The 57,671-nt window shown below is 72.8% G+C and carries 48 protein-coding genes (1 of these 48 running past the window's edge); 19 read left to right on the forward strand and 29 right to left on the reverse strand.

Going from position 1 to position 57,671, the window contains the following annotated elements; translation table 11 throughout:
- The 8 genes from ACIO5E_RS05125 to ACIO5E_RS05160 all read right to left on the reverse strand — a co-directional run.
- Positions 1-58: the 5' end (the start) of an ABC transporter permease gene (locus ACIO5E_RS05125; protein WP_400663950.1), read on the reverse strand. 2,516 nt of this gene lie to the left of the window's left edge; 58 of the gene's 2,574 nt are visible here — the first part of the coding sequence; it begins with the start codon at positions 56-58; its stop codon lies off the left edge, out of view.
- 61 nt (positions 59-119) lie between these two features.
- The gene (locus ACIO5E_RS05130) at positions 120-905 is read right to left on the reverse strand and encodes an ABC transporter ATP-binding protein (protein WP_400663952.1); all 786 of its coding nucleotides are present in this window, start codon (positions 903-905) and stop codon (positions 120-122) included.
- 188 nt (positions 906-1,093) lie between these two features.
- Complete coding sequence (locus tag ACIO5E_RS05135) at positions 1,094-1,813, reverse strand: response regulator (RefSeq protein WP_400663953.1); 720 nt, start codon at positions 1,811-1,813, stop codon at positions 1,094-1,096.
- Entirely contained in the window at positions 1,810-3,534 is a 1,725-nt protein-coding gene (locus ACIO5E_RS05140; RefSeq protein ID WP_400663955.1) for a sensor histidine kinase, read from the reverse strand. Before ACIO5E_RS05140 ends, ACIO5E_RS05135 begins: the two co-directional genes overlap by 4 nt.
- A gap of 83 nt (positions 3,535-3,617) precedes the next feature.
- The gene (locus tag ACIO5E_RS05145) at positions 3,618-3,893 is read right to left on the reverse strand and encodes a glutaredoxin domain-containing protein (protein WP_400663957.1); all 276 of its coding nucleotides are present in this window, start codon (positions 3,891-3,893) and stop codon (positions 3,618-3,620) included.
- Positions 3,890-6,001, reverse strand: a complete 2,112-nt coding sequence (locus ACIO5E_RS05150; RefSeq protein WP_400663958.1) for a protein kinase — start codon at positions 5,999-6,001, stop codon at positions 3,890-3,892. Before ACIO5E_RS05150 ends, ACIO5E_RS05145 begins: the two co-directional genes overlap by 4 nt.
- Before the next feature lie 130 nt (positions 6,002-6,131).
- Complete coding sequence (locus tag ACIO5E_RS05155; protein WP_400663960.1) at positions 6,132-7,049, reverse strand: alpha/beta fold hydrolase; 918 nt, start codon at positions 7,047-7,049, stop codon at positions 6,132-6,134.
- Between the two features lie 364 nt (positions 7,050-7,413).
- Positions 7,414-8,172 carry a dienelactone hydrolase family protein gene (locus tag ACIO5E_RS05160; RefSeq protein ID WP_400663962.1) on the reverse strand — a complete coding sequence of 253 codons (759 nt, stop codon included), beginning with the start codon at positions 8,170-8,172 and terminating at the stop codon, positions 7,414-7,416.
- Positions 8,173-8,277: 105 nt separating this feature from the next.
- On the opposite strand from ACIO5E_RS05160, the gene ACIO5E_RS05165 reads away from it, so the two are divergent.
- A complete protein-coding gene (locus tag ACIO5E_RS05165; RefSeq protein WP_400663964.1) occupies positions 8,278-8,649 on the forward strand; it encodes a DUF6191 domain-containing protein in 372 nt (123 codons plus the stop codon).
- On the opposite strand, the gene ACIO5E_RS05170 is transcribed toward ACIO5E_RS05165, so the two are convergent.
- Positions 8,610-9,011 carry a VOC family protein gene (locus tag ACIO5E_RS05170; RefSeq protein ID WP_400663966.1) on the reverse strand — a complete coding sequence of 134 codons (402 nt, stop codon included), beginning with the start codon at positions 9,009-9,011 and terminating at the stop codon, positions 8,610-8,612. The two genes, ACIO5E_RS05165 and ACIO5E_RS05170, sit on opposite strands and share 40 nt — an antisense overlap.
- A gap of 67 nt (positions 9,012-9,078) precedes the next feature.
- Positions 9,079-9,879: a (2Fe-2S)-binding protein gene (locus tag ACIO5E_RS05175; RefSeq protein WP_400663968.1), complete on the reverse strand. Its 801-nt coding sequence runs from the start codon at positions 9,877-9,879 to the stop codon at positions 9,079-9,081.
- 155 nt (positions 9,880-10,034) lie between these two features.
- Here ACIO5E_RS05175 and ACIO5E_RS05180 point away from each other — a divergent pair, with 155 nt between their 5' ends.
- The 10 genes from ACIO5E_RS05180 (at position 10,035) to ACIO5E_RS05225 (ending at position 22,328) form a co-directional block, all read left to right on the forward strand.
- Positions 10,035-11,078, forward strand: a complete 1,044-nt coding sequence (locus ACIO5E_RS05180; protein WP_400663970.1) for a FecCD family ABC transporter permease — start codon at positions 10,035-10,037, stop codon at positions 11,076-11,078.
- Complete coding sequence (locus tag ACIO5E_RS05185; protein ID WP_400663972.1) at positions 11,075-12,109, forward strand: FecCD family ABC transporter permease; 1,035 nt, start codon at positions 11,075-11,077, stop codon at positions 12,107-12,109. The genes ACIO5E_RS05180 and ACIO5E_RS05185 overlap by 4 nt, the downstream gene beginning before the upstream one ends.
- Positions 12,109-12,951, forward strand: a complete 843-nt coding sequence (locus ACIO5E_RS05190; protein WP_400663974.1) for an ABC transporter ATP-binding protein — start codon at positions 12,109-12,111, stop codon at positions 12,949-12,951. Before ACIO5E_RS05185 ends, ACIO5E_RS05190 begins: the two co-directional genes overlap by 1 nt.
- A 72-nt stretch (positions 12,952-13,023) precedes the next feature.
- Entirely contained in the window at positions 13,024-14,025 is a 1,002-nt protein-coding gene (locus ACIO5E_RS05195; protein WP_400663976.1) for an ABC transporter substrate-binding protein, read from the forward strand.
- 216 nt (positions 14,026-14,241) lie between these two features.
- On the forward strand, positions 14,242-15,450 hold the full coding sequence (locus tag ACIO5E_RS05200; protein WP_400663978.1) for an acetyl-CoA carboxylase biotin carboxylase subunit family protein: 1,209 nt from the start codon (positions 14,242-14,244) through the stop codon (positions 15,448-15,450).
- Entirely contained in the window at positions 15,447-17,162 is a 1,716-nt protein-coding gene (locus tag ACIO5E_RS05205; RefSeq protein ID WP_400663980.1) for an IucA/IucC family protein, read from the forward strand. The genes ACIO5E_RS05200 and ACIO5E_RS05205 overlap by 4 nt, the downstream gene beginning before the upstream one ends.
- Positions 17,159-18,379 (forward strand): MFS transporter, encoded by a 1,221-nt coding sequence (locus ACIO5E_RS05210; protein WP_400663982.1) that lies wholly within the window; start codon positions 17,159-17,161, stop codon positions 18,377-18,379. Before ACIO5E_RS05205 ends, ACIO5E_RS05210 begins: the two co-directional genes overlap by 4 nt.
- Entirely contained in the window at positions 18,376-20,100 is a 1,725-nt protein-coding gene (locus tag ACIO5E_RS05215) for an IucA/IucC family protein (protein ID WP_400663984.1), read from the forward strand. The genes ACIO5E_RS05210 and ACIO5E_RS05215 overlap by 4 nt, the downstream gene beginning before the upstream one ends.
- A complete protein-coding gene (locus tag ACIO5E_RS05220; protein WP_400663986.1) occupies positions 20,097-21,311 on the forward strand; it encodes a type III PLP-dependent enzyme in 1,215 nt (404 codons plus the stop codon). Before ACIO5E_RS05215 ends, ACIO5E_RS05220 begins: the two co-directional genes overlap by 4 nt.
- 219 nt (positions 21,312-21,530) lie before the next feature.
- Positions 21,531-22,328 carry an inositol monophosphatase family protein gene (locus tag ACIO5E_RS05225; protein ID WP_400664430.1) on the forward strand — a complete coding sequence of 266 codons (798 nt, stop codon included), beginning with the start codon at positions 21,531-21,533 and terminating at the stop codon, positions 22,326-22,328.
- A gap of 82 nt (positions 22,329-22,410) precedes the next feature.
- On the opposite strand, the gene ACIO5E_RS05230 is transcribed toward ACIO5E_RS05225, so the two are convergent.
- From ACIO5E_RS05230 to ACIO5E_RS05245, 4 genes are all read right to left on the reverse strand, one after another.
- Positions 22,411-23,970: a pyridoxal phosphate-dependent decarboxylase family protein gene (locus tag ACIO5E_RS05230; RefSeq protein ID WP_400663988.1), complete on the reverse strand. Its 1,560-nt coding sequence runs from the start codon at positions 23,968-23,970 to the stop codon at positions 22,411-22,413.
- Complete coding sequence (locus ACIO5E_RS05235) at positions 23,967-25,355, reverse strand: diaminobutyrate--2-oxoglutarate transaminase family protein (protein WP_400664432.1); 1,389 nt, start codon at positions 25,353-25,355, stop codon at positions 23,967-23,969. The genes ACIO5E_RS05230 and ACIO5E_RS05235 overlap by 4 nt, the downstream gene beginning before the upstream one ends.
- 291 nt (positions 25,356-25,646) lie before the next feature.
- Positions 25,647-26,396 (reverse strand): response regulator, encoded by a 750-nt coding sequence (locus ACIO5E_RS05240; protein WP_400663990.1) that lies wholly within the window; start codon positions 26,394-26,396, stop codon positions 25,647-25,649.
- On the reverse strand, positions 26,393-28,141 hold the full coding sequence (locus ACIO5E_RS05245) for an ATP-binding protein (protein ID WP_400663992.1): 1,749 nt from the start codon (positions 28,139-28,141) through the stop codon (positions 26,393-26,395). Before ACIO5E_RS05245 ends, ACIO5E_RS05240 begins: the two co-directional genes overlap by 4 nt.
- Before the next feature lie 124 nt (positions 28,142-28,265).
- Here ACIO5E_RS05245 and ACIO5E_RS05250 point away from each other — a divergent pair, with 124 nt between their 5' ends.
- The gene (locus ACIO5E_RS05250) at positions 28,266-29,669 is read left to right on the forward strand and encodes a cation:dicarboxylate symporter family transporter (RefSeq protein ID WP_400663994.1); all 1,404 of its coding nucleotides are present in this window, start codon (positions 28,266-28,268) and stop codon (positions 29,667-29,669) included.
- 166 nt (positions 29,670-29,835) lie between these two features.
- Here ACIO5E_RS05250 and ACIO5E_RS05255 read toward each other — a convergent pair whose 3' ends face one another.
- On the reverse strand, positions 29,836-30,801 hold the full coding sequence (locus tag ACIO5E_RS05255) for a hypothetical protein (protein ID WP_400663996.1): 966 nt from the start codon (positions 30,799-30,801) through the stop codon (positions 29,836-29,838).
- A 45-nt stretch (positions 30,802-30,846) separates the two neighbouring features.
- Positions 30,847-31,563 (reverse strand): RNA polymerase sigma factor, encoded by a 717-nt coding sequence (locus ACIO5E_RS05260; protein ID WP_400663998.1) that lies wholly within the window; start codon positions 31,561-31,563, stop codon positions 30,847-30,849.
- A 227-nt stretch (positions 31,564-31,790) separates the two neighbouring features.
- Here ACIO5E_RS05260 and ACIO5E_RS05265 point away from each other — a divergent pair, with 227 nt between their 5' ends.
- Complete coding sequence (locus ACIO5E_RS05265) at positions 31,791-32,156, forward strand: hypothetical protein (protein WP_400664000.1); 366 nt, start codon at positions 31,791-31,793, stop codon at positions 32,154-32,156.
- 172 nt (positions 32,157-32,328) lie between these two features.
- Here ACIO5E_RS05265 and ACIO5E_RS05270 read toward each other — a convergent pair whose 3' ends face one another.
- On the reverse strand, positions 32,329-33,396 hold the full coding sequence (locus ACIO5E_RS05270; RefSeq protein WP_400664001.1) for an RNA ligase (ATP): 1,068 nt from the start codon (positions 33,394-33,396) through the stop codon (positions 32,329-32,331).
- Positions 33,397-33,783: 387 nt separating this feature from the next.
- Between ACIO5E_RS05270 and modA the strand changes: the two genes are divergently transcribed.
- From modA to ACIO5E_RS05285, 3 genes are all read left to right on the forward strand, one after another.
- A complete protein-coding gene (gene modA, locus ACIO5E_RS05275; RefSeq protein ID WP_400664003.1) occupies positions 33,784-34,641 on the forward strand; it encodes a molybdate ABC transporter substrate-binding protein in 858 nt (285 codons plus the stop codon).
- 86 nt (positions 34,642-34,727) lie between these two features.
- Positions 34,728-35,549, forward strand: coding sequence for an ABC transporter permease (locus tag ACIO5E_RS05280; RefSeq protein ID WP_280681218.1), 822 nt, complete (start codon positions 34,728-34,730; stop codon positions 35,547-35,549).
- 88 nt (positions 35,550-35,637) lie between these two features.
- On the forward strand, positions 35,638-36,738 hold the full coding sequence (locus ACIO5E_RS05285; protein ID WP_400664005.1) for an ABC transporter ATP-binding protein: 1,101 nt from the start codon (positions 35,638-35,640) through the stop codon (positions 36,736-36,738).
- Between the two features lie 59 nt (positions 36,739-36,797).
- Here the strand turns inward: ACIO5E_RS05285 and ACIO5E_RS05290 are convergent, their stop codons facing one another.
- Together ACIO5E_RS05290 and ACIO5E_RS05295 are read right to left on the reverse strand one after the other, a co-directional pair.
- The gene (locus ACIO5E_RS05290) at positions 36,798-37,409 is read right to left on the reverse strand and encodes a response regulator (protein WP_400664435.1); all 612 of its coding nucleotides are present in this window, start codon (positions 37,407-37,409) and stop codon (positions 36,798-36,800) included.
- A gap of 92 nt (positions 37,410-37,501) precedes the next feature.
- Positions 37,502-38,803 carry a histidine kinase gene (locus ACIO5E_RS05295; protein ID WP_400664007.1) on the reverse strand — a complete coding sequence of 434 codons (1,302 nt, stop codon included), beginning with the start codon at positions 38,801-38,803 and terminating at the stop codon, positions 37,502-37,504.
- Positions 38,804-39,027: 224 nt separating this feature from the next.
- Between ACIO5E_RS05295 and ACIO5E_RS05300 the strand changes: the two genes are divergently transcribed.
- From ACIO5E_RS05300 to ACIO5E_RS05310, 3 genes are read left to right on the forward strand one after another with little or no spacing between them, the layout of a single operon-like run.
- Positions 39,028-39,966, forward strand: a complete 939-nt coding sequence (locus tag ACIO5E_RS05300) for an ABC transporter ATP-binding protein (RefSeq protein ID WP_400664009.1) — start codon at positions 39,028-39,030, stop codon at positions 39,964-39,966.
- Complete coding sequence (locus ACIO5E_RS05305) at positions 39,963-40,733, forward strand: hypothetical protein (protein WP_400664011.1); 771 nt, start codon at positions 39,963-39,965, stop codon at positions 40,731-40,733. The genes ACIO5E_RS05300 and ACIO5E_RS05305 overlap by 4 nt, the downstream gene beginning before the upstream one ends.
- A gap of 17 nt (positions 40,734-40,750) precedes the next feature.
- Positions 40,751-41,503 (forward strand): hypothetical protein, encoded by a 753-nt coding sequence (locus ACIO5E_RS05310; protein ID WP_400664012.1) that lies wholly within the window; start codon positions 40,751-40,753, stop codon positions 41,501-41,503.
- A 335-nt stretch (positions 41,504-41,838) separates the two neighbouring features.
- Here the strand turns inward: ACIO5E_RS05310 and ACIO5E_RS05315 are convergent, their stop codons facing one another.
- The 10 genes from ACIO5E_RS05315 to ACIO5E_RS05360 all read right to left on the reverse strand — a co-directional run bounded on the left by ACIO5E_RS05315 (position 41,839) and on the right by ACIO5E_RS05360 (position 57,593).
- Positions 41,839-43,527 carry a hypothetical protein gene (locus ACIO5E_RS05315; RefSeq protein ID WP_400664014.1) on the reverse strand — a complete coding sequence of 563 codons (1,689 nt, stop codon included), beginning with the start codon at positions 43,525-43,527 and terminating at the stop codon, positions 41,839-41,841.
- 250 nt (positions 43,528-43,777) lie between these two features.
- The gene (locus ACIO5E_RS05320) at positions 43,778-45,187 is read right to left on the reverse strand and encodes a hypothetical protein (protein ID WP_400664016.1); all 1,410 of its coding nucleotides are present in this window, start codon (positions 45,185-45,187) and stop codon (positions 43,778-43,780) included.
- A 10-nt stretch (positions 45,188-45,197) separates the two neighbouring features.
- Positions 45,198-45,656 (reverse strand): hypothetical protein, encoded by a 459-nt coding sequence (locus tag ACIO5E_RS05325; RefSeq protein ID WP_400664018.1) that lies wholly within the window; start codon positions 45,654-45,656, stop codon positions 45,198-45,200.
- A gap of 1,002 nt (positions 45,657-46,658) precedes the next feature.
- Positions 46,659-48,443 (reverse strand): ATP-binding cassette domain-containing protein, encoded by a 1,785-nt coding sequence (locus tag ACIO5E_RS05330; RefSeq protein ID WP_400664019.1) that lies wholly within the window; start codon positions 48,441-48,443, stop codon positions 46,659-46,661.
- Entirely contained in the window at positions 48,440-50,179 is a 1,740-nt protein-coding gene (locus tag ACIO5E_RS05335; protein ID WP_400664021.1) for an ABC transporter ATP-binding protein, read from the reverse strand. The genes ACIO5E_RS05330 and ACIO5E_RS05335 overlap by 4 nt, the downstream gene beginning before the upstream one ends.
- A 161-nt stretch (positions 50,180-50,340) precedes the next feature.
- Entirely contained in the window at positions 50,341-50,448 is a 108-nt protein-coding gene (locus ACIO5E_RS05340) for a SapB/AmfS family lanthipeptide (protein ID WP_360349727.1), read from the reverse strand.
- A 145-nt stretch (positions 50,449-50,593) separates the two neighbouring features.
- The gene (lanKC, locus tag ACIO5E_RS05345; protein WP_400664024.1) at positions 50,594-53,347 is read right to left on the reverse strand and encodes a class III lanthionine synthetase LanKC; all 2,754 of its coding nucleotides are present in this window, start codon (positions 53,345-53,347) and stop codon (positions 50,594-50,596) included.
- A gap of 165 nt (positions 53,348-53,512) precedes the next feature.
- A complete protein-coding gene (locus ACIO5E_RS05350; protein WP_400664026.1) occupies positions 53,513-55,435 on the reverse strand; it encodes an FtsX-like permease family protein in 1,923 nt (640 codons plus the stop codon).
- 3 nt (positions 55,436-55,438) lie between these two features.
- Positions 55,439-56,284, reverse strand: coding sequence for an ABC transporter ATP-binding protein (locus ACIO5E_RS05355; protein WP_400664437.1), 846 nt, complete (start codon positions 56,282-56,284; stop codon positions 55,439-55,441).
- A gap of 112 nt (positions 56,285-56,396) precedes the next feature.
- A complete protein-coding gene (locus tag ACIO5E_RS05360) occupies positions 56,397-57,593 on the reverse strand; it encodes a S8 family serine peptidase (protein ID WP_400664027.1) in 1,197 nt (398 codons plus the stop codon).
- Between the last annotated feature and the right edge of the window lie 78 nt (positions 57,594-57,671).

A 57,671-nucleotide genomic window follows, 5' to 3' on the forward strand; every position in this document is an offset into this window, starting at 1 on the left:
CGGTCATGGCCAATCGGGCTTTGTGCGCGAAGACGTTGCGCAGGGCTGTACGCAGCATGGCGGTGGTCCCAGTTCTGAGGTGCGTGACGGAGGTCCGGGCGGGGAGCGGGCAGGCGGGGTCAGCTCGTGCGGGCCTTGGCGTCGAAGCGCCTCATCCGGTCCAGGACGTCCTCGGCGGTCGGTGCGAGCAGCTCGTCGGTGAGCCGGCCGTCGGCGAGGAAGACCACGCGGTCGGCGTAGGCGGCGGCCGCCGGGTCGTGGGTGACCATCACGACGGTCTGGCCCAAGTCCCGTACGGATTCCCGCAGGAAGCCCAGGATCTCGGAGCCGGCACGGGAGTCCAGGTTGCCGGTCGGCTCGTCCGCGAAGATGATCTCCGGCCGGGACGCGAGGGCGCGCGCCACGGCGACACGCTGCTGCTGGCCGCCGGACAGCTGGGCGGGGCGGTGGTGCAGCCGTCCGGAGAGGCCGACGGTCGCCACGACCGTGTCCAGCCACTGCTGGTCCGGCCTGCGGCCCGCGATGTCCATCGGCAGCGTGATGTTCTCCAGCGCCGTCAACGTGGGCAGCAGGTTGAACGCCTGGAAGACGAAACCGACGCTTTCCCGGCGCAGCCGGGTGAGCTGCCGGTCGTTCAGACTGGACAACTCGGTGTCGCCGATCCGCGCGGAGCCTTCGGAGACCGAGTCGAGACCCGCCATGCAGTGCATCAGGGTCGACTTGCCGGAGCCGGACGGCCCCATGATCGCGGTGAACCGGCCACGTCCGAACTCCACCGAGACCGCGTCCAGGGCGACCACCCGGGTCTCGCCCTGGCCGTAGAACTTGCTCAGCCCGGTGGCCCGGGCTGCGGCGGGACACACCGAGGAGTGGGCGGGCACGGGGGCGGCTGCCTGCATTGACATGTCAGCTCCGGGAGTACGGGGAAGAGGATGTGCGACTGCTTCTCATCCTCGATGTGCCGCACTGCCGAACCGTCGGCCTCAGGGCGTGAATGAGGCGTCTGTCAAAGGTCCGGCGCGGGGTCGCGCGTAGTCCTCGGGGCGGACGACCGTCTCTGTCCTATGGCAGAGACGGTGTGCGGGGCCGCTGCTCAGGACAGCAGCCCCGTCCGGTAGGCGAGGACCGCCGCCTGGACCCGGCTGTCCGTGCCCGTCTTCACCAGCACGGCGCTGACGTGGGTCTTCACCGTGCCCACGCCGATGCCCAGATGACGGCCGATCTCCGCGTTGGCCAGGCCCCGGCCCAGCAGGGTGAGGACGTCGAGCTCCCGGCCGGTGAGCGCCGCCAGGCACTGTTCGGGGACGGAATCGGCGGCCGGTGCTGACGCCCCTTCGGGTCCCGGCGCGCCGGCACCGGCATCGCCGTCGAGCATGCGCTCGATGACGGTGCGGGTGACCTTGGGTGAGAGCACCGCGTCGCCCGCGGAGGCGGCCCGTACCGCGCTGATCAGCTCGTGCGGGCCCTCGTCCTTGAGGAGGAAGCCGGTGGCGCCGGAGCGCAGCGCGCGCGTCACGTTCTGCTCGTCGCCGAAGGTGGTGAGCATGACGACCTGCGGCCGGTGGCAGAGGTCGAGGAGCCGCTCGATCGTGGCGAGCCCGTCGAGCACGGGCATCCGAATGTCGATCAGGGCCACGTCGGGACGGGTCTCGGCGGCGACCCGCACGGCCTCCTCGCCGTTCGTCGCCTCGCCGACCACCTCGATGCCCTCGGCATGGCGCAGGATCAGCCGGACGCCGTGCCGGATCAGCTCCTCGTCGTCGGCGAGCAGGACCCGGATCGGGCGGTCGTCGGAAGCGGGGAAATCGGTCATGGGGACTCCCACGGCGGCGTGCGCGACACCACCGGTACGGTGAAGCGGTCGATCGTGGCCAAGGTATCGCCACGGAAGCAGAACCGGGTGATCCTGAGGTGGTCAGGGCGCTCCTTGGCGCCCGCGGCAGCGGAGTCCCCGGGGCGGCCGGCGTCCTCGGCCGGCGGCGTGGAGTCCTCGAACGGAAACGTCGAGTACATGCAGCTCGTCACGGACACCGGATGAGCCGGCTCCCGACCCGTCGCCGCCGCGCGCGCCGATGTGTTGTCCCCGTACACGGCCTTCTCCACCATCGCGCGGGACATCCCGATCCGGGGCTGCTCGGGATCGCGGGGGGCGGGGTCCGGGAACGCCTGGGTGACCAGGAAGAAACCGCACATCATCATCACCCCCACGCCGATGAGGCCGAGGAGCCCGCTGAGGGCACTCACGACACGGCGTTGGACACCGGCGGGTGAGTCGTCGGAGTGCGGCTCGGACGGCGGTTCACGCGGCGGGGCGCCCACGGCGGCCAGGCTCGCTCCCGGGTCCGGCCGTGCCGGGATCCGTGCCGTCACCGCGAAGCCGCCGGTCGGCGTCGGGCCCGCCTCCAGGGTGCCGCCGAGCAGTGCCACCCGTTCCCGCAGCCCGACGAGGCCACGCCCCGAGCCCAGGCCGGTCGCCGCTTCCGGGGCCACGGGCGGAAGCCCGTTGCGTACGAGCACCTCCACACGGCTGTCGGTGTGCGTGACCACCACGGTGACACGGGCTCCGGCGGCGTACCGGTGCACGTTGGTCAGCGACTCGCGCACCACCCGGTGCACCGCACGCCGCACCTGGGCCGCGCGGTCGGTCAGGTCGGGGCCGTCCCAGGTGAGATCGACGGGTATGCCGCCGCCGCGCGACTCCTCGGCCAGCGCCTCGACGTCGGATCGGGTGCCCGTGCTGTCGGTCAGGGCGTCGGTCCCGGTGTCCCGCCCCAACGGGCCGAGGACACCGAGCACTTCGCGCAGCTCGCGCATCGCGTCCCCGGTGGCCCGGCGCACCAGGACCGCCTCGTCCCGCAGTTCGGGCGACTCCTTCTGCAGTGCCATCTCCAGGCCGCCCGCGTGCAGCGAGATCAGGCTGAGCCGGTGGCCGACCAGGTCGTGCATCTCGGCGGCGATCCGGGACCGTTCGTGCATCCGGGACTCGCTGTCCGCGAGCCGGCGGGCCGCCTCCGCGGCGTCGGCACGTTCCCGGAGCGCCCGCAGCAGCCGCACCTCCTGCCCGCCCGACATTCCGAGCAGTCCCGGCACGATCAACGTGGTGGCGGCGAGTACGGCGCCGAGCGCGAACCCGAACGGGTGGCTGCCGAGCCCGAGGCCCGGGGCGAAGGCGGCGCAGGTCAGCGTCGCCAGACCGGTCGGGGCGAGCAGCACGGTGCTCCGGCGCCGGGGGACCACCAGGTGCTTGGCCGTGGTGTACGCGGTCATGGCGGCCGGCAGCCCGGCGGCGGGCAGCAGGCCGACGACGGCGGAGACGCCCAGCAAACTGACCGTGGGGAGGCGACGGCGGACGGCGAGCAGGGCGAGGGCGACGGCACCGAGGAGGAGCTGGATCTCTCCGGACGGGCCCCGGCGTAGGACCTCCTGCGTGAGGAGCATCAGCCACGCGCCGCCGGTCACTTCCGCGAGCGCGCGCCACAGCCCCCGGCCCTGTTCGCCAGGGGCCGTGAACGGATTTCGGGAGGTGGGGGCCATCGGCCAATTGTCCGGGGCAGTGGTGCGTGTCCGCATACGACCTGGGGATGAGGTACTGCTCTGTCGAAAGCCAGAGGCGTGGGTCAGGCGCCGGCCTGGTCGCCGTGCTCCCTGGCGGCCGCCAGCAGTTGGCGGACCGACGGATTCACCATCGGGCGACCGGCCACGGTGACCGTCGGCACGGTCTCGTTGCCGTCCGCGACCGAGCGCACGAAGGCGGCGGCGTCCGGGTCCTTCCAGATGTTCACCATGGTGAACCGCCGGCTGTAGCGCAGGCGGGTGAAGAGCAGCCCCAGGCGCAGGTTCATGCAGTAGGTGCACAGCGGGCGCCAGTAGAGGACAACGGCGTCGTTCGTCACTGGAACCGCCATTCCTGGGCCGCGTTGCCGGGGGTGCAGGTGACCATGGTGACCGCGTTCCCCACGCCGTTGTCGGTCATGCAGCTCTGGTTCTGGTAGTCGGCCAGGGTGTAGGAGCCCTGGGTCGAGCCGTTGCGCACCGTCCAGTTCGTCAGGAAGCTGAAGCCGCCGTTCAGGGTGACCTTGCCGTCCATGGTCTGGACGAGCTGCGGACCGCCGCTGTTACAGGCGTTGAACAGGATCCAGGAGCCGGGGTTGGTCGCCCGCACCCAGCCGTACTGGGACGCGCCGCCCACCACGATCGGGTTGTCGCCGCTCAGGTCGTCGTGGGCCATCCCGATGGGGTGGCCGTCCTTGACGCTGACGATGGTGCTCCAGGAGGTGCCGCCGCAGGACGGGGGCCGGGCGGGGGTCTGCGGGGCCGGCGGGTTGCCGCCGCCCGAGGGCGAACCGCCGCCGGACGGGGAGCCGCCCCCGGCCGGGGAGCCACCGGCCGCGTTCTGGGCCGGGGGCTGCGGGTTGGGGTTGGCGGGCTGGTTGGCCGTGCCGCCGGCTCCGGCACCGGTGCCGGCCGGGTTGGCCTGACCGCCGGAGGCCCCGCCTGCGGACCCGCCGCCCGCCGCGTTGCCCCCGGCCGCCGCGCCCGCGCCGGCACCGGTGCCAGTGCCGGTGCCGGTGCCGGTGCCCGAACCCCGGCCCGCCGAGGCGCCGTTGCCGCCCTGCGCGGATCCCGGGGCGGTGCCCGGGGCGGGTGCGCCCGGCTGGTTCGGGGTGCCCGTCTGCTGGTCGGCGGCCGGGACCTGGGTGGCGGCCGGGGTGTCGGTCGGTGCGGGCGTGGCGGGCGGCGTCGTGGCCGAGGCCGACGGGGTGCCCGGGGCCGCCGGGGCCGTCACGACCACGGTCGTCTGGGCGGCGGGCGGCACGGCCGTGTCCGAGTGGTCGGGCGACCGGTCCACGAGCAGGACGGTCGCCGTCCCCATCGAGATGACCAGGGGGACGATCACCGGTACCAGCAGCGTGCGCCGCGACCGGCGCTTGCCCGGCTCGGTCGCCGCCTGCGGCCCCACCTTCGCGACCTCGTCCGGCCCGGGCCGGTCGGCCGCGTCCGCGACCGGCACCGGGGCACCCGGCTTCTCCTCCCCGGCGCTCCCGGCTCCGCCGGGCGCTCCCCCGGCCCCTGCCCTGAGGTCGACCGTCCCGCTGTCGGCCGGTGTGCCGGCCGCGCCCGCCGCACCCGCCGCGCCGATCGCCGCCCGGGCCGCGGCCGCCATCTCGGCGGCGTCGGCGTACCGGTCCTCGGGCTTCTTGGCCAGCGCCTTCGCGACCAGCTCGCGGACCGCCGCCGGGAACGTCCCCGGCAGCTCCGGCACCGGCTGGCGGACGTGCTTGAGCGCGACCTCCAACACTCCCTCACCGACGAACGGCGGCGTCCCGGTGAGCAGTTCGTAGCAGACCACGCCGATCGAGTAGAGGTCCGAGGCCGGACCGGTGCCCGCGCCCTCGGCCTGCTCGGGGGCCATGTAGAGCGCGGTGCCGACGATCGCGTGCGAGGCGGTGATCTTGGTACTGGCGATCGCCCGGGCGATGCCGAAGTCGGTGATGACCATCCGGCCGTCGGAACGCACCATCAGGTTGGACGGTTTGAGGTCCCGGTGCACGATCTCCCGCCGGTGCGCGGCGTGCAGGCCGTCCAGGGCGGCGGCGACCAGGTCGAGGGCGCGCTCGGGGGGCATCGGCCCCTCCGCGGCGAGGACCCGGTCCAGCGGCCGGCCGTCGACCAGCTCCATGACGATGTAGGCGCAGCGCTCCCCGGCCTCGCCGCCCTTGTCGCTCGCGTCCCCTTCGCCGGCGTCGCCGCTGCCGCCGCTCTCGCCGTAGTCGTGGACGTCCACGACGGCGGGGTGGTCGATCGCGGCGACCAGTTGGGCCTCCCGCCGGAAGCGCTGGATGAAGGTGTCGTCCTCGAACAGCGCCGAGTGCAGGATCTTGACGGCGACCGATCGCGCCAGCACCGCGTCGTCCGCGCGCCAGACGGTGCCCATCCCCCCGCCGCCGATCCGCTCGACCAGCGTGTACCGCCCGCCGAGCACGGCACCCGGACCCCTCATACTCCCGCCCCCATGTGTCATGACCCTCCCCAGCGGGCCGTTCGGCCCCCAGTGTGCCAGAGGGGGCCGACGGCTCAGCAGGCGCTGTCCGGCCAGGGGTTGGGTGCCCGTGCGGTCAGGCCTCCAGGGCCTACCGGGCGTGCTCGACGACCTCCAGGACGGCGGCGGCGACGGCCCCCGGCTGGTCGGCGTGGATGGCGTGGCCGGCGCCGTGCACCACGATGTGCGAACCCCTGACGGCCCCGGCGGCGATACGCGACTGCAGGACCGTCCAGCGGGCGCGCATCGCCCCGGGCAGCCCGTCGGTCGCGCTCAGCACCGTCACCGGCACCTCGGGCAGCCGCGCGACGCGGCGCCGCCGCCGGATCTCGGAGACCGCGAGGATCGACAGCCGGTTCTCGTCGAGGACGGTCCGCCGCTGGTGGCGGTGGGCGCCGACGGCCGCCTCGGCCCTCGTGAGGAGTCCCCCGGTACCACGTGCGGCGGGTGCCACTGCCGCCCGGACCTGCCACCACCGCAACAGGAGGGCCTCGGCGACGCGGATGGCCGGTGGCTGGAACTCCTCGTGCGCCGGATCCACCAGGACCAGGCCGGCCACCAGTTCCGGCCGCTTCCAGGCGAGGAGTTGGGCCAGCTGGCCGCCCCAGCTGTGCCCGACCAGGACGGCCGGCCCGGCGTCGAGGTGCTCCACCAGGGCGGCCAGGTCCCCGATCGGGGACTCCAGCGACGGGCCGGTGGCGCCGTCGGGGTCGCTGGCGCCGAGCCCGGCCCGGTCGTACGCCACGATCCGGCCGTGCGCGGCCAGTTCGGGCAGGACCGGCGCCCAGGTCAGCGACGAGGTGCCGCTGCCCGCGACCAGGACCACCGGTGGGCCGCCGCGCCCCGCCTCCACCCAGCGCAACACCCGTCCACCACGGTCGAGTTCGCCCTGCTGAACGCCGTCCGGGACGTGCTCGGCCAGCGCCTGCGCGATGGCGTCCCGCACCTCCCGCATGCCCTGTGCGCCCCGGGCACCCCGCAGTTCCCGCACGTACTGCTTGGTCTGCATGTTCGATCCCCCCTGGATCCGCCCGCGTGGTCCCGGCCTGCGGCGCCGGGTGACGCGGGTCCACACTCACCGCCGCTACGAGTTCGGGGCGTCTCCCCGACGCCCTGGTGGGCCGGTCGTCGACCGGCCCGGACTCGCCGTCAGGCACCAGACCCTGGCCGCCCGGCGACACGGCAATCCGAATACTTCGTGTCCGTCACGTAACCGAAGGACGAAGAGCAGGCGCTGTCGACAGTCCCGCCAACTCTCCTGCCCCGGGCCCGGATCGGACTCCCTACGCTCCGCCCGTACGCGCCTCCCCTCCCCCACCCCAGGTCGGCCGAGCATGCCCCCCGACTGGCCCCGCCACTGCCCCCCGACCGGCTCAGGCCGGCAGGGTCCGCTTGAACAGGTCGAGCAGCGCCTCCCAGTGCCGCTCGTCGGCGGCCGCGACGTAGCGGGTGGTGTCGGCCTGGGTGTAGCCGTGCGTGGCACCCGGGTAGACCTCCGCCCGGTGACGGACTCCGGCGGCGGTGAGGGCCTCGGCGAGCCGGTCGATCTGCTCGGGAGGCAGGGACGGGTCCTGGTCGGCGTGGCCGAAGTACAGCTCGGCGGTGATCCGGCCGGCCCCCAGGTGCGGGCTGTCCGGCGCCTCGGTGGCGAGGTTGCCGCCGTGGAAGCCGGCCACGGCCGCTACCCGGTCCGGGTGGCTGGCGGCCGTCCGCAGGGCGAGCAGGGCGCCGCGGCAGTAGCCGGTGAGACCGACCGGACCGTTCTCGACCAGCGGGGACTCGGCGAGCCAGCGCAGGTAGGCGTCCGCGTCGCGGGTGGTCACCTCGGGGGTGAGGGTAGTGAGCAGCGGGACCAGCCGATCGAAGATCGTCGGGTCGTTGTCCGGGTCGATGAGCTGCGGCAGCTCGACGACCGGAGCGCGGCCGTGCCGGTAGTAGGCGTTGGGGAGTAGCACGGTGTACCCGGCCTGGGCGAGCCGGTCGGCCTTCTCCTTCAGGTGGGGCCGGACCCCGAAGGCGTCCATGTAGAGGAGGACACCGGGGTGTGCCCGTCCGTCGTCGGGGTGGGTGAGGTAGGCGTCGGCGATGCCGTCCGCCGTCGGGATGTCCACGGTGGTTCCGCGCACGGTCATGGTGAGGGTTCTCCTTCGGTCCGCGCGGCAGGGTAACGGGTGCACGCCGCCTTCGGCGCGGCATTTTCCGGGAACGCCGCTACGGCCCCGCGACGTTGGGCGTGCATGGGAGTGATCGTGGGGGTGGCGTCGGCGGTGGCGGCAGTGCTCGGGCTGGTGCTGCTGGCGGTGTGGCAGATCCAGGGCGAGTCGTCGGGGCGTCGGCGGCCGGCCGGCGGGTCCACCGGGGTGGGCCTCGGCGGCGGTCTGGAGGAGCTGCACGCACTGTTCAGCCCGGGCAAGCAGGTGCAGATCGAGCAGCGCCGGGAGCAGTTGACGCTGCGGGACGACGCGCAGGCCGGGGCGCCGCCACACTTCGGCGTGGACCTGGACCGGGGCGTGGCGGTGCTGCGCGGCGGCGACGGGACGGCCGGGGCCGACCGGGAGCGGGAGAGCGCTCAGGCCCCCCAGCCACGGGAGCAGAGCACCAACCGGTAGCCGTCCGGGTCGGATATCGTCACGCCGAACTCCTCCCAGTACGGGTTGTGGGCCCGGACCCGGGTGCCGCCCGCGGCCTCCAGGCGGGCGACCAGGGCCTCGTCCACGGGCGCGCCGAGGTAGACGACGAACAGGTCGTCGACCGTCGGGGTGGGCTCCAGCGGGTTCTCCGGATCGTGGGTGAGCTCGAAGTGCCAGGCGCCGCCGGGCGGGCCGACCATGAGCAGGTCGTGCTCGCCGGGCACCCGCTCGGTGGTGCGCCACAGCACGTCCAGCCCGAGGCCGCCGACGTAGAAGCGCTCGGCCGCCGCGAGGTCGCGCGAGGGGCGGGCGATCCTGACCCGCGTCGTCGAATCGATCATGGCGCGACCCTAGCGGATACCACTGACACAACCGATCGTCCCGGGCGATCCGTGAGCGGACGCCGCCTCAGAACCGGCGCAGCCGCTCCTCGTCGCCGGTGCGCGGGCAGGTCAGACAGGCGACGGCCTCGGGCTCGACGGCGTAGTAGAGACAGCAGCCGAGCCGGGTACGGGTGTGGTGTCCGCGCCCGTCGGGGGTGTGCAGGCGGCGGAAGTCGGCGGCTCCGGGCAACGGGAGGGTGCCGCCGGGCAGGAGCGCCTCGGCGGCGGCGACCGAGGCGTCCTCCTCGCCGAGCATCCGGCCGAGGTACCAGACGGCGGAGGCGAGGTCGTCCGTCACCATGCCCCAGAGCGCGCGGTCCCGGCGCCGGCTGGGGGCGGCGAACGCGGCGAGCACCGGTTCGACGTGGGTGACGACGGCGGCCCGCAGTTCGGCGCGCAGTTCGTCGTCGCCGGGGAGGCTGACGTGGCCGCGCGGGCGCAGCGCGAGGTCCCCGGTGGGGGCGTGCAGCCAGAGGTCGGCGGGGTCGATGACGGGGACTTTCCGGGCGAGCTGCCAGGGCCCGGCGATGAGCAGGCAGGCCGACCAGACGTAGTGGTGCAGCAGTCGGGAGGCGGTGACGTGCGGGCGGGAGGCGCGACCGTGTTCGGCGGCGATGCGCTCCTCCTCGCCGGCCAGGGCTGCGGCCAGCGCCCGTTCGTCGGTGCCGAGTTCGGCCCCCGAGTACCAGCCGTCGGCGGCACGGGGGTCGGGTTCGGCGGCGTCGAGCAGGCGCAGCTTCAGCACCGGGCAGAGCGCCCGCAGGCGCCGGTAGTCGCCCGGCAGGGTGGACGTCGGCGCGACGGGCAGGGGTGTTCCGGGGATCATCGGCGCTCCGTAGATCGACTCCGCATGATCGAATAAGGTGAGGCTCACCTTACAATGCCTCAAGGAGTGCGCCACCCAGGACCAAACCGGGACAAGGGTCCGACATTCGGGCCAACCGGCTCGACCTTGACGAACTTAGGTAAACCTAACCTAAGATGTCGACCGTGTTGAGAACCGACCCGCCGGTCACCACAGCCCCGGCGACACCCCGATCCTCGGTGCTCCGGCGGCCCCTGCTGCTGGTCGCCGGTTCGGGCGCGCTCGTGCTGTGTGCCGCGCTGAGCCTCGCGCTCGGCTCCCGATCCATCCCGCTGTCCACCGTGGCCGACGCGCTCACCGGGGCCGCCCACGGCGGCGACGCCGACGTGGTGATGGGCCTTCGCGTGCCGCGGACGGTGATCGGACTGGCCGTCGGGGCCGCGCTCGGCGTCGCCGGGGCGGTCGCCCAGGGCGTCACCCGCAACCCGCTGGCCTCCCCGGTCACCCTCGGTGTCAACGCCGGCGCGAGCCTCGCCGTGGTCGCCGCGATCTACGCGCTGGACCTCGGCCGGTCCGTCCAGTACGTCTGGTTCGCCTTCGCCGGGGCGGCCGTCGCCGCGGTCGCCGCGTACGCGATGTCCCGGCGCGGCGGCGACCTCGACCCGGTCCGGCTCGCACTCGGCGGCACCGTGCTCACCGTGGTGCTCACCTCGTGGACCTCCGCGCTCATGCTGGCCAGTCACCGCACCCTGGACGAGGCCCGGTTCTGGCTGGCCGGCTCGATCGGCGGGCGGCAGCTGGACACCCTCACCCCCGTGCTGCCGTTCCTGGCGCTCGGCCTGCTGGGCGCGTTCGCGATCTCGCCCGCCCTCAACGCGCTGGCCCTCGGGGACGAGGCCGCCCAGTCGCTCGGCGTGCCGGTGGCCCGGATCCGGCTGACCGGCGGGCTGGCCGTCGTCCTGCTCGCGGGCAGCGCGGTCGCCGTCGCCGGGCCGGTGGCGTTCATCGGACTGGCCGCGCCGCACCTGGTCCGCCCGCTGTTCGGCAACGACCACCGCTGGCTGCTGCCCGGCTGCCTGATCGCCGGTCCGCTGCTGCTGCTCGCCGCCGACGTGCTCGGACGGCTCGTGGTGCGCCCCTCCGAGATCGAGGTCGGCATCGTGACCGCCTTCCTCGGCGCGCCGCTGCTCGCGGTCCTGGCCCGGAAGGTGGCCCGGTGACCGCGCTCGCCGTGCCCGTCGGCACCCTCGCCCGCCGCCGGGCCCGCACCGCCGCGTGGTCGGCACTGGCCGCCGCCCTCCTGGTGGTCCTGACCGCGGTCGCACTCGGCACCGGGCAGGTGCGCCTGTCCGGGTGGGACGCGCTGCGCGCCCTCGTCGGACAGGGCGATCCCGGAAACGTCCTGGTGGTGCAGCAGTTCCGGGCGCCCCGGGTGGTGTCGGCGCTGATCGCCGGGGCCGCGCTGGCGATGGCCGGCTCGATGCTCCAGCGGCTCTTCCGCAACCCACTGGCCTCCCCCGACACCATCGGCGTCACCGGCGGCGCGTCCTTCGGCGCGGTGCTGATGCTCGCCACCGGCGCCTCCCAGCAGCTGATCCCGCTGGCCGCGCTCGGCGGCGGACTGCTGGCGGCGCTGCTGCTCGGCGGACTCGCCTGGCGCTCGAAGATGGCCGTCACCCGGCTGGTGCTGGTCGGTCTGGCGGTGCAGCAGGGCCTCGCCGCCGCCGTGAACCTGATGATCGTACGGTTCCCGGCCGAGCTGGCCTCCTCCGCGATGCAGTGGACCACCGGCTCGCTGTACGGCCGCAACTGGACCGAGGTGTGGATCGGCGGCACCGCCATCGCGCTGACCGCCCTCGCCGTGCTGCTCTGCCAGCGGCGGGTCGCGGTCCTCGACCTCGGCGACGACTCGGCCGGCGGCCTCGGCCTCAACCCCGGCCGGGACCGGCTCCGGCTGCTGCTGCTCGGCATCACCCTCGCCTCGCTGGCCGCCGCCCTCACCGGCCCGGTCGCGTTCGTCGCGCTCGCCGTGCCGCACCTGGTCCGGCTGCTCGCCGGACCGCCCACCCTCGGCACGCTCGGACTCACCGCGCTCACCGGCGCCGTCCTGCTGCTGTCCGCCGACCTCCTCGTACTCCACGTGATCCCCGTCCACGGCCTGCCGGTCGGTGCCGTCACCGCCACGCTCGGCGCGCCCTGGCTCCTGGCGCTGATGATCCGCCAGGGCCGGCCTCCTCAGAGGAGCAACTGATGACGCCCACGACGACGACCGTCGAGTCCGTCACCACCGCCAACCGGCTCGCCGCCCACGGCCTCGACCTGCGCTACGGCGACCGGACGATCGTCGACGGGCTCGACCTCGACCTGCCCGGCGGCGCCGTCACCGCCATCGTCGGGCCCAACGCCTGCGGCAAGTCGACGCTGCTGCGCGGCCTGGTCCGGCTGCTCGACCCGGCCGCCGGCACTGTCACCCTGGACGGCTCCGACATCCACCGGATGCCCGCCCGGGCGCTCGCCAAGCGGATGGGCCTGCTGCCGCAACAGCCGGTCACCCCCGAGGCGATCACCGTCGAGGCGCTGGTACGGCTCGGCCGGTACCCGCACCAACGGATGCTCAGCCCGTGGTCCGGGACCGACCAGGCGGCCGTCGAGGAGGCGCTCGCCCGGACCGGCACCGCCGAACTGCGCGACCAGCAGGTCGACCGGCTCTCCGGCGGACAGCGCCAGCGGGCCTGGATCGCGCTCGCGCTCGCCCAGGACACCGAACTGCTGCTGCTCGACGAGCCGACCACCTTCCTCGACCTGCGCCACCAGCTCGACGTCCTCGACCTGGTCGCCGACCTGCACGCCGAGGCCGGGCGCACCGTCGTCATGGTGCTGCACGACCTCGGGCAGGCAGCCCGGTACGCCGACCACCTGGTGGTCCTCAAGGACGGGCGGCTCGCCGCCGCCGGGCCGCCCACGGAGGTCCTCACCGCCGAGCTGGTCGAGGCCGTGTTCCAGGTGCCGTGCCGGGTGGTGCCCGACCCGGAGACCGGCACGCCGCTGGTCGTCCCCCGGTCGCGGACCCGGCCGCGTGCCACCGGCCGCTGACCAACCCCCTCCCTCGAATCCCCCTCCCCCGAATCCCCCCGACCACCCGTTCGTCCCGATCCAAGGAACCCCATGAACCGCCGACTCCCCGTCGCTATCCTCGCCGTCGCCCTCTCCACCACGCTGCTCGCCGCCTGCGGCAGCGACGGGGGCACCACGCAGGGCGGGGACGCCACCCGGTCCGGCGCCTCCGCGAGCACCGACGCCTCCGCCGTCTTCCCGCGCAGCGTCACCCACGCCGCCGGGACGGCCCAGATCAAGGCCCAGCCCAAGCGCGTCGTGGTGCTGGACAGCGGCGAGCTCGACGACGTCACGCTGCTCGGCATCACTCCGGTCGGCGCGGTGTCGCCGCACATGAAGACCGAGGGCGGGTTCCCGAACTACCTCAAGGACAAGATCAAGGACACCAAGGACGTCGGCCCGATGAACGAGCCGAACCTGGAGCTGATCGCCTCCCTCAAGCCGGACCTGATCCTCTCCTCCAAGGTCCGCCACGCCAAGGTCTACGACCAGCTGAACGCGATCGCGCCGACCGTGCTCGCCGAGACCACCGGGTTCCCGTGGAAGGAGAACCTCGCCCTCTACGCGCAGGCGCTCGGCAAGGAGGACGAGGCGAAGAAGGCGCTCGCCGACTACCAGGCGCGGGCCGCCAAGCTCGGCGAGGAGATCAAGGCGAAGAACGGCGGCACCATGCCGACCGCCTCGGTGGTCCGCTTCGTGGCCGGACCGACCCGCCTCTACGCCAAGGCCTCCTACAGCGGTGTGGTGCTCAAGGACGTCGGCCTGGCCCGCCCGGCCGCCCAGGACGTCGACAAGAACATCATCGAGGTGAGTGCCGAGCAGGTGAACCAGGCCGACGCCGACCTGGTGTTCGTCACCACCGCCGACGACCCGTCCAAGACCAAGGAGAGCGAGGTCCAGCAGACCCCGGTCTGGCAGAGCCTGAACGCGGTCAAGAACGGCAAGGTCTTCACCGTCCCGGACGAGACCTGGATGTCCGGCATCGGTGTCCAGGCCGCCGACGCCATGCTCGGTGACATCGCCAAGGCCGCGGGCGTGGACGCGCCCAAGTAGCCGCTGACAGCAGACGGCGGGCGGGTGCGACGGCGAACAGATGACAGCGAACAGATAACAGATTTCGAAATCTGTCATCTGTCAGCTGTGATCCGTTCGCTGTTCGTACCGACCTTTCGCACCGACCCCTTCGCCGCGATCCCCCTTCGCTGCGACCCCTTCACCGCGACCCGTCCGCCGTCACTCGCTCGCCACCACCTCAAGGACCACCAACCCATGCGGCTCTACCTGCTCGCCCTCAACCCCACCGACTCGGTCACCTCCGGCTTCCTGCCCGCCGCCGCCAGGCTCGGGCTGGACGTCACCGTCCTGACCGACCACGCCGAGCCCCACCGGAAGGCCTACGCCGACCTCCCGTCCACCGCACCGGAGGTTCTGGAGTGCGACATCCGGGACTTCCGCGCGGTGATCAGCCTGATCTCCCGGCACCACGCGCCCGCCGCGGTGTTCAGCAACAGCGACCACCTGCAGACCCAGACCGCCCTGGCCGCCGAGTACTTCGGCCTCCCGGCCAAGGATTGGAAGGCCGCGCTGCGGGCCAAGGACAAGGGCCAGCTGCGCCGCCACCTCGCCCTGACCGGCCAGGACGCCGTCTGGTCCGCCGAGTTGGCCCCCGGGCAGGACCCGGCCGAACTGGACCCGCCCTTCCCCTGCGTGGTCAAGCCCCGCGAGGGAGTCGCCAGCGAGGACGTCACGCTGGTCGCCGACGCCGCCGAACTCGCCGCCCGCTGCCGGGAGATCCAGCACCGCCGGGCCGGCGCCACGCTCGTCGTCGAGGAGTTCCTGGCCGGACAACTGTGCACCCTGGAGACGCTCGGCGACGGCCACCGCCGGCACGTCCTCGGCGGCTTCCGCACCCGCCTCTCCCCGCCGCCGGACTTCATCGAGGAGGTGCTGGAGTTCGTCCCCGCGCACCCCGCCGCAGTGGTCGAGCAGGTGCTCGCCCAGCTCGACGCGCTCGGCGTCGGACTCGGCGCCTGCCACACCGAGTTCGTCGTCCAGCCGGACGGCCGCGCCCGGATCATCGAGGTCAACTACCGTGCCATCGGCGACCAGTGCGACCTGATGCTCGCCGAGATACTCGGCACCCCGCTCTTCGAGCAGATCCTCGCGGCCCACCTCGGCCGCGAAGTCCCCGCCGACCTCGGCGCGCAGTGCGCCGCGACGCCCCGCCGGGCCCGCAACGAGGTGATCTGCGCCGACCGGGCCGGCGTCCTCACCGCCGCCCCCGGTCCGTACGACGAGGAGCGCGACGGCGTCCGGCTCGCCTACCGGCCGCTGCGCCCGCTCGGCGAACGGCACGAGCACTACCGCACCAACCGGGACTACCTGGGCGTGATGTGGGCCATCGGCACCGACCAGGGTGCCGTGGACGCCGCCGTCGCCCGGTTCCGCGCCGCCAACCGCTGGGAGATCACCCCGTGACCGCCGACGAGCAGCTCACCCTGCGGGTGCTCTCCGCCCTGCTGCGCGAGGACGTCCTCGGCCTGCGCACCCGCGGCGCCGTGAAGGACCGCGCCGACGGCCCCTGGTTCACCGTCGCGGACGCCGAACTCGCCCTGCCCGTCGCCGTCGAGGGCTTCCAGTGCGAGTACGCCGCCCGGCTGCCCCTGCTGGAGCTGGCCGGGCGTCGGCTCACCGGCCTGGACGCCATCGTGACGGCCCTGACCGACCTGGCCGAGGCCGAGGACCGGCCCGGCTGGGCGGCGTTCGCCGAGGAGTGCCGCCAGACCCTCGACACCATGGAGCTGCACGAGCGCGTGCGCCCCGAGGTGCACGCCCGGCTCACCGACCTGTACGGCGAGGACCCGGCCGACTGGACCGGCCTCGCCGCCGCCCTCGGCCACGACACCCTGGCCGCCTACCTCGACCACCCGGTCTACCCGACCGCGCGCGGCCGGTCCGGCCTCACCGAGCCGCAACTGCGCGCCTATGCCCCCGAGTTCCACCCCGCTTTCGAACTGCGCTGGCTGGCCGTACCGGCCGACGCCCTCACCACCCACGGCGAGCACCCGCTCCCGAGCTGGTGGCCCACCCCGGCCTGGCTCGGCCTTGCGGCCGCCTGCCCCGGCGAGGGCTGGGCCACCCTGCCCGTCCACCCGCTCACCGTCGGCGCCCCGCTCGACGAGGCGCTGGAGGCGGCCGGCCTGGCCGGCCGCGCGGTGCTCGCCGAACGGCCGTACCTGACCGTCGTGCCGACGCTCTCCATGCGCACCGTCGCCGTCGCCGACGACCCCGCCTGCCACCTCAAACTCCCGCTCGCCACCGCCACCCTGGGCCGGCTCAACCGCCGCACCATCAAGCCCGGCACACTGCTCGACGGCGCCGCCGGCCAGCGCCTGATCGAGGCCGTGCTGACCCGGGAGCCCCGCTTCGCCGACCGCGTCCTGCACGCCGACGAGCAGACCTGGGCGCACGCCGGGCACGAGCTGCTGGCCGTCCTGCTGCGCCGCTACCCGACCGGGCTGGAGCAGGCCGTCACCGCCCCGCTGGCCGCCCTGCTGGCCCCCGCGCCCGGCGGCCGCCTGCTGCTCGACCACCTCGCCGACCGCTTCCACGACGGCGACCAACTCGCCTTCTACGACGAACTGCTGGAGCTGTTGCTGGACTGGCAGGCAACGCTGTTCGGGTACGGGATCGCGCTGGAATCGCACCAGCAGAACACCTCACTGGTGCTCGACGCCAACGGGCTGCGACTGCTCTACAAGGACGACGACGGACCGCGCGTACACACCGCCCGGATGAACGCCGGACTGGGCGAACTCGCCCCGGACCGCGTGGACTTCGACGACCCTCGGATCTTCGGCGACGACGACCGGGCACTCACCGACCTGTTCACCACCATCACCGGCCACCTGTGCACCGCTTCCCTCGCCTTCGGCCTCGCCGACCACGGCCGCGCCGAACTCGACGAGGTGCTCGGCCTGTTGCGCAAGCGCCTGGCCGAGGCCGTGGACCGGATCGGTCCGGCCGGCGAACCGCTGCGGGCGGACCTCCTGGAGGCCGAACGCCTGCCGGTGAAGGCCATGGTCAGCGCCGGCACCCTGCTCAGCAAGCAGCGCTCGGGCGCCGCCGACATCAACAAGCACTACACCAGCGGCCCCAACTACCTGCTGGCGAACGGCATCGCCCGATGAGCGTGGAGACCCTGCCACAGCGGTCCAGCCGCGAGAGCGACGGCTCCGGCGGGATCGGCCGACGCCAGGTGCACGCCGTCGCGGCCTGCTACTTCGTCGCCTCCTTCGCCGCGCTGGGCCTGCCGCCGTACCTGACCGCGATCCTGCCCACGCTCGGCGACCCGCAGGCCCGGTGGGCCGGCGTGCTCTACATCGTCCCGACGGTGTTCAGCGCGCTCGGCGCACCGCTGTGGGGCCGGATGGCCGACCGCTTCGGCCGCAAGCGGCTGCTGCTGCGCGCCCAACTCGGTCTCACCGTCTCCTTCCTGCTGGCCGGGGCCGCCGGCAGCCTGCCCGCCTTCACCCTCGCGCTGGTCCTCCAGGGCTTCCTCGGCGGCACCTTCGCCGCCACCAACGGTTACCTCGCCGCCGCCCTCGACGGTCCCAGGCTGTCGCGCGCGCTCACCCTGATGCAGGGCAGTGCGCGGGCGGCCCTGGTCGCGGCACCGATCCTGGTCGGCGCGCTGTCCCCGTGGATCGACCCGCACCGCCAGTACCTGGTGATGGCCGTCCTCCCGCTCGCCGCCGCGCTGCTCCTGTCGCGGCTGCCCGAGCCGGAGCGACCGGCGGCGGCGCCCGCGTCCGAGGGCCGCACCGACCGGACGCCGGGAGTCCCGCTACTGCCGCTCTACGTCTTCGAGTTCGTGTTCGTCTTCGCCACCGTCATCTCCTTCCCCTATCTCATCTCGCTCGCCGAGCAGCGGCTGCCCGGCGTCTCCGGCACCACCACCGGCGTCCTGTTCGCCCTGCCGCACCTGTGCTACCTGGTGTTCGCCGCGCGCACCCACACGCTGTTCCACGCCCGCCCGCACACCGGCATCGCGCTCGGCTTCGGGTTCGTCGCGCTCGGCCTGGCCGGGCACGCCGTCGCGTACTCGCTGCCCGTCTTCGTCGCCGTCCGGCTGCTGCTCGGGGCCGGGCTCACGCTCGGCCTGGTCAGCCTCGCCGTGCTCGCCGCCGGAGCCGCCCGAGGACGCGCCCCCGGGCGGATGTTCGGCACCCTCGAACTCGTCTCCAAGGGCGGCGCCGTCGCCGCCGGCGCCGTCGCCGCGCTGGCCAACGGTCGGTACGGCGCCGCCGCGCCCGTGGTGGCCGGCACCGCCGCCGCTCTGCTGGCCGCCGTCGCGGCCACCGCACTCTCCCTCCCGTCCCTCCGCAAGCGCTGGAGTCGCCGATGACCCGCGAGCCGATCACCCACGACCTGCCCACCGCCGACGAAGCGGTGGCCCACACCCTGCTGAACTGCCTGCTGCGCGAGGTCTCCGCCCCCGAGCACCAGACCGCCGTGGCCGACGGCCGCCTGCTGCTGCGACTGCCCCGGCGCGGCACCCTGCTGCGGATCGCCCTGCGCCGCACCTCACTGCTCGGCGCGCACCGCTTCACCGGCCCGGTCGAGATCGAACGAGACGGCGACTGGGTCGAGTTGGGCTGGCGCGAGATGGCCGAGCAGGTGCAGGACGAACTGGAGCTGCGCACCGGCACGGTGAACGAGGAGTTCCTGGGCCAGGTGACCTCCAGCCACGACGGCCTCCGGCAGAGCATGGCCGGCCGGCCGGCCGCCGGAGCGGACCGCTACCTGGAGTCCGAGCAGGCCCTGCTGTTCGGCCATCGCTTCCACCCGGCGCCCAAGTCCCGCTCCGCCGCCCGGGGGGACTGGCGCTGGTACGCCCCGGAGTCCCGCGCCGCGTTCCCGCTGCGCCACCTCGCCGTCCGTGCCGAGCTACTCGCCGAGCAGTCCCTGGACGAGAGCGCGACCGCCCTGCTGGACGGTCTGGGCGAGGTGCCGGACGGCTACCGGCTGCTGCCCGCCCACCCGTGGCAGTACCAACTCATCGGCGACCACCCGCTGTTGCGCGATGCCCTGGCCCGTGGGGACGTCCTCGACCTGGGGCCGCGCGGCGAGGCGTTCACCGCCACCGCCTCGGTGCGCACGCTCCACGGCGCGGACGCCTTCCTCAAGTTCAGCCTCAACGTCCGCATCACCAACTGCCTGCGCAAGAACGCCGCGTACGAGCTCACCGGCGCCGTCGCGCTGACCCGGCTACTCGCGCCCGCGCTCACCGACCTCGCCCGGCGCTTCCCCGATGCGGCGATGCTGCGCGAGCCGGCTTTCCGCACCCTGGCCCTGCCCGGCGCCGGCGGCCGACCCGACCAGACGCTCTACGAGGGCTTCGGCCTGATCGTCCGCGAGGGCTTCGGCGGTGTGCTGCGGCCGGGCGTCACCCCACTGCTGGCCGCCGCCGTCGCCGACGAGCACCCGACCAGCTCCGCCCACATCTCCCGCCTGCTGGAGGGAAGTTCGGGCGCCTCGCGGGCCCTGGACTGGTGGCGCTCCTACCTGGGGCTACTCATCCCGCCGGTGCTCGCCGCCTACTTCGACCACGGCGTGGTGCTGGAACCGCACCTGCAGAACGTGCTCATCGGCGTCGACGCCACCGGACACCCCACCCAGGTGCTCTTCCGTGACCTGGAGGGCACCAAGCTCGTCCCCGAGCACAACGCCGACATCCTGGCCGCCCTCCCGCCCGAGGTCGCCGGGCCGATGACGTACGACGCCGAGCGCGGCTGGGACCGGGTGGTCTACTGCCTCCTGGTCAACCACGTCGCCGAACTGCTCGCCGCCCTCGCCGACCGCCATCCCGCGCTGGAGGGCGCGCTGTGGCAGGCCGTCCGGGACACCCTGGAAACCTACGCGGCCGCCCACGGCCGTCCGCCCCGGCTGCGGGCGCTGCTCGCGGGCGTCCCGCTGCCGGCCAAGGCCAACCTGCTCACCCGCTGGGAGCGCAAGGCCGACCGCCAGGCCGGCTACGTCCGTCTGCCCTCGCCGCTGGCCGGCTCCGTCCTCGCCGAGGCCGCCCGCACGCCCGTCCCCCTCTGCCTTGGGAGCGCCGCCCGATGACCGAGACCGTCCGCCGGCACGTCGCCGCCCTCGTGCCGGACGCCCTGCCCGCCTACGTCTACGACCTGGCGGCGCTGCGCGCGCACGCCGCCGCTGTCCGGGCCGCGCTGCCCGAGCGGGTCGAGCTGTACTACGCCGCCAAGGCCAATCCGGAAGCGCCGGTGCTGGCCGCACTGCGCGACGCGGTCGACGGCTACGAGGTTTCCAGCGGTGGGGAGTTGGCGCACGTGCGAGCGGCCGTGCCGGACGCGCCGCTGGCCTTCGGCGGACCGGGCAAGACGACGGCCGAGATCGCCGCCGCCGTGGACGCCGGGGTGCACCGCTGGCACGTCGAGAGCGAGCAGGAACTTCACCGGCTCGACGCCGTCCTCGCGGACCGGCCGGGCACGGTCGTCGACGTACTGCTGCGGGTCAACCTGCCGGTCGCCACCGGCGCGCTCGACGCGGTGGCGCTCGCGATGGGCGGACGGCCGACGCCGTTCGGGCTCGACCCGGACCGCGCCGAGGAGTGCGTCCGCCTGCTCACCGGCGACGGCGCCGACCCAGGCCCGCTCGGACGGCGGCTGCGCCTGCGCGGCGTGCACGCCCACCTGGCCAGCGGGCTCGCGGCGGCGGAGCAACTGGCCGTCGCCGAGCAGATCGTGACCTGGTCGGCCGCGCTCGCCGAGCGGCACGGCTTCCCGCTGGCGGAGGTCAACGTCGGCGGCGGGATGGCCGTGGACTACGACGACCCGGCGAGCCGCTTCGACTGGACGGCCTTCGGCGAGGGTCTGGCCAAGCTGCTGGACGCCCACCCTGGCCTGACCCTGCGGATCGAACCGGGCCGGGCGCTGACCGCCTACTGCGGCTGGTACGCGACCGAGGTGCTGGACGTGAAGCAGAGCCACGGCGAGGACTTCGCGGTGGTCCGCGGCGGCACCCATCACCTGCGCACCCCCGCCACCCGGGGGCACTCCCAGCCGTTCGAGGTGCTCCCGGTGGACGCCTGGCCGCACCCGTGGCCGCGTCCCGCCGTCGGCACCGGCCGCGCCACCCTGGCCGGCCAGCTCTGCACCCCGAAGGACGTCCTCGCCCGAGCCGCCTCCGGCGCCGACGGCCTGCGGGCGGCCGACCGCGTGCTGTTCGCGATGGCGGGCGCGTACGCGTGGAACATCTCGCACCACGAGTTCCTGATGCACCCTCGCCCGGGCTTCCACTATCTGGGCAGCTGACGAGGCGGCCAGGGCGGCCGGCGAGCCACGGATAACAGGTGACAGGTAACAACTAACAGATGACAGATTTCGAAATCTGTCATCTGTTAGTTGTTACCTGCTACCCGCGCAGCCCCCCTCCGCGCCCCCACCAGCCTCTCCCGCCCCAGGGGTCGCCGCAGGTCGCCTGCAGCCACTCGTGCGACAGTGGTAGGCAGCGAAGGGAGCGCGAACGTGCTGATGGACAAGGTGGCGGAGATACTCGCCGAGGCGTCGGCCGAGGTGGTGGAGCCGCGCTTCCGGGCGCTGGCCGCCGGCGAGGTGATGGAGAAGGCGCCCGGCGAGGTCGTGACGGTCGCCGACCGCGAGGCCGAAGCGATCATCACCCGCCGTCTGCGCGAGCTGCTGCCCGTCCCTGTGGTCGGCGAGGAGGCGGTCTCCGCCGACCCCGCACTCGCCCAGGCCCTCCACGACGAGCCCGCCGCCTGGCTGGTCGACCCGGTCGACGGCACCGCCAACTTCGTCGCCGGCCGCCCCGAGTACGCCGTGATGTGCTCCCTCGTCCGCAGCGGACGGACCGTCGCCTCCTGGATCTGGCAGCCCGCCACCGCCACCGCCTACTGCGCCGAACTGGGTTCCGGTGCCTGGCGCGACGGCCTGCGCCTGACCCGTCCGCCGGCGCCGCACGACGCCGCGAAGCTGCGCGGATCCGTGAAGAGCCGCTACCTCGACCCGGAACACCGCCGGCGCCTGCAGGCCAACGAGTCGGCCTTCGGTGAGATCTCCCCCGGTCGGCACGCCGCCGGGATCGAGTACCCGGACCTCGTCGAGGGCCGCTTCGACTTCCTCCTCTACTGGCGCACCCTCCCCTGGGACCACGCCCCCGGCTCCCTGCTCGTCACCGAGGCCGGCGGCATGTCCGCCCGACTCGACGGCAGCCCCTACCGCCCCGAGGCGCCCGGCGGCGAGAACGGCCTGCTGGTCGCCGCCGATCCGCAGACCTGGGAGCTCACCCGCACCGCCCTCCTGAGCGACTGACCTGAACCGTCCAGCGCCTGTCCGGGCCGGGTTCCTCGCCCTGGTTCGGGCGCCGAGGCCGCGAACGGCACCCGGACACGCCCTAACCCGCCCGGTCCCCCGCAGCCTTCCGCCCCGCGTTCACCACCTCGCGCACCAGCGCGCGCACCTCCCCCGTCGTGGCGTGCGGGTTGAGCAGGGTGAGCTTGAGCCGCACCCGGCCGGGCCCCTCGCCCGGCAGCTCGGTCCGCCCGACCACCGCCCGCCCGGTGCGCAGCAGCAACCGGCGTAGCCGGCCGTTGAGTTCGTCGACGGCCGCCTCGTCCGTCAGGCCCGGCGGCCGGTAGCGGAACAGCAGGGCGGTCAGCACGGGTTCGGCATGGAGTTCGAGCGACGGTTCGGCGCGGACGGCCTCGGCGGCGGACCGGGCGAGTTCGTGGCAGGCGTCGACCAGCCGGCCGAGCCCGTCCCGGCCGAGGGTGCGCAGGGTGACGGCGAGCTTGAAGGCGTCGGCCCGCCTGGTGGTGCGCAGCGAGCGGCCGAGCAGGCTGGGGTAGCCGGCCTGCTCGTCGTCGGCGGGGTTGAGGTACTCGGCGCGACGGGCGAGCGAGACGTAGGTCTCGGCACGGCGGACCAGGAAGACGCCGGCGGCAGCGGGTTGCCAGCCGAGCTTGTGCCAGTCGAGGGAGACGGAGTCGGCGCGCTCGATGCCGTCGAGGAGCGGGGCGAGCCGGTCGGAGAGCAGCGCGCCGCCGCCGTACGCGGCGTCGACGTGCAGCCAGGCACCGTAGCGGCCGGCCAGATCGGCGGCGACGTGCAGCGGGTCGATGCCGCCGGTGTCGGTGGTGCCGGCGGTGGCGACGACGGCGATCGGGGTGCGTCCGGCCCAGCTGGCCTCAGCCAGGGCCCGTTCCAACTCCTGCGGTTCCATGCGGAGTTGCCGGTCGACCGGGACGGCGACTACGGCGCGTTCGCCGAGCCCGAGCAGGGCGGCGGAGCGCTGGACGGAGAAGTGCGCGGCCGCGGAGGCGACGATGCACGGCCGGACTCCGGCCGGGATGCCGTCCAACTCGACGATGCCGTCCAGTTTCTGGTCGCGGGCCAGCATCAGGCCCATGAGGTTGGACTCGGTGCCGCCCGAGGTGAGGACGCCGGCGGCGCGGGCCGGGTCGTAGCCGACCAGGGCGGCGAGCTCGGCGAGGAGGGCGGTCTCCAGGGCGGTGGCGGCGGGGGCCTGGTCCCAGGAGTCCTGGGAGGGGTTGAGGGCGCTGACCGCGAGGTCGGCGGCGACGGCCACGGCGAGCGGCGGGCAGTGCAGGTGGGCGGCGCAGGCGGGGTCGGCGGGGTCGGCGGCGCCGTAGGCGAGGAGTTCGGTGAGGCGGGCGAGCGCACCGGGCCCGCGGGCGCCCGCCAGGCCGTCGGCGACCAGTGCGCCGATCTCGGCCGGGCTGCCTGCGGGCAACGGCCCGCCGCGCAGCGCGATGCCGTTGTCGAGCGCGTCCAGGACGGCGGCCAGCAGCGGCCCGAGCGCCCCGGGCCCGCCGACGCCGCCCGCGAGGGCGTCCAACGGGGCCGGGCCGACCGGCAGTTCGGAGGAAGCACCGGCCCCGGCCCCGGCGCCGAAAGCCCCGGAACCGTCACCCGCACCCGCCCCGGCGCTCATTCGGCACCCCGGACCGCGGGAGCGCCACGGTCACCGGCCACCGCGACCGCCACCGACGCCGACGGATCCGCCGCGGCAGTCGCGGCAGTCGCGATCGCGTCGGCGAGCCGGTCGAGGACGGCGGCGACCTGCTCGTCGGTGATGGTGAGCGGCGGGAGCAGTCGCAGCACCGCGTCGTGGCGGCCGCCGAGTTCGACGATCAGCCCGCGCGCCAGGCAGGCCTCCCGGACCCGGAGGGCGAGCGCCGGGTCGGCCGGGCGGGCCCCGCAGGCGTCCGGTTCGGCGGCGGGGTCGACGAGTTCGACGCCGAGCATCAGGCCCCGCCCGCGCACGTCGCCGATCACCGGCAGCTCGGCGGCGAGGTCGCGCAGCCGGGCGGCCATCCGCTCGCCGACGACGGCGGCGCGTTCGACCAGCCCGTGGGCGGCGACGTGGCGCAGGGTGGCGGCGCCGGCGGCCATGGCGAGGGTGTTGCCGCGGAAGGTGCCGGTGTGGGCGCCGGGCCGCCAGCCGTCGTAGTCCTCGCGGTAGACGACGACGGCGAGCGGCAGGCTGCCGCCGATGGCCTTGGAGAGCACCATCGCGTCCGGGACGATGCCGCTGTGCTCGACGGCCCACATCGCCCCGGTGCGGCCGACACCGGTCTGCACCTCGTCGACGATCAGCGGGATGCCCCGTTCGGCGGTGATCCGGCGCATCTCGCGCAGCCAGCCGTCGGGCGCGGGGACGACGCCACCCTCGCCCTGCACGGCCTCCAGGATCATCGCGGCGGGCGGGACGACGCCGCCCGCGGGGTCGTCCAGCAGCCGCTCGACGTAGGTCGCGGCGAGGTCGGCGCCCGCCTCGCCGCCGACGCCGAACGGGCAGCGGTAGCCGTACGGGTAGGGCAGCCGGACGACCTCGCCGCCGCTCGGCAGCGGTTCCTTGACGGCGATGTTGCCGGTGAGCGCCAGGGCTCCGGCGGTCATGCCGTGGTAGGCGCCGGTGAAGGCGAGCGCGCCGGACCGGCCGGTGGCGGTCTGCATCAGCTTGAGCGCGGCCTCGACGGCGTCCGTCCCGGCGGGGCCGCAGAAGTGGACGCGGGCGCCGGCGGCGAACTCGGCGGGCAGGCTCTCGAACAGCGCGCTGGTGAAGTCGTCCTTCTCGGCGGTGGCGAGGTCGAGCAGGTGCAGCGGGGCGCCGCTGTCGAGCGTGCGGCGGATCGCCTCCAGCACCACCGGGTGGTTGTGTCCGAGGGCGAGCGTCCCGGCGCCGGATAGGCAGTCCAGGTAGCGCCGCCCGTCGGCGCCCTCGACGGTCATGCCGTTGGCCCGCACGGGGACGATCGGGAACGACCGGGCGTACGTCCGGGCGGCGGACTCGCGTACGCGCTGGCGGCGCAGGATGGCCTCGCCGGAGGCCGGGACACCGGCGGCACCGGAGGCTCCGACGGCACCCGCGGCTCCGACGGCAGCGGCACCAGCGGCGCCGACGGCCCCGGCCGCTCCGGAGGCGGAGGCGGAGGCGGAGGCGGGGGCCTGGGCGGGAACGGCGGCGAGCGACAAGGCGAACCCCCAGGAGAAGTTAGGTAAGCCTAACTTTACTGCCCCCGGCCTGGCGGGATACCCAGGGTCGCCCAGAACCACCCGAGCGAGTGAACCTCCCCCGGTCCTGCCAACGAGCGACCGGCCAAAAGGTCACGGCCCCGTGCCCCGTCGACCCGCAGGCGGCGCGTCACCCCTCCACCGGTAGCAGAGCTCCGGCCGCCCGACGCTCCCGTACTGCGGCTCCCGCACCGCGCGCCCGGTGTCGACGAGGTGTTCGAGGTACCGGCGCGCGGTGATCCGGGAGACCCCGGCGGCGGCACCCGCGGCGGCGGCGGACAGGCCCGTCGCCGCCTCGCGCAGCACGGAGGCGACGGCGTCCAGCGTGGGCGCGCTCAGCCCCTTGGGGAGGCTGCTGCGCTCGGGCGTGCGGAGCAGGGCGAACGCCTGGTCGACCTCGTCCTGGCCGGTCGCCTCACCGGTGCGCCCGAGACTGTCGCGGTAACGGGCGTAGCGTTCCAGGCGGTCGTGCAGAGCGGCGGCGCTGAAGGGTTTCAACAGGTACTGGACCACGCCCGCCGACACGGCCTGCCGGACCATCGCGAGGTCGCGGGCCGAGGTCACCGCGATGACGTCGGTGGTGTGGCCGGCGGCGCGCAGCGAACGGCAGAGCTGGAGGCCGTGGCCGTCCGGCAGGTAGAGGTCGAGCAGGGTGAGGTCGACAGGCGTCCCGGCGGCGCGGGCGCGGTCCAGGAAGCGCAGCGCGTCGGCGCAGCTGTGGACCGTCCCGGCGGCCCGGAAACCGGGTTCGCGCTCGACGTAGAGGGTGTGCGCGGCGGCGGCCACGGGGTCGTCCTCGACGACCAGCACCGAGATTCCCGGCAGGGCGGCCAGGTCGGTCACCTCGACGCTCCTTCCCGCTGCCCGGGCAGCCCGGTGAGCGGCAACCGGACGGTGAGCACCGCGCCCCGCTCGCGCCCGACCTCGACGGTGCCGCCGTTGCGCCGGGCGGCCTGGGCCACCAGGGCCAGCCCGAGGCCGTGCCCGTGCCCGTCCTGCTTGGTGCTCCAGCCGCGCCGGAAGACGTCCTCGACGGCGGCCGGGTCGATCCCCGCCCCGGTGTCGGCGACCCGCAGCAGCAGGCACCCGCCGCCACCGCCACCGCCACCAGCCCGGCCGTCCCCAGCCCCGCCACCCCCGGCCCCACCGCCGACCCCGCCACTCCCGACCCCGGCGTCGATCCGCGCGGTGACGGTCACCTCCGGCGACACCGGGCTCTGCGCGGCCCCGGCGATGGCGGCGTCCACGGCGTTGTCGATCAGGTTTCCGAGGACGGTGATCAGATCCCGCGCGGAGAGCCCGGGCGGCAGCACCCCGTCGTCGATCCGACTTTCCTCGGTGAGGGTCAACTCCACGCCGCGCTCGGCCGCTTGGGCCGCCTTGCCGAGCAGAAGCGCGGCCAGCACCGGTTCGCCGACCGCCGCGACGACCCGGTCGGTGAGCTGCTGGGCGAGTTCGAGCTCGGCGGTGGCGAACGCCACCGCCTGTTCGTGGCGGCCGAGTTCGACCAGGGAGACGACGGCGTGCAGCCGGTTGGCCGCCTCGTGCGCCTGCGCCCCGAGAGCCTCGGTGAAGCCGCGAACGGAGTCCAACTCGCCGCTGAGCGACTGGAGTTCGGTGTGGTCGCGCAGGGTGACGACGCGGCCGAGCCCGGTGCCGATGGTGGAGGTGTTGAGCACCACCACCCGCTCGGCGGTCAGGTGCACCTCGTCGCGGACCGGCTCGTCCCCGAGCACGGACGAGACCAGCGCCTGCGGAAGCCCCAGCTCCGCGACCGGTCGTCCGTCCACGTCGCCCGCCAGCCCGAGCAGTTCGCGGGCGGCGTCGTTGCACAGCACCACCCGGTGCGCGCGGTCCAGCAGGATCAGGCCCTCGCGCACCGAGCGCAGGGTCGCCTGGTGGTACTCGTAGAGGTGGCTGAGTTCGGCCGGCCCCATGCCGTGGGTGTGCCGCCGCAAGCGGGAGTTGGCGAGGTAGGTGCCGACGCCGCCGACCGCGAGCGCGATCACCGCCACCCCGACCAGGGCGAGCAGCGGGCCGCTCAGCTGCGCGGAGATGGACTCCACCGTGAGGCCCACACTGACCAGCGCGATCACCTGGTGCCGGTCGTCCAGCACCGGCGTGACCACCCGGACGGACGGGCCGAGCGTGCCGGTGTACGTCTCGCTGCGGGTCTGCCCCGCGAGCGCCCAGTCGATGTGGCCGAGGTAGCGCTTGCCGATCTGCTCGGACAGCGGGTGGGTCCAGCGCACGCCGTCGGTGTCCATGACGGTGATGAACGAGACCCCGGTGTCCACGCGCACCTGCTCGACGTACGGCTGCAGCACCGCGGTCGGGTCCGGCCCGGTGACGGCGGCCCGGACGGACGGCGAGTCGGCGACGGCATGGGCGACGGCGGTGACCTGACGGCGGGCCGCGTCCTCGGTGCGGCCGGCGGTGAAGAGGTACGCGAGCACCGCGCCGCCCGCCACCACGGCGGCGACGATGACCACCTGGACGACGAAGAGCTGCCCGGCCAGGCTGCGGACCAGCCCGCGGGGCACCGGGAGCCGTCGGCGCGAGGGTGCGGGGGCGGTGCGCTCGGACATGCCTGCCAGTGTGCACGACCGTGAACTCTATGAACGCAAACGTGACCTCCGTCACTCCCAGGACCGATAGTCGGAGCGGCCCACCACCCGGGGCCGCCAGGACTGCACGGCGAAGGAGCCGCAGATGTCGATCGTTGGTGCCGCACCGGCGGGGGGATCCAGACGCAAGGATCGGACCCACTACCTCTACCTCGCCGTCATCGCCGCCGTGGTCGCGGGCGTGGTGGTCGGTCTGGCCGCCCCCGGCTTCGCCGTGGAGCTGAAGCCGGTCGGCACCGGCTTCGTCAACCTGATCAAGATGATGATCAGCCCGGTGATCTTCTGCACCATCGTGCTGGGCATCGGCTCCGTCACCAAGGCCGCCAAGGTCGGCAAGGTCGGCGGGCTCGCCCTCGGCTACTTCCTCGCGATGTCGACCGTCGCGCTGGCCATCGGCCTGGTCGTCGGCAACCTGCTGGAGCCCGGCGGCGGCCTGCACCTGACCGCCGCGCTCGCGAAGTCCGGGCACGCCCAGGCGGCGACCGGCGGCGCCCAGTCGACCGCCGACTTCCTGCTCGGGATGATCCCCACCACCATGTTCTCGGCCCTCACCGAGGGCAAGGTGCTGCAGACCCTGCTGGTCGCGCTGCTCGCCGGCTTCGCCCTGCAGGCGATGGGCCCGGTCGGCGCCCCGGTGCTGCGCGGGATCGAGCACGTGCAGCGGCTGGTCTTCCGGGTCATGTCGATGATCATGTGGGCGGCGCCGATCGGTGCCTTCGGGGCGATGGCCGCCGTCGTCGGGGCGACCGGCACGGCCGCGCTGAAGAGCCTCGCCGTCATCATGATCGGCTTCTACGTCACCTGCGCGCTGTTCGTCGTCGTGGTGCTGGGCGCCATGCTGCGACTGATCGCCGGGGTCAACGTGTTCGCGCTGCTGCGCTACCTGGGCCGCGAGTTCCTGCTGATCCTCTCCACCTCCTCCTCCGAGAGCGCGCTGCCCCGCCTGATCGCCAAGATGGAGCACCTCGGCGTGAGCCGCCCGGTCGTCGGCATCACCGTGCCGACCGGCTACAGCTTCAACCTCGACGGCACCGCCATCTACCTCACCATGGCGTCGATCTTCATCTCCGAGGCGATGGACAAGCCGATGTCGATCGGCGAGCAGCTCTCGCTGCTGGTGTTCATGGTGATCGCCAGCAAGGGCGCCGCCGGGGTCACCGGCGCCGGGCTGGCCACCCTGGCCGGCGGGCTGCAGTCGCACAAGCCCGCCCTGGTGGACGGCGTCGGCCTGATCGTCGGCATCGACCGCTTCATGTCCGAGGCGCGGGCGCTCACCAACTTCGCGGGCAACGCCGTCGCCACCGTCCTGATCGGGCACTGGACCGGCGAGCTCGACGCGGACCGCGCCCGACGGGTGCTGGCCGGCGAGGTGCCGTTCGACGAGCGGACCCTGGTCGACACGCACGACGGTCCGAGCACGGCCCCCGAGGCCGCCCCGGCGCCGCCGGAGGCCGTCCCCGCCCAGGGCGGTGCGGCCTCGGCCTCCTGAGCGGCCCCTCCACTCCCCCGGTCCGGCGCCACCACCTCCCCCGGAAACGGCGCCGGACCGGGGGTTCCGCGTGCCCAGCGGCGCGTTCAGCAGCGCGTGGAGCCCGCGCGCAATGCCGACACGTGAAGCCGACGCGCAATGCCGACGCGTGAAGCCGGCGCCGCCGTCACAGCTCCTCGGAGCCACTCACCGCCCAGGACAGACCGCAGGCCGGATCCTCCAGCGCGACGTGCAGATGGCGCAGCCCGGCCGCCGGCTCGTGCCAGGTGAAGCAGCGCATCCGGGCCACCAGCGCGTCGACCTCGGCCCGGTCCGGACCGTTCGGGCCGTCCGCGCCGGCCATCGCGGTCAGCGCGCGCCAGAGCGCCAGTCGTCCGTGCGCCGTGCCCCTCTCGCGGTCCACGACGGCGGCCTGCACCAGCGCGGGGTAGGCGAGCGCGAACGGCAGGTACCCGCCGGTGACCCGGGCGCCGCGGGCCAGTTGGGCCGCCGCCTGCGGGGCCGGGCCCCGGACGCAGACCACCTCCGCCCAGTCCGCCAGCGCGGCCAGCGCCCGGGTGGCCTGCTGCCCGCCCAGCCGCACGCCCGGCTCGGGCAGCAGCACCTCGCCCAGGCCCTCCCGGCTGGTCGGCAGGGTCAGCAGCGCGCTGCGCGCTCCCCCGCAGGGCAGGTACTGACGCACCCGCGCCCCCTCCTCCCACCCCGCCGCCTCCCACGGTTCCAGCGACAGCGGCACGCCCTCCGGGTCGGTCTCGGCCCCGTACGAGAGGTCCTCGCCGAGCAGCACCCGGGTCTGCGCGACCAGTCGGCGCACCGGGGCCGGGACCAGCAGCGGGGCCAGCCGCAGCCAGGAGTGCCGGGTCGCCAGCACCTCCCAGAGCGGACCGGCGTCGTGGTCGGCGACCCCGGCCACGGTCCCCGGACCACCGTCCCGGTCGAACAGGCGGACGGCCAGCTCCGGCGGCGCCGAGTAGGCGATCAGGTGGCCGAGCGGCGCGGTCAGCGCCGCCGCGGACTCCTCTCCGGCCCGCTCCACGGCTGCCGCCCGCCCCTGCCGGTAGGCGGCCAGCAGTTCGGGCCAGCGGCCGTCGTCGGCCAGGGCGTGGAGGCGGTGGTCCTCGTACGTGATCACGATTTTCAGCGTACGGGCCGGGGTGGCACATCAGCTGACTTCCCGTCAGTCCGGTGCGTCGACCCCTGCCCCGGGCCGCGACTCGGGTCCCGGCTCACGCCCCACGCCCGCCCCCGACTCGCCCCCCGCTCCGGGCGCGGACCCCTGCCCGCGCTCGCACCCGCGCTCGCGCTCCAGGACGGCGCGCAGCCTCCGGTGCGCGCGGCGCCGGGTGACGGCCAGGGTGCTGCGGTGCAGGCCCAGCAGCTCGGCGGCCTCGTCCACGGTGTAGCCGTCGAGGTCGACCAGCGCCACCACCCTGGCCTGCTTGGCGGTCAGACAGTCCAGCAGCCGCAGCACCTCCCAGCGCGCCTGCAACTCGGCCATCCCGCCGGACGGCCGGTCTGCCACCGCCCGCCCCTGCTCCCGTTCGATCACCCCGGGCGGATCCGGGAGCACCGCCCGCCGTCGCTCCCGGCGCCACTGGTCGCGCAGGAGGTTCGCCATCGTGGTGAAGACGTAGGCGTACGGCTGCGGATGGCTCAGGAACCGCTCCGGCTGGCAGGCGATCCGCAGGTACGCGTCGTGCACCACGTCCCCGGCGGCGAGCGCGCACCCGGTGAGTGACGCGGCCGCGAGGTGGAGTCTCGGCAGCAATTCCGTGAACACCCGGTTGAAATCCGCCGATTGACGATCGGCGGGCTCCAGGCCGAAGTCCTTGCCGAAGTCCTTGCTGGAGTCGCTCCCGCGCCCGCCGCCACACCGACCGCCGCAATCCGTCATGCCGTTCTCCCCGGAAATCGGCACCCCTGACACCCAGTTGAGCAGGCCACGGCCCATCGGGACGGACTGTGACCTAGCTCACATCATAGTTCGTCGTCTCACCGTCCGCAGTCATTCGTGTGCAATACGTCATCGGCCGGACAGGATGGCGGGACTCACGAACACCCGTGCATCCGGACGGCCGGGACGCACCGCCCGATCAGTACCGTTGAGCGAGGAGAACCGCCATGCGAGGTCGCATCTCCAGGAAGATCGCCACGTTCGGGGTGGCCGCCGCCGCCACTCTCGGCGTGCTCGGGACCACCACCCTGCCGGCCGCCGCCGCGCCCGCCACCGACCAGACCATCACCGCCGGGGCCACCGGGGCCTCGGCCTCCGCCGCCTCCTACCACTGCGTCATCACCGCCGACTACGGGTGGCGCTGGGTGGGCTACTGCAACGTCTACTCGGGCGAGCTGCGCACCATCACCTACTGCGCGAACGGCTCGCACACCACCGGCCTGTGGATCGGCGCCCGGCCGCAGGCGTGGGACGTCTGGGGCAACTGCCCGGGCTCCAGCTGGACCAAGATCGTGTTCCAGACCCGGGGCTGAGCCACCGGCAAGGCCGATCAGGGGTGCCGTCCCGGCGGGGCGGCGCCCCTGCCGCGTGTCCACCGGGACGGACGGACTCAGGCCGGCCCGTCGCATGCCCGCCGCATGCCCGGCGGCCGGTGGACCGGTGAACCGGCGTGAGCCCGCGCCACGCCCCCTCCCCCCGCGGGGATCACTCGTACTCGGTGCCGCCCTTGCGCGTCAGATAGGCGTCGCCGACCACCTTGGCGATCGCCCGTCCACCGAGCGCCAGGCTCCAGCGCTCGGTCACCGGCCGGACCACCACACCCTCGCGCACGTGGAGTTCGCGTCCGGAGACGGTCTCCCTGCCCTGGGCGAACGCCAGCACGGTCTCCGCGTCGAACGGCCCCCGCCACAACTCGGGCACCAACGGCAGTTCGCCGTCCAGCAGTTCGGCGGCCGAGTACCAGCCCAGCTGCCCGTCCACCACGGCCGACACGTCGAACGCGGCGTACCCGGGCAGTTCGGCGCGACCCGAGGCCCCGTACGTCAGGTCCTGCACCCCGGCGCCGAAGACCTCGCCGAAGACGCCGACCCGCTCGGCGCCGAGCCGCTCGGCCAGCCGGGCCGCCACCGCCGGGATGTCGTGCGCGCGCACCGCCCGCCAGTACAGGTTGCGCTCGTCCTCGACCAGCGCGAGCCCCTGCGCGCCGATGCCCTTGGAGGACACCCGGACCTCGCCGGTCGCGGCGGTGTACGTCAGCAGGCAGCAACTGCCGTGCACCTTCTCGGTGATCACCACCGGCTCGCCGGGCTCGAAGACGTCGGGATAACGCTTGAGGTTCTCGATGTCGACCCAGGGCAGCAGGTCGGGCGCGCCGACCACGTCCCCGTTCATCGACGTCGGCACCGGCGGCTGCCACTTGACGACTCCGAGCAGCTCGGCGAAGTCCTCGCCCCGCTCCGCGGCGTCCGCGAGGTCGGTGCCCGCGAGCGCGGCCGGCAGGCAGACGATGCCCTGGGACAGTTCCCCGCGCAGCCGGACGGCCCTCACCCGGTCGGCCCGGCTGCCGGCCAGCTTGCCCGTCAGGCCCAGCTCCTCGATCAACCCCGCCGGGAGGACGGACTGTTCGGGGATGTAGACGGCGTAGTCGCCGGTCCGGTACCTGCCCTTGGCGACCACCGCCCGGTAGAGACCGACCTGCGCGAGCTCCAGCGCGTCGGCGTTCGGGTGCTCCAGCACGACCAGCTTCTCGGCGGTGACGCGCAACGTGGACATGGACGGACCCCTCCCCCTCTTCCGGGCCGTTCGGCCCCGGTGGTGCGTACTGACTTGCGTGCGGACTGCTGGACGAACGGCCCCACTCTGTCCGCTCGGCCACCCCCCGCGCGACGTAATTTCCCCGGCGTGCCCCACGGCCCGCCCCCTGCCCACCCCTGGCCCGACCCGGTGTCGAGCGAGGCACCGCCCCCACCCCTCCCCCGCGCCGTCCGTGCACGTTTGAGCCTTCCCACAGCCGGGCGGACGCCCTCTCCGTATCGCCCCTGTGCGAAGCGACAGAGGATTTATCGCTCGCATTTGCGGCACTATGATCACCGTAATGGCCGCACCTGCGACCGCATCCCCGCGCCCCTTCCGGCGCGCACCCTGGAGGGGAAGCACCCGATGAGCACCCGTACGACCACCACCCGCAGAGTCGCCGTCGCCGCCGTGGCGGCCCTCGCCCTCGGCCTCGGGGCCACTGCCTGCGGCAGCGACGGCGGCAGCAAGTCCGGCGCCGCCTCCCCGGCCTCGACCGCGGGTGCCTCGGCCTCGTCGGTGACCGGCGGCGGCAGCGTCCCGAAGGCCAGTGGCAGCATCACCGTCTTCGCCGCCGCCTCGCTCAAGGAGACCTTCACCGAGCTCGGCAAGAAGTTCGAGGCCGCGAACCCGGGTGCCAAGGTCACGTTCAACTTCGGCGGCAGCTCCAGCCTCGCCACCAGCATCAACTCGGGCGCCCCGGCGGACGTGTTCGCCGCCGCCAGCCCGGCCACCATGAAGACCGTCACCGACGCGGGCGGCGCGAGCGGCGACCCGAAGACCTTCGTCAGGAACACGCTCACCATCGCCGTGCCCAAGGGCAACCCCAAGCGCATCGCGGGCCTGAGCGACCTCACCGCCTCCGGTGTGAAGGTCGCGCTGTGCGCGAAGGAGGTGCCGTGCGGCGCCGCCGCCCTGACCGCGCTCAAGGCCGCCAACCTCAACCTCACCCCGGTCACCCTGGAGCAGGACGTCAAGGGCGCGCTGACCAAGGTCGAACTCGGTGAGGTCGACGCCTCGCTGGTGTACCGGACCGACGTGAAGTCGGATGCTGCGAAGATCGACGGTGTGGACTTCCCCGAGGCCGACAAGGCCGTGAACGACTACCCGATCGCCGCGCTGGCCAAGGCGCCGAACAAGGACGGCGCCGCCGCCTTCGTCGCGTACGTCCAGTCGCCCGAGGCCACGCAGGTGCTCACCGCGGCGGGCTTCCAGGCGCCGTGAGCGGCCGCACCACCGACGGCGCTCCGGACGGCGCTCCCGACGGCGCTCCCGGGAACGGCCAGGGGGGCGGGCTCGGCCCGACCGGCGTGGCAGGAGCGGCGAAGGCCCTGCCACGCCGGCGCCGGCGTACGCACCGCGTCCCGGTCACCCTGCTGCTCCCGGCGCTGCTCGGGCTGGCGTTCCTGATCCTCCCGCTGGTCGGCCTGCTGGTCCGGGCGCCCTGGAGCGGCCTGTCCGAGCAGCTCACCAGCACCGCCGTCTGGGACGCCCTGCGCCTGTCGCTGATCTGCGCGACGGCGGCCACGGCGGTCTCGCTGGTCCTCGGCGTCCCGCTGGCCTGGCTGCTCGCCCGCACCGAGCTGCCGGGCCGACGGGTGATCCGGGCGCTGGTCACCCTGCCGCTGGTGCTGCCGCCCGTGGTCGGCGGTGTGGCGCTGCTGCTGGTCCTCGGGCGGCGCGGCATCGTCGGCTCCTGGCTGGACTCGGCCTTCGGCATCACGCTGCCGTTCACCACCACCGGGGTCGTCATCGCCGAGGCGTTCGTGGCGATGCCGTTCCTGGTGATCAGCGTGGAAGGCGCGCTGCGCGCCGCCGACCCCCGTTACGAGGAGGCGGCCGCGACCCTGGGCGCTTCCCGGCTGACCGCGTTCCGCCGGGTGACCCTGCCGCTGATCGCCCCGGGGATCGCCGCCGGTGCCGTCCTCGCGTGGGCCCGGGCGCTCGGCGAGTTCGGCGCCACGATCACCTTCGCGGGCAACTTCCCGGGCCGTACCCAGACCATGCCGCTGGCCGTCTACCTCGCCATGGAGTCGGACCCGGAGGCGGCGATCGCGCTCTCGCTGGTCCTGCTGGTGGTCTCCGTCGCGGTCCTGGTCGGCCTGCGCGACCGCTGGATGTCGACCCCGTGACGGCCCGGCGAGCCCCTGCGACGCCCGACCGGAACACGGCCACCGCCGCCCTGCCCCCCTGGACGCCGACCCCCTGGACGCCGCCCCGATGAGCACCGCCCCCGCCCCCGACGCCGTCCCCGCTCCCGAGGCCGCCCCCGCCCTCGACGCCCGGCTACGGGTGGACCGCGCCACGTTCACCCTCGACCTCGCCCTCACCGCCGCCCCCGGCGAGGTGATCGCGCTGCTCGGCCCGAACGGCGCCGGCAAGTCCACCGCCCTGCGCGCCCTCGCCGGACTGCTCCCGCTCACCGGCGGCCACCTGCGCCTGGACGGCCAGCTGCTGGAGGACCCCGGGCAGCGCGTGCACACCCCCGCCGAGGAGCGCCCGGTCGGCGTGGTGTTCCAGGACTACCTGCTCTTCCCGCACCTCAGCGCGCTCGACAACGTCGCCTTCGGCCCGCGCTGCCAGGGCCGCCCCAAGCGCGCCGCCCGGGCCGAAGCGGCCGCCTGGCTGGAGCGGATGGGCCTGGCCGACCACGCCTCCGCACGCCCCGGCGGCCTCTCCGGCGGCCAGGCCCAGCGGGTGGCGCTGGCCCGGGCGCTGGCCGTCCGCCCCCGGCTGCTGTTGCTGGACGAACCGCTGGCCGCCCTGGACGCCCGCACCCGGCTCGACGTACGCGCCCAACTGCGGCGCCATCTGGCCGAGTTCGAGGCCGTGGCGGTGCTGGTGACGCATGATCCGCTGGACGCGATGGTGCTGGCCGACCGGCTGGTGGTGATCGAGGACGGGCGCGAGGTGCAGTCCGGCGGCCCGGCGGAGGTCGCCCGGCGCCCGCGCACCGACTACATCGCCCGCCTGGTCGGGCTCAACCTGTACCAGGGCACCGCCGAGGGCCACCAGGTCACGCTCGCGGGCGGCACCGTGCTCGCCACCACCGAGGAGCTGACCGGCCCGGCGTTCGTCGCCTTCCCGCCGTCCGCCGTGACCCTGCACCGCGAACGGCCGCAGTCCAGCGCGCGCAACGTGTGGGAGGTCGAGGTCACCGGCCTGGACCTGCACGGCGACCAGGTGCGCGCCGACCTCGCGGGCGACCTGCCGATGGCCGCCGACCTCACCCCGGCCGCCGTCGCGGAGCTGGGCCTGGCGCCCGGATCCGCGGTCTGGGCCTCGGTCAAGGCCGCCCAGACCCACGCCTACCCGGCCTGAACCCGGCCGCCGCCTGGGGCCGGTCCCGGCCCGTCCTGAGCCCGGGACCGTCCCGGGCGCTACTCCGAGGGCTCGACGAAGCCGGACTCGTACGCGGCGATCACCGCCTGGGTGCGGTCCCGCGCGCCGAGCTTCGCCAGCACGCTGCTGACGTGGGTCTTCACCGTCTGCACGCCGAGGAACAGCCGCTCGGCGATCTCTCCGTTGCTGAGGCCGCGCGCGACCAGCCGCAGCACCTCCGCCTCGCGCTCGGTCAGCGCCGCCCGGCTCATCGTCTCGCGGGCGGCCTGATTGCCGTGGCCGGCCGCGAGACGGCGGATCGTGGCCGGGAACAGCAGCGACTCGCCCGCTGCCACCAGCCGTACCGCGTGGGCGATCTCGGCCGGGCGGGAGCGCTTCAGCAGGAAGCCGTCGGCGCCCGCGCGCAGCGCCTGGTAGACGTAGTCGTCGTTCTCGAAGGTGGTGACGACCAGGATCTTCGGCGGCCGCTCCCCCGGCGCACCGGGCCGCAGGAGCTCGCGGGTCGCCGCCAGGCCGTCCAGGACCGGCATTCGGACGTCCATCAGCACGACGTGCGGGCGCAGCGCGCGGGCCAGCGCCACCGCGTCGGCGCCGTCGGCGGCCTCGCCGACCACCCGCAGGTCCCCCTGGGCCTCCAGGACGGCCCGCATCCCGGCCCGGACCAGTTCCTCGTCGTCGGCGAGCAGGATGTCGGTTATCCCGGCGGCGCCCCTCGTCGGACCGTCTCCCGCAAGATCGTTCGTCACGAGCCCAAGCGTAGGGGCAGCCGGACGGCGAGCACCCACTCCCCGTTCCCGTCGTCCGACGCCCCGGCCGTGGCCTCCCCGCCGAGCAGCGTGGCACGTTCCCGGATGCCGCGCAGCCCCTTGCCGCCCTTGCGCGCCGAGCCGGCCGCGGGCCGGGCCGGGCCACCCGAGGGCCGCGCCGCGCCGCCGGTGCCGCCGGTGCCGCCGGTGCCGGCCGCCGTCCGGTTGGCGCAGCGCAGCTCCAACTGCCCGTCCCGAACGGCGATCCGGACGCTGACCTGCTCGCCCGGGGCGTACTTGAGCGCGTTGGTGACGCCCTCCTGGACGATCCGGTAGGACTCGCGGGAGAGCACCCCGGGCAGCATGCCCGCCGACACCTCGATCCGCGCCTCGACCGGGCTCCCGGCCGCCCGGGCGGTGTCGAAGAGCGCCGGCAACTGGTCCACGCCGGGCTGCTCGGTGGCCGCTCCGCCGCCGGTCACCGCGTTGCCCCCGGTCACCGCGTTGCCCCCGGTCGCCGCGCTGCCCCCGGTCGCTGTTCCCTCCGGCGTCTCGCGGAGCAGGACGAGGGTGCGTTCGAGGTCCTCCATGGCCCGGCGGCCGGTCTCCTCGATGACTTCGAGCGCTTTGGCGGTGAAGGCCTGGTCCCCGACCTCGCGCGCGGCGCCCGCCTGAAGGACCGTCACCGTCAGTGCGTGGCCGATGGAATCGTGCAGCTCACGGGCCAACCGGTTGCGTTCCAAAAGCCGTTCGGCCCGCAGCTCCGCCTCCGCCAGCCGCTCCACCGGGGATGGCCCCAGCAGCCTCACGGCCATGGCGAGTTGAAGGCGCCCGGCGGACACCACCAGCCAGCCGTAGCCGAGCACCAGCAGCGGGGCGAGCGGGAGGTACCAGAACGCGTCCGACCCGGTCAGCAGGTCGAAGCCGCTGGTGAGGCCGAAGGACGTCGCGAACCCGACCGCCGAACCGAGCACGACCCGACCGATCAGCCAGCCGGCGGTGCGCCGCCGGTCCGCCCAGGTGCGAGAGGGCTCCGCGGCGATGTCCTCCTCCCGGTCGGGCACCAGCAGCAGCCGCGCCTGCACGCCCTCGGCGCGGCGGGCCGCGGGGACGAGGGCGATCAGGGCGAGCAGGACGGCGTCCAGCGTGACGCTCGCGATCAGGATCTCGCCCAGGCCCTTCCGGTACGTCCCCGGGTAGATCATCAGGACGACGCCCGCGAAGATCCACCCGACCAGCAGGTGCAGCAGGCGCGCATACGTGGCGCCGGCCAGCAGTGGCGCGAGAATCCTGGGCATTGCGCCATCCTGCCAGGTCAGCACCCGACCCGGGCTCCCCCGCCGGTCTGCGGTCCGCTCCCTCCCGGGAGGGAGGAGGCTCCCGACCCCGGCGGGATCCGCCGCCCCGGCCCGCTCCGGTCGAATGTGACCACCGGCCGGGACCACCGAAACCGTCGGGACCACCGAGAGCACCGAGAGCACCGGACCACCGAGGCACCGGACCACGAGAAGGGAGCGCGGCCGTGATCGAGATCCAGGGCCTCACCAAGGAGTACGACGGCCGGCGCGTCGTCGACGACCTGTCCTTCGAGGTCCGGCCCGGCCTGGTGACCGGCTTCCTCGGCCCGAACGGCGCCGGCAAGAGCACCACCATGCGCCTGGTCCTCGGCCTGGACCGCCCCACCGCCGGACGTGCCCTGGTCGGCGGCCGCCCGTACACCGAACTCGCCCAACCGCTGCGGCAGGTGGGCGCGCTGCTGGACGCCCACGCCCTGCACGGCGGCCGCACGGCCGGCGGCCACCTGCGCTGGCTCGCCGCGAGCAACGGCCTGCCGCAGCGCCGGGTGGACGAGGTGCTCGCCCAGGTCGGCCTGGCGGACGCGACCGGTCGGCGGATCCGCGGCTTCTCCCTGGGCATGCGCCAGCGTCTCGGGGTGGCCGCCGCACTGCTCGGCGACCCGCCGGTACTGCTGCTGGACGAACCGGTGAACGGTCTCGACCCGGAGGGCATCCGCTGGATCCGCAACCTGCTGCGCGAACTCGCCGCCGAGGGCCGGGCGGTGCTGGTGTCGTCCCACCTGATGACCGAAATGGCGCTCACCGCCGACCACTTGGTGGTCATCGGCCGCGGCCGGCTGCTCGCGGACGCCACCACCGCCGAGTTCATTGAGCGACACGGCCGGACCAGGATCCGCGTCCGGGCCGTGAACCCGGCCAAGCTGGCCGCCCTGCTCGGCGGCGACCTGCTCCGGCAGTCGGCCCCCGACGCCGACCTCGCCGCGACCCGGGTGGACGACGGCGCCTGGGAGGTGACCGGCGCCGAACCCGAGCAGATCGCCGCGATCGCCGCCGCGCACGGCGTGGTGCTGTACGAGATCGCGGTCCAACAGGACTCGCTGGAGGAGGCGTTCATGCGGATGACCGCCGACAGCGTCGAGTACCGGGCGGAGGCTGCCGCATGAGCCCCGGCCCCGGCCCCGACTCCGTGCCCGTCTTCAACGCCCTCAACGCCCTCAACGCGGAGCGGATCAAGCTCACCACCCTCCGCTCGCTCTGGACCACCCCGCTGCTGTCCTTCGTGCTCACCGCGGGCGGGACCACCGCGGTCGCCGCGGCGCTCGGCGGCAAGGACCGCACCATCACCGACGACCCGGGCGTGGGCGTCTTCTACGGGCTCAACTTCGGTCAGGCCGCGCTGGCCTGCTTCGCCATCCTGCTGATCGGCCAGGAGTTCAACACCCGCATGATCGACGTGTCGCTCACCGCCGTCCCCCGGCGCGGTCGGCTGTACGGCGCCAAACTCACGCTCGGCGCGCTGGTCGGCCTCGGCGTCGGCGCGGCCGGCACCGCGGGCTCCTTCGCCGGGTACGCGGCCACCGTGCCCGGCGCCTGGGACGGCCCCGACTTCGCCCGCAGTGCCACCGCGGGCGTGCTCTACCCGGTGCTGCTGGTGGTGTTCTGCCTCGGGGTGACCGCGCTGCTCGGCAACCTCACCGCCGCCATGGGTCTGCTGGTACCGGTCGTCTTCCTGCTCTCGCCGCTGCTCGGCGGCGTGCCCGGGGTCCGGCGGGTGGTCCAGTTCCTGCCCGACCGGGCCGGCCAGTACGCGCTGCACTACGCCGACGACCCGCAGGTCTCGTACGGGCACTGGACCGGACTGCTGATCATGGCCCTGTGGACCGGCGCCGCGGCCTACGGCGGCCTGCTCGCCCTGCGGCGCGCCAAGTGACCTCACCAGAAGGGAAGATGACGATGAGCGCGGCCCACGCCCTGCGCGCCGAACGGATCAAGTTCACCACCCTGCCCTCCCAGTGGGCGGCCCCGCTGGTCGCCCTGGCGCTGACCGTCGGAGTCACCGCGGCCGTCAGCGCCGCCTCCGGCCCGAAGGACCGGACCCGCGTCGTGGACCCGGCCAACGGGATCTACTACGGGCTGCTCTTCGGCCACGTGGCCGTGGCCTGCCTCGGGATCCTGCTGATCGGGCAGGAGTTCAACACCCGCATGATCAGCACCTCGCTCATCGCCGTCCCCCGGCGCGGGCGGCTGTACGGCGCCAAACTCACGCTCGGCGCCGGGCTGGGTCTGCTGCTCGGGCTGGCGTCGACGGCGGGCTCGTTCCTGGCCGTCGACGCCACCGTAGGACTGGACCTGTCCACCCCCGGCCTGGCCCGCAGCTTCCTGGCCGGCGTGCTCTACCACCCGATGCTGGTGCTGCTCTGCCTCGGACTGACCGCGATGCTGGGCAACTTCAGCGCCGCACTCGGCCTGCTCGCCCCGATGGTGTTCCTCGGCACCACCTGGCTGGCGGCCATCCCCGGCGTCCGCGAGGTCGGACAGTTCCTGCCAGACCGGGCCGGCCTGTACGCGATGCGCACCCAGACGGAGCCCGGCATCCACTACGGGCACTGGACCGGGCTGCTGATCATGGCCCTCTGGACGGCCGCAGCCGCTTACAGCGGACTGCGGGCGATCCGGCGACACCAGGCCTCCGGCGACTAGCCGGCAGCACGGGCGACGGCTGGGGCGACGCCAGGGGCGGGGTGGGGACCAGGGCGGGGACGACTAACAGCGAACAAGTAACAGCGAACAGATAACAGATTTCGAAATCTGTTATCTGTTCGCTGTCATCTGTTACTCGTCACCGCAGCGCCGGGTGGTCCGCGATCACCGTGCAGCTGCCCGGCGCGATCTCCCTGTGCCCGGGTCATGCACCCCTCTGCGGCGCGCGGTCGGCGCGCCCCGATCCGCGCGAGGTGCCGCACCCTCGACGGTCGGTAGCGCTGCCTTGTCTTCGGACCCAGAACTGCGCGGAGGATGCTGCGCGTCTCGACCGGTCAGGTCCCCGACCACTGGTCCATGAGCGCGGCCATCCGCCCCGTGTGCTCGGCGACCGCAGCCTGGAGAGAGGGGAAGTCACGTGTCGGGAAGCAGGCTTCCACCAGGCCGTAGTACGGCGCGGTCGTGGAGAGCTTTGAGGCGAGGTGCTCCGCGGGAGTGTAGTGGATCAGAGTATTGCGGAAATGCCGTGCCTCGCCGCTGCGGATCTCGGCGCTCACGGGGTGGTCAAGCATGGCGGCGAGCAGCGAGCGGGATGCCATCCCCAACGCCTTCCCGTACTGGTTCCTGAGCTTCTCCAGGCTGGACAGCACGTGGTAGAGCGTGATGTATCTCAGCTTGAACACGGTCTCGGCGGAAGCCGGGTTGTCGTCGTTCCGCAGCATGGCGTCGAGGACGTTGAGGGAGCATTGGAAGGCGGTCAGGGACGCCTTCATCTTCTCGGGCAGGCCAGCATCGAAGATCCGGGTGAAGTGGCGCTCGGACCGGCGATCCCGGAGCTCAAAGGCGTCGAGGGTGATGCTGTTCATGAACGAGGGGCCAGGCCACGACAGGTGCCCGGCCGCTTGGCTGACGTACGCGCTCTGGGCCTGGGCCACGGCCGACAGTTCCTGCCCCAGGGCGGGGAGGTCCTGCAGGGCGTCGGCGCGGAGGGCCATGACGAACCCGACCGTGTGGGTGGTGCCCACGAGCCGGCCTCGGTAGCGGTACTCGCCCAGGTCCGTCTCCCACCGGCGCGCGAGCGGGAACCAGGTGTTGCCCAGGAACGCCTGCCGTCCCTCGTCGATGATGCGTGCGAACGCGTCACCCACTTTGCCCAGTCCGGTTTTGGAGTCGTCGAAGAGCTTGACGCTAAGCCGCGCCCTCTGGATGGTCTCCTCGTGCTCGTAGGCCAGGGAGGCTGCGAGTCCGGGATCGTTGACCTTCAAGGTCCTGTACGACTCATGGATGATGAGCGACAGGTAGCTGTTCATGCAGAAGATCGGGACGACGGCCCTGCCGGTGTCCTCGACGACGCATTCCAGGAAGCGGCGGGAGAACGCGAGGTCGCCCTCGATGAGAAGACGCGCCACGTCCTGCTTGATCCCGGTTCCTGAACTCATCGAATCCCCCGCACTTTCCTGATTTGGGGCTTTTTTACCATGCCGTCCTGGCCGGGGCGATGAGTTTTGGAGGCGGGCCCGGGCGAGGGAGGCGGGCAGGGCGGCGGACCGCCCGGCGGGGCCGGGGGTTTCTCGGCCGGCTCGCGGCTGCGGCTGTCGGGGAGACGCGCTGGGGCCGCGTAGCTCACGGGCAGCCGTTGCTGATGGCGTTGCGGCAGAAGCGGGGGTGATGCCGAGTCTGGGGAAGATCTGGTAGAGGTGGCGGGTGCTGACGGCGCACGGGGAGAGGGTGAGGCGTTTGGCGGTCTCCTTGCTGGTGAGGCCTTGGGCTGTGAGGTGTGCGGCCTGAAACCCCTGTGCAGTCAGTGCGCTGATGCCGGGTGCGTCGGCGGCGCGGCCCGCGGCGCGCAGTTCCCGTTCGGCGCGCCGGGCCCAGGGCACCGCCCCGAGCTTTTCAAAGGCGGTCAGGGCGTGCTGGAGCGGGACGCGTGCGTCGGCGCCCGTGCGTGAGCGCCGCAGGTGCTCGCCCCAGGCGAGGCGGATCCGGGAGGTGTCGAAGGGCCACTCTTCCGCAGGCGGCAGCACCAGTATGTCCTCAAATCGTGCGCCTACATCACGGGCGCCGAAGGCGTGGGGTGGGGCAGTAGACCGTGCCGCTTTCCAGTGCAGCAGTTGGCCCCGAGGCGATCTCGATCACGACCCGCTTAAGCACATTCACTGCGGCACATGGCCGACGCTGGAAAAGCCCCGACGCACCGCAGATCGCCTTCAACCGTACGGCCGTTGTGACTACTCTCCCTTCCACACCCGCACCAGGCGCAGCCTCGCTCCGCCACTACTCGGGCTGGCCGTACGTGATCTCCAGCGAATGCTCCTCCAGGCTGCGGAGCCTGAGCTGGTCGTCCCGGACCTCATTGAGCAGGAAGAGCTCCCGGGTCCGGCACTCCTCGCACAGGCTGACGACGGCGAACGGCCACAGGTCGACCGGAGCCCCATATGGGGCACTGTCCACGTAGATGCGGTTGGGACGCAGCGGCCGGGTGCTCGACCGATCGAACGGCTCCCAGTTCGGATGACTGCCCCTCAGGCGGAACCCAACGATCCGGCACAAGCCCTCGTCGAGGTACTCGCACCGCTCCACCCAGTCCCAGTGGGTCCCGGAGAGCCATCTGACCGCGCTGATCGCCCCCATGATGTGCGGCTCCAACCGCTCGACGTCCTCCGCCAGTTGGTGGCTGGCGCGGACGCCGTGCGCGTGGTGCGAGGTGTTCCTGAAGTCCTTGATATGACCCAGGAGGGCGCGTGCGTTGCCCCGGTCGCGCAGGGTAGCGAGCTGTTGGATGCGGGGCGTGATTCCTTCGGCCTCCAGCCGGTCGAGGAACCAGAGCCAGGTGCCGAAGGTGGCGCCGGTCCGGAACTGCTTGCGCAGGTTTCGGGAGAATCCGTTCGACGCAGCGAGTTCGGTGAGCGCCATCACGCCCAGCACCCGAGCCAGTCCCTCGCCCAGCTTGAGCAGTCCATCCTTCTGCTCCGCCGGGTGCGTGCTGATCCGGTACCGACGGGACAGCGCGGCGGCGTGGTACGGAAAGCTCCACTCGGCGCGCGAGATGAGGTCGTCCAGCGGCCGCACGAGTTCGCCGATCAGGCCGGCCTCATGGGCGGCGAACCTGATCTCGTTCCGAACCCCCTGGACGTCCCGCTCGCCGCTGCCGAAGACGTTGGGCAGGATTCCCGACATCGTGTTCCGCAGTGCGCGCCGCCCCTCTTGCACAGTTCCCAGGAGGCCCTCCACCTCGCTGTCGGTCACCAGGTCGACGGGGACGTGCGTGTCCAGCAGGTCGCGAGCACTGGGGTACTGACCATTGTCCTTGCGGGAGTTCAACCACTCGCATAGCGCCTGGCCGTTGCTGCGGAGCGGCTGCAGCACGAAGAGCGAGGTGGCCGCCTCGCCGAAGCCCTGCGGCAGCAGGCGCCAGTTCCCCGGCCGTCCGACGAGCATGCCGCCCGAGCACAGGGTCAGCGCCGCCCCGTCCCCCGGCGCGTCGGGGAGTTCAGCGGCCGAGTCCGCCTCGTGGAGGTCTTGGGCGCGCAGGTGCTTGGGCCGGTCGGCGCCCTCCTCCTGCTCCTCACCGCGCTGCGGCGGGTGGACCCGGGTGGTCTCCAACCGGGCGAGGTTCCGCAGCAGTTCGAATTCGCCGTCGAGTTCCGGCCGGTAGAAGAGCGAGGGTGGGATCTCGCAACCCACCTGGGCCTCTTCAATCTTGGGCAGTGGCTACGAGGTCGTCCCAGCTCGCTCGGACGGCACCGTCCGTGCAGAGCGCTTCGATGAGGTCCTTCGCGGCCGCGGTGACGTTGGTCCAGACAGCATCGGTGCGGGTACCCGGCGGCTGCTTCAACAGCGCTGCGGGGCTACCGTCGAGCCGTGAGAACGCAGCTTCGAAGGCTGCGAGCGGTTGGCCGATGTGCGCCCGCAGCGAAGCGCCGAGAGCGGCGACAGACTCGCCGAGATCAAGCCGCAACGACCTCCGGTTGGAGGCGTTCTTCCAGGCGTCGACGCCACTGGCAAGCTCCAACCATTCCATGACCTCTTCAACGATCACGGTCAACGGCAGAACAGTGCTGACACCGTGGTAGCGGTCGAGCGACGAGACAAGGGACTTCAACCAGTCAGGATCACCAGCGGACCAGTGGTCGCTGACGTTGTAGTCAATCATCAATGTGAGCCTGCCCGCGGTAAAGTTCTGCTGGAAAATCGGAGATGACGCTTGTTTACGTTCAACCTGAGACAGAGACCTGCAGGAGAGGCGACCTCGCTTGTTGTGGCTGCTTGGCACGCAGCTCGGACATGGCCCAGCTCTGACTTGCCCCAGCGTCCATGAAAGACAACGACATCCTCATCGAACAGCGCCCAGGATGCACCTAGTTTCCCTCGAGGCACACGAACAAGCCCGCCACCAGACCTCGTTCCAGTCCATCGCAGCCGAACACCTCCTCGTCGACCACAGCGGCGGAGGGTCTCGGGCAGCGGCCTGTTCCCGCGGCACATTTCGGGATACCTACTTCGCCATCGCCAGGTTCGGTCTGACAGGGCTGCCGCTGCCCGAACCGAGCCACCGCATCCCCACTGCGACGATGCGCCAACCCCGCAAGGGGGGAACGCCGTCTCCCGCCTCCTCCCACTCTAAGAAGACTCGCCGGAGGCATGCGACTATCCGGAACACGCATGCCTCACCTGCTACGTTGCCGTGTCGGGGTCAGCCTGGTCCGTTCACGAGCGCCGAAGGCGCGGAGTGGGGCAGTAGACCGTGCCGCCTTCGAGTGCAACAGTTAGCCCGGGGGCGATCTCCCTGCGCCTGGGTCCTGCACCTGAGACAGGCCGTGGTCGAGGGCCGGCGCGACGCTGCCTGCGGTGGAACGCGTCGGCGGGCGGCCGGTGCGGGTGCCAGGCATCGGGAAGCCTGCTCCCCGTGATTACCGGGGAGACTCCCGCCAGCAGGCTCAAGGCCACCGGCCGACACGCCGCGATGACCACCTTCGTCGCGGCCACCCGCGCCAGATATCTGCTCGCACTCGCTGTCCACGAGGACCGAGAGCACCAGCGAGGTCACACCCTCGGCGTAGACAGAGAGTGTCCAAGCGCAGGGTGGAACTTCAACCTCTGGATGCTCCCGATCGCCCTGCCCGTCTGACCCACGACAATCACACACCGTCAGAACTCAGGCCCATTCCTCGTGAGTGCATACCTTCGCGGTCCACAGCCCGACGAGATCGCGGTAGAGAGCGGACTCCGCAAGCATCTGATCGTGGCTCCCGATCTGCGGGATCCCGCCGTCCATCACCATCACCCGATCCGCGGCCCGGGCCGAGCTGATCCGGTGGGCGATGACGAACAACGTGCCGGGGCGCTCCCGCATCGCCTCCTCCGCACGGGCCTCCGCCGCTGGGTCCATATGGCACGTCGCCTCATCAAGCACGATCAGCCGGGCCGGCGAGAGGTAGGCGCGTGCCAGGGCGATCAGCTGGCGCTGGCCGGCGGAGAGGGCATCGGGGTCCACGAGGCCGTCGTAGCCAGCGGTCGTGGACACCAGGTCCGTCAGGCCGAACTCCGTGACCGCGCGGTTCATCCGGTGGTCGTCCGCTGGACCGTCTGCCAGGTAGACGAGGTTCTCACGGAGCGTCCCGGTGAAGACGTACGCCTCCTGTGGCAGATAGGCCCGCAGCGCGGCCTGCTGGACGGGCGCGAGTGAGGTGAGGTCGACGCCGTCGAGGAGGACCCGGCCGCGGATGGGCCCGCAGGTGCCGGCCAGCAGGGAGGCCAGTGTCGACTTGCCGATACCACTGGGGCCCACGACCGCGATGTGCTCGCCGGGCGCCACGTGCAGGTCGATGCCGCTGAGGACGTCGTTCGCGGCCCCCGGATAGGAGAAGGACACCGACTCCAGGACCACCTCGACCCCGGCGTCTCCCTCCCCGACTCCAGTGGAGGATACAGAGGCGGGGACAGCCGGTGCGGGCGCCGGCCCGGCGCCGCCCGGCCGCGGACCCGGGGCATCCAGCAGCCGCCCGAGCGTGACGAATAGCCTGATGCCCGTAGTGCCCACGCCCTGGACCAGGGTCTGCACCGCAGGGCGCAGGCTCTGCGCGAGATAGGTCAGTATGCCCAGGACCGTGCCCGCGCTCATGGCCTGGGCTCCCCACTGTGCCCACAGCAGGACCAGGACCAGCGGCACCCAGCCGCCCACCCCGAGAGCGAGGGTGCGTAGCGCGGTCAGACGGGCGAGGACGGTCTCCGCGCACGCGTTCTCCTTCGCCGCGTCGTCGAGCCGCCGCAGAGCCCGTTCCTCCACGCCGTATGCGGTGATGTCCCGCAGTCCCGCAGAGAGCCGCCAGGCCTCGTGTGCGAGGGATTCGGTCGCCAGGGTGCTGCGCATCTGGGTGCGGATCACCCCGCGCAGGGACACCAGATAGCAGCCGACGCCGACGGCCACGGGGGCGAAGACCAGCAGGGCAACCGTCGGCTCCAGTGTGAGGGTGCCGACGCACACACCGACGAAGGAGAAGGCGAAGCGGCCCACCACCGTCACCAGGCTGCCCGCCGCTTCCCGCACGATCTCGACCTGGCGGGTGAGCCGTGCGACGCCGGAGCGGTCCTGCTCCACGCGGCCGCCGGTCAGCGCGTGTCGCAGTGTGCCCTCAACCGTGCGGGTCACCAGCGCGTCACGCAGGGGCTCGACGAAGGCCGCGATACTCAGGAGCGCTCCACGGGCCCCGAATGCACCCACCGCTGAGGACACGGCGAGCAGAGTCAGCCACCCAAGGCCCGCCAAGGGTTCGCCGGCCAGAAATCCCCGGTCGATCGCCAAGGCCACGACGTGCCCGGCCACGAAGGCGGGCAGGGACTCCACGCCTGTCCACACCAGGACGCGGAACAGCGTGCGGCGGTTGCCGCGCAGCCGCTGCAGCAGATATCGCCCCGCAGTGTGGTTACCGGCGGAGCTCATCGGGTCGCTCCCGCCGCGTCCAGGGGTGTGCGGGTCTCGGGCCGTTCCTGGAATATCGCCCGGTATCCGGGTAGTTCCCACAGCTCGCCGTGCGTTCCGGTCGCGCGTACCTGCCCCGCATCAAGCCAGACCACGGTGTCAGCGCGGGCCGCGCTGGAGGCCCGGTGGGCGACGACCACCCGCGTTGCCCCCGAGGTGTCGGCGGCCAGCGCCCGGTCGATCTCGTACTCCGTCGCCATGTCCAGGCTCGATGTGGCGTCGTCGAGCAGCACGAGCCGGGCGGGCCGTACAAAGGTCCGAGCCAGGCCGATCCGCTGCATCTCGCCGCCCGACAGGGCCACAGACTCGACGCCGGTGCCGTATCCGTCCGGCATCTTCTCTATGAAGGACGCGGCGCGGGCGAGCCCGGCAGCGCGGGCCACGTCGTCGAGCGTGGCATTGGGCACACCGACCGCGATGGTGTCCGCGATGGTGTCACCGATCAGCTCGGGCCGCTCGAAGGCGAAGACGACCGAGCGCCGCAGCACTGTCCTCGACAACGTCCGCACGGGCACACCGTCGAGGAACACGGCGCCGCCGTCGGGGTCGAAGAGGCGGCCCATGAGTGCCGCCACCGTGGACTTTCCCGAGCCCGACCGCCCGACGAGCGCCACCACCTCTCCGGGCGGTACAGAGATGTCGAGGCCCGACAGGACGGTGCGCCCGGCGCGCCGTACGGTCACGTTCTTGAGTTCAACGCCCAGGCCCGTGGAGGTGACGGGCCCGGGTAGTTCTGCCACGCCGTACTCCAGGGGCGGCAGCGCCGCATACGTCGCCAGTTGCTCCGCTCCGGACCGGGCCCGGGCGAGTTGGTTGACGAACAGTACGGTCATGCCGAGGCCGGTGCCGATGGCCGCGTACTCCGATGCTGCCAGCATTTGCCCGGAGGAGATACGGCCGCGGCAGAGTTCGAGCCCGGCGGTAGCGACGACAACGATGTGCAGAAGGGGGAACAGCACATTGCCCTGCGCTGTGACCTTGGCCTGGAGCCGCCAGAGCGCGTCCCCGCTACGGCGCAGCCGCGGCAGCGGCTCCACCACGCGGGCCACTTCGCGCTCCAGAGTGTGGGACGCGGCGATGGTGCGAGCGCCGCCGAGCGCCTCCGCGAGCCGGCTGGACACCGTGCTCTGCTCCTCCAGGTAGCGGGTGACCAGGAGGGAGCTGTCCGCGGCGAACGACCTGAGACACCAGGCGACCACGGGAAGGCCGCAGGTGAAGACAAGCCCGATCCACGCGTCCGTCGACCACAGCATGAACAGGCTCACCAGCGCCGGAAGCAGGGAAAGCGCCAGCCACACCGCCGCGTTGGTCCCCATGGCTGCCGCGGCGGCGCTTTCCAGGATGCAGGCCGCGAAGCCGCCCGGCCCTCCGTCAGTCCGTCGGCGCGGACCCGCACCCACGAGCCGTCTGGCGGCCGTCCGCCGGTAGAAGAGCGCCGAGCGCGCCTGCACCGCGCCGGCCCGGTAGTCGCTGTACGCCTCGAACGCCACGTAGACCACCACCAGGGCCAGGCAGGCCGCCAGCCACCGGCCGAGGTCGATGCCGCCGACGAGTGCGTCGACCGCCTTGCCCAGCACGGCCGGAAGGGCGAGCTGGGCGGCAGCGCTCACACACCCGGTGGCGGCGAGCACGGCGGCGCCGGCGGCCTGGGCGCGCGCCGCGGTGCGCAGCAGTCGTATCCCCGTACCACCCACCACTGGTCTCCACCTCGTTCGTGCGGATCACGGCGGCTGAGCGCCGGCCCCTGATGTGGCGAGCGCCTCGGGGGACTTCTTGTCTCCCCGAGGCGCTGCCGGAAGTCCGGGCGGCGGCGGTCGCAGTGGGCCGCCGTCCACCCGGACGAACATCTCGATCAGCCTCAGCAGAACACCCAGCTGTGGCTGGAACAAGTCGCGCTGTTCGAGCTGCCCAGCGGCTGCGCGGACGTGTCCGGCAGCTCAAGCCCCTGAAGGTCGAGGATCGCCATGAGTCTTCCCTCCCCTCGGTTCATCTCTCGTCGTCACGGCCCGTACGGCCGTGAGCCGACTCGGGATCAGCAGAAGATGTAACTGGAGTTGCTGCAGTTGTTGCTGACACCGCTCATGGGCGCCATGTTGTCGCCCTCGGGCAGCTCAAGCCCCTGAAGGTCGAGCACCATCGGGTTCACCTCCGTTCGTGGATCGATCCGTGCTGTCCCGCCCGTGGTCCGGGTGGGAAGTCTTGGGGGTGCCGCTGGGGAAGACGGTGGACAGCAGGGGGAGTCCGGGGTGCTCCCGGCCCAGGGCCACCGCCAGGGCGGTGAGCACGCCGGCGTTGCCGGTCGACAGGTCCATGGACAGCCGCATGAGCATTTCGCCAGGGAAGGCGAGGCCGTCCTCGTAGGACAGAGCGTGCAGGTTGAGGAGGCCGATCTGGCGGTCGAGATCGGCACGACTTGCCTCACTGGGGCGCGTCCTGGCGCGTTCAGCGAGGTACAGGATGATTCCGGCCCGCCCGTTGAACAAGTCGGACTGCACGTAGAATTGGGACGAGGCGGCGCATGCGATCGCGTCCGAGGCGGTGACGAGTCGTTCGTCCGAGTCGTGCCGGAGGTACTGATCCAGGACCAGACCGATGCCGACGCTGCCGGTCGCGAGGTACGGCATGGTCCGCCATCCCTCGTTCACATGCATCATCCCGTTGTCGCGTGTGACGCAGCGGCGCAGATCCTGTTCGAGGGCGGTGCGGGACAGCCGCAGGTACTCGCGGTCGCCGGTCCTCTCGTACAGACGCAGGAAGAAGAGGGCTGGGCCGGAGGAGCCACGCATCAGCCCGGCGTAGGGCTGTGCGCCCCCGCTGGTGGTGGCGACGGAGTCGGCCGTGCCCAGCCGGTCGGAGATGAGCTCGGCAGCGCGCAGGTACTCGGTATCGCCCGTCCTCCGGTGGAACGCCAGGAGGTTGAGCCCGATGCCGGACAGACCGCCTTTGAGGTCGCTGCCGAGCATCTCCCACTGCTCGTTGAGGCACACGGCGAGCAGCTCGCGCGCGGTGTCCTCGTCGCCGAGCCTCAGCAGGGCGTGGGCCACCCCGTGCATGCCGTCGTACAGGCCGAGCCGGTCCTGCGGGCGGGGCGTCAAAGCGCGTTGTGCGAGCCACGTGCGGTATTCGGGCGGAAAGTCGACTCCGGCGTCGAGGATTGCGAGAAGCACGCCGGCGGCCCCGTGCTGAAGGTTCAGAGCCCCGGTGTGGAACTGCTCGATGTCACCGGGAAACAGCCGGTCGTCGCGCGAGGGGGTCGCGCTGCGCAGAATGGCCCGGCCGAGCGCGTCGCGCAGCCGCGGCCACTGCTCGGGGTCGGCGGTGATCCGCGGTATCCGGTCCAGCGCGGTCTCCGGCCGACGACGCAAGGTGGGCGTCGGGCTGGCGGTGATCCTTTCGACAGCCTCGTCGAGGTAACCCGGGGGCAGCGGGAACACCTGCCGGATGTACTCGACGAAGTGGTGTGCCTTCCCGAAGTCGTGTCGAAGCAGGGTGGTAAGCGGCATGAACAGCGAGAGCCGCAGACAGCCGAGTGCGTAGTGGTCATGGTCGAATCCGGTACGGTCGGCCGGCGCCGCGAACGCGGGATTCACCAGGCTGGGCTTCACCCCTGCCTCGGCATCCGATGCCACTTCGTAGTCGATCAGCGAGACTTTGCCGTCTTCGCCCACCAGGATGTTGAAGGGGTGCAGGTCTCCGAAGACGATGCCACGCTCGTGGATCTCGGCGACGATGGCCTCGGTCTGCCGTGACACGTCCAGGGCCCACTCGGTGTAACGCACCGCTTCGGCAGGGTCGGTCTCCCTCTCGTTGAGCGGGTAGCGCAGGGCGAAGGTCCTGCTGAGCGTCTCCCCCTCAATGAACTCCTGCACGAGGAAGTGGTGACCTCCCCACTCGAAGTAGTCGATGAGTTCGGGTACGCCCGTGACGCCCTTGAGCCGCTCCAGGGTGTCCCGCTCGTGACGCAACCGGTGCACCGCGTCCGCCGAATCCATGGTCAGCCCGGCATGGGGGCGGGCCTCCTTGAGGATCACCTTGCGGCCGCTCTCCCGGTGCCGTGCCTCGTACAGTCCGCCCGCGTTGGAGAAGTGGACGGCGCGTTCGATGGTGTACGCGATGTCGTTCGTGGTGCCGCTCTTGCGTGCCTCGATGTGAGGGGCGAAGAACTCCGGCACAGTGACCCACGCCGGGACGTGGAAGACCGGGTCACGGCGGTCGGGCACCAGGGTGCCGTGGTCGTCCTCGATGGCGCCGACGAGTGCGCCCGTCTCCGATATGCAGTGCCGCTCGATGAATCCGCCGTAACGCACGTACAACGGACCGTTTCCCCAGCGTAAGTCACTCAGAATGTACGGCCCTTCCTGGCCGTCGAGCTCCTTGCCGAGCTCTTCAAGAGTAGTCCGCAGAATATGCTCATCCAGCGGGTAGATGGTGATGAACTTTCCGCTGGACCCGCGGTCGGAATACTTGAGATTCCGATTCTTCAGCACGTGGCGTCCGGAAAGATACTTGAAGGATATATCGCGTGGCACGCAGTAGCGGTACACGGATTCCAGCACGGCATCTGCGTTCATGCCTGTCGCCGAGACGTGGATCTTCCACCCCTGCATCGGAAGCCGCTGCTCAGGCGGATTGCAGACGATCCAGTCCTCCTTGGCGAACTTGGTCCATCCAGGAGGGAGTTCGTTGGAATCCGCGGCGAAGGCGAGCTTGGCGATCTCTTCGGCGGTCGCCTTCCGATCCGACAGGTCGTAGAAATAGCGGTCTGCCAGACAGTAGACGTCGTAGCGCTTGTCCACCATTCCTCCTGGGATCTCCCGGCGTTTCGCTGACAGGAATATCTTCACCCGGCGAGAGATGTCGAACAAGTGTGTTCCTCATGGCTGTACACATGGATTACGCATGAGGGAGCGAGCTGGTTCATAGATCTGCCGCGGGGTGGATTTCAGGGCAACATAAAGGCCGCCGGCCCGAACGGATCTCACCGCTCGGGCCGACGGCCCCGGTCCTCTCGGGCCTGCGCGGCCCGCCCGTTACTCGGCTCCGCGCAGCGCGGCGGACGGGCGCTGGCGAAGGGCGATGCGCGTGGTGGACACGCCGGTGGCAAGAGCAAGGGCGCCCGCGCCGCCCAGAATGAGAGCGAGCGTGGCGCCTTCGAGGCGCGGGTGCGACGAGCCGGTCAGGGCCTGGCTGAACACCGCGAGAACGGCCCCCGCGACCAGCGATCCGACCAGGAGCGCGGTCAGCACGATCACGGCGGTCTCCAGAAGCATCATACGGGCGACCTGTCTGCGGGTGGCGCCCACGAGACGCAGCAGGGCGAACTCTCCGGAGCGTTCCATCGTGGTCATCACCAGTGTGTTCACGACCGAGATCGAAGTGAAGACCGTCACCACCCCGAGGAGCAGATAGGTGACGGTCATGGAGGCGTCCTGGCGGCGCAGGGCCTCGGCCCGGTAGGCGTCGCGGTCGAGTACCTGCCAGGACGGCTCGGCCCGGTGCAGTGACGCGAGACTGTCGTCCAACTGCTGCTCCCGGCCGGGCTGGGCGCGCACGTACACGGCGTCCAGGAGCAGCGGCCTGCCGTACAAGTGCCCGGCCGCGAGACGCTGAGGCAGAACGGCATCGCCAAAGCCGCGGGAGCGGCTGTACACGGCGGCGACCCTGGCCTTCGCAACCTGGTCGTCCTCCAGGGTGACGCGCACCTCGTCGCCCGCCCGGACGTGGGCGCGCCGGGCCAGATCCTCGCTCAGCGCGACGTCCCCCGCGCCCAGCTGGCCTATGCCGCCCTGGACGACGCCCAGGTCGAGGACCTCGTCCAGCGGTCCGTCCGAGACGATCTGTGCGATGCCGCCGGGGCCCGACTGCGGGGACTCGGGGTCGTCGACGACCGTCACATAACTGCCCGTGGTGGCAACCGCGGTACCAACTCCTGCAGCACCACTGATCGTTGCTGCAGCCGAGTCCGGAAGTCCGTCACCGGCGCTCTGCACGATCCGCTCGGCCACCATGCGCTGCCGGTCCTGCTTCGACATTTCGTGCCACTTCATCTGCGGTACGAACAGGGCCACGGCGGCGAACGCTACGGTGAGGGCAAGCGGGGTGGCAGCGGTGCCGAGTCGGCGGAAGGCCGCGGTGAGGTTGCTCTTCACCAGCAGCCCCACCACCGGGAACAGGAGCTGGCAGAGCAGGCCAAGCACGCTGCCGGCCAGCTTGCCGATCCAGGGGGCGAGCAGTCCGACAGCAGTCATCAGCACCATGACCATGGCCCCGGCCGTGTTCGCAGCGTCGGAGCCCCCCGATCCCCTGATCACCGCGAGCCCCCAGACACCCCCGATCAGGACCGCGAGCCCGAGGCACGTACGGGCCACACCCACCCGGCGGCGCGGCACCGAGGCCTCGCCCAGAGCCTGGACGGCGCGCACCCGAGACGCCCGCCGACCGCTGCTCCACACCGCGGCCTCGGCGGTCACCCAGCAGATCAGCACGGCGATCGAGATGCTCGCCGGCCCGAAGTGGAGACGGAAGACGCCGGGAATCAGGCCCTGGGTCACTAGACAGGCCCGCAGTCCCACGGCGAGCAGCAGGCCGAGCCCACAGCCTGGGACGGCGGCGAGGACGGTCACGACGAGCGCCTCGTAGGCGACCATCCGACGGACCTGGCCGGGGGTCGCGGCGACGGCCCGCAGCAGAGCGATTTCCCTGGTTCGCTGCTGGACGGACAGGGCGAAGGCGCCTGAGATCGCGAAGGCCATGACGAACAGGCAGATGAAACCGAAGGGCACGACGAACGACACCACGTCCGTGCCGCCCTGCCCCGGCGCGGCCCGGTGGCCGGAGTCGAGCAGCACCCCACAGACCGTGACCAGTGCCTGCGCGCAGAGCATGGCCACAAGGGATCCGGCGAACGAGACCTTGCGGGCGCGGACGGACCACCACGCCAGGAGGAACAGCATGGATCAGGCCCCCAGTCCCGCCATGCGCTCGGCGATGGTGCTGGCGGACGCCCCGTGCAGGACCTCGGTGACTTTGCCGTCCGCCAGGATCAGTACGAAGTCGGTGTACGAGGCGGCCACCGGGTCGTGGGTGACCATCAGGACCGTCTGGCCGACGTCGTCCACGAGACCGCGGAGCAGTTCGAGGACCTTGCGGGCCGAGGTGGTGTCCAGGGCGCCGGTGGGCTCGTCGGCGAAGACCACCTCGGGACGGGTGATCAACGCGCGGGCGATGGCCACCCGTTGCTGCTGGCCGCCGGAGAGTTCGGCCGGCCGGTGACCGCGCCGCTCGGCGAGCCCGGTGTAGTCGAGCAGCTCCTCCAGCCAGGGCCAGTCGAGCTGGATGCGCCGGCCGGCCAGCCGCACCGGAAGCGTGATGTTCTGCTCGGCGGTCAGCGCGGGCAGCAGGTTGAATCCCTGGAACACGAAACCGATCCGCTCGCGCCGCAGTACGGTCAACTCCCGCTCGCCCAGCCGTCCCAGATCCCGGCCGCCGATCTCGACGGTGCCGTGGTCGGGGCGGTCCAGACCCGACGCGCAGTGCAGGAAGGTACTCTTGCCGGAGCCGGAGGGTCCCATCACGGCGGTGAACGTCCCGTACGGCAATTGCGTGGTGACCCCGTCGAGCGCCGTCACGGCGGACCCGCCGCTTCCGTGCACCTTGCGCACGCCATCGAGGCGCACCGCCCAGGACCGCTCCCTGGGTGGCGGTTCGGCTCCGCCCCACGACCGGTACTTTGCGGCCCGCCCTAAGTGATGGCCAGCTCCGGTGCCTGCGTGCTCGCTCACGTGCGCTCTCTCTCGCTTCAGTACGTACTGCCTGGTGACCGCTGGCCACCCGTACAAGATTCCGTTCGTCGTAACACGACTGCCATCACGCGGCCATGCCGAGCCGGGGGCGCGGGGCGGCCCACCAGTCGGTTCACCTCACGGCCCGCGCCAGGACCCGGACGAACCGGGGCACGTCGACCGTACCCCAGCCGCTGGCCGTGTCGAATCCCGGGCCCGCAGTGAAGCCGGGGACCTCAGCATAGGTGTTGGAGCCCTCGGTGACGTCGATGATTCCGGCGGCGGGCCCGGCCGCTCCCAGCCGGTAGAGCGTGGGGTTGATGTCGCCCATCGGCCCGTGGTGCAGCTGCACCGCGAGGGCGAGCACACCAGCGAAGAGTGGGGCCGACTGGGAGGTGCCAGCCGCCCCCTGCATCACGATGTCCGGGACCGAACGGCCGGATGCCACGTCACCGGCCGTGGCCGAGCGTTGCCATTCCGGGCGCACGAACAGCGACGAGTGCCCAGCCCCCGACTTGGGCCACAGCGTATCGGGAGAGGTGCGATGGCCCTGCGCGTCGACGTGTAGCAGGGCCCCTCCGACGGCGGTCACCCGGGGGTCGGACGCGGGCCAGGCCACTACGCGCCGAGGGTAGTGCCGGTCGGGGTGGTCACACAGCGGGCCGCTGGCCCCCAGGTCCCCCGAGGAGGCGACCAGGGTCGTGCCCGCCGCGCGCGCCCGGTCGAACGCGGCGCCGTAGGCGAGCACGGACGCGGGGTCCGCGAAGTTCTGCTCGACGGAGCCGAAGCTCATAGACACCACGTCCGCCAGGCGGTGCCGCGTGAGGTGATCCAGGACACGCATCATCTCGGGCATGCCGCTCTCACCCTGCGTCTCGTCCACGGGCGAGGCGGCGACCACAATGCGGGCCTGCGGGGCCAGCGAGTGAACCATGGCGACATCGAGCCGGGTCTCCGACACCCACGCCTGACAGTTCTCCGTATCGACGCCGGGAGAGGTGCAGGATGGTGGCTTCCCCAACGGTTCGACCCGCCGGATGTCGGCAGCGGGAAGCCCGTACTGCGCGTCGTAGTCCGCCATGAACTGCTCCAGGCTCGGGTCCCCGTACGACACGAGCACCGCGACCGTGGTGCCGCGGCCCGTGACCCCCTGCCGCCACAGCTCGCCCACGCGGTAGGGCACGGCTATCGAGGGCTCGCGCACGCCAGGGTCGTCGGCTGCCCGCGCGCGGCCGATGGTGTCCGCCGAGGCCGGACCGATACCGGGAAAGAGCAGGCCAACTACGGCGAACAGACCGCCAATGCACCGCCACGTAGCGCCACCGCGCACGGTCCTTCTCCTGGACCCCATATCGCTGTCTCCCCTCACCCGACGCGTCCTGTCACTACAGGATCGATCCGCCGGGCG

This window comes from Kitasatospora sp. NPDC087314, from assembly GCF_044744365.1.
In the GTDB taxonomy this organism is placed as follows: Bacteria; Actinomycetota; Actinomycetes; order Streptomycetales; family Streptomycetaceae; genus Kitasatospora.

Bases quoted from the DNA above. Each gene is read 5' to 3' on its own strand.
- ACIO5E_RS05130 (WP_400663952.1), bottom strand. From the start codon at position 905: ATGTCAATGCAGGCAGCCGCCCCCGTGCCCGCCCACTCCTCGGTGTGT.
- ACIO5E_RS05135 (WP_400663953.1), bottom strand. From the start codon at position 1,813: ATGACCGATTTCCCCGCTTCCGACGACCGCCCGATCCGGGTCCTGCTC.
- ACIO5E_RS05140 (WP_400663955.1), bottom strand. From the start codon at position 3,534: ATGGCCCCCACCTCCCGAAATCCGTTCACGGCCCCTGGCGAACAGGGC.
- ACIO5E_RS05150 (WP_400663958.1), bottom strand. From the start codon at position 6,001: ATGAGGGGTCCGGGTGCCGTGCTCGGCGGGCGGTACACGCTGGTCGAG.
- ACIO5E_RS05155 (WP_400663960.1), bottom strand. From the start codon at position 7,049: ATGCAGACCAAGCAGTACGTGCGGGAACTGCGGGGTGCCCGGGGCGCA.
- ACIO5E_RS05160 (WP_400663962.1), bottom strand. From the start codon at position 8,172: ATGACCGTGCGCGGAACCACCGTGGACATCCCGACGGCGGACGGCATC.
- ACIO5E_RS05165 (WP_400663964.1), top strand. From the start codon at position 8,278: ATGGGAGTGATCGTGGGGGTGGCGTCGGCGGTGGCGGCAGTGCTCGGG.
- ACIO5E_RS05170 (WP_400663966.1), bottom strand. From the start codon at position 9,011: ATGATCGATTCGACGACGCGGGTCAGGATCGCCCGCCCCTCGCGCGAC.
- ACIO5E_RS05175 (WP_400663968.1), bottom strand. From the start codon at position 9,879: ATGATCCCCGGAACACCCCTGCCCGTCGCGCCGACGTCCACCCTGCCG.
- ACIO5E_RS05180 (WP_400663970.1), top strand. From the start codon at position 10,035: ATGTCGACCGTGTTGAGAACCGACCCGCCGGTCACCACAGCCCCGGCG.
- ACIO5E_RS05190 (WP_400663974.1), top strand. From the start codon at position 12,109: ATGACGCCCACGACGACGACCGTCGAGTCCGTCACCACCGCCAACCGG.
- ACIO5E_RS05195 (WP_400663976.1), top strand. From the start codon at position 13,024: ATGAACCGCCGACTCCCCGTCGCTATCCTCGCCGTCGCCCTCTCCACC.
- ACIO5E_RS05200 (WP_400663978.1), top strand. From the start codon at position 14,242: ATGCGGCTCTACCTGCTCGCCCTCAACCCCACCGACTCGGTCACCTCC.
- ACIO5E_RS05210 (WP_400663982.1), top strand. From the start codon at position 17,159: ATGAGCGTGGAGACCCTGCCACAGCGGTCCAGCCGCGAGAGCGACGGC.
- ACIO5E_RS05215 (WP_400663984.1), top strand. From the start codon at position 18,376: ATGACCCGCGAGCCGATCACCCACGACCTGCCCACCGCCGACGAAGCG.
- ACIO5E_RS05220 (WP_400663986.1), top strand. From the start codon at position 20,097: ATGACCGAGACCGTCCGCCGGCACGTCGCCGCCCTCGTGCCGGACGCC.
- ACIO5E_RS05225 (WP_400664430.1), top strand. From the start codon at position 21,531: ATGGACAAGGTGGCGGAGATACTCGCCGAGGCGTCGGCCGAGGTGGTG.
- ACIO5E_RS05230 (WP_400663988.1), bottom strand. From the start codon at position 23,970: ATGAGCGCCGGGGCGGGTGCGGGTGACGGTTCCGGGGCTTTCGGCGCC.
- ACIO5E_RS05245 (WP_400663992.1), bottom strand. From the start codon at position 28,141: ATGTCCGAGCGCACCGCCCCCGCACCCTCGCGCCGACGGCTCCCGGTG.
- ACIO5E_RS05250 (WP_400663994.1), top strand. From the start codon at position 28,266: ATGTCGATCGTTGGTGCCGCACCGGCGGGGGGATCCAGACGCAAGGAT.
- ACIO5E_RS05260 (WP_400663998.1), bottom strand. From the start codon at position 31,563: ATGACGGATTGCGGCGGTCGGTGTGGCGGCGGGCGCGGGAGCGACTCC.
- ACIO5E_RS05265 (WP_400664000.1), top strand. From the start codon at position 31,791: ATGCGAGGTCGCATCTCCAGGAAGATCGCCACGTTCGGGGTGGCCGCC.
- ACIO5E_RS05270 (WP_400664001.1), bottom strand. From the start codon at position 33,396: ATGTCCACGTTGCGCGTCACCGCCGAGAAGCTGGTCGTGCTGGAGCAC.
- modA (WP_400664003.1), top strand. From the start codon at position 33,784: ATGAGCACCCGTACGACCACCACCCGCAGAGTCGCCGTCGCCGCCGTG.
- ACIO5E_RS05285 (WP_400664005.1), top strand. From the start codon at position 35,638: ATGAGCACCGCCCCCGCCCCCGACGCCGTCCCCGCTCCCGAGGCCGCC.
- ACIO5E_RS05290 (WP_400664435.1), bottom strand. From the start codon at position 37,409: ATGCGGGCCGTCCTGGAGGCCCAGGGGGACCTGCGGGTGGTCGGCGAG.
- ACIO5E_RS05295 (WP_400664007.1), bottom strand. From the start codon at position 38,803: ATGCCCAGGATTCTCGCGCCACTGCTGGCCGGCGCCACGTATGCGCGC.
- ACIO5E_RS05305 (WP_400664011.1), top strand. From the start codon at position 39,963: ATGAGCCCCGGCCCCGGCCCCGACTCCGTGCCCGTCTTCAACGCCCTC.
- ACIO5E_RS05310 (WP_400664012.1), top strand. From the start codon at position 40,751: ATGACGATGAGCGCGGCCCACGCCCTGCGCGCCGAACGGATCAAGTTC.
- ACIO5E_RS05325 (WP_400664018.1), bottom strand. From the start codon at position 45,656: ATGATTGACTACAACGTCAGCGACCACTGGTCCGCTGGTGATCCTGAC.
- ACIO5E_RS05330 (WP_400664019.1), bottom strand. From the start codon at position 48,443: ATGAGCTCCGCCGGTAACCACACTGCGGGGCGATATCTGCTGCAGCGG.
- ACIO5E_RS05340 (WP_360349727.1), bottom strand. From the start codon at position 50,448: ATGGCGATCCTCGACCTTCAGGGGCTTGAGCTGCCGGACACGTCCGCG.
- ACIO5E_RS05350 (WP_400664026.1), bottom strand. From the start codon at position 55,435: ATGCTGTTCCTCCTGGCGTGGTGGTCCGTCCGCGCCCGCAAGGTCTCG.